Annotated in this window: 46 protein-coding genes and 1 riboswitch (2 of these 47 running past the window's edge); of the genes, 39 read left to right on the forward strand and 7 right to left on the reverse strand. The window is 48.0% G+C overall.

The features are described from left to right. Positions 1 to 919, reverse strand: partial view of an MFS transporter gene (locus AC58PV_RS14795; protein WP_497432986.1) — the 5' portion only. The gene continues 272 nt to the left of window position 1, outside the view; the window shows 919 of its 1191 coding nt (coding positions 1-919); its start codon is at positions 917 to 919; the stop codon falls past the left edge of the window. A 240-nt stretch (positions 920 to 1159) separates the two neighbouring features. On the opposite strand from AC58PV_RS14795, the gene AC58PV_RS14800 reads away from it, so the two are divergent. The 28 genes from AC58PV_RS14800 to AC58PV_RS14935 all read left to right on the forward strand — a co-directional run bounded on the left by AC58PV_RS14800 (position 1160) and on the right by AC58PV_RS14935 (position 36001). Further along, positions 1160 to 1603, forward strand: coding sequence for a MarR family winged helix-turn-helix transcriptional regulator (locus tag AC58PV_RS14800; RefSeq protein WP_497432987.1), 444 nt, complete (start codon positions 1160 to 1162; stop codon positions 1601 to 1603). Positions 1604 to 1713: 110 nt separating this feature from the next. Further along, complete coding sequence (locus AC58PV_RS14805) at positions 1714 to 2673, forward strand: ring-cleaving dioxygenase (protein WP_497432988.1); 960 nt, start codon at positions 1714 to 1716, stop codon at positions 2671 to 2673. Then, the gene (locus AC58PV_RS14810) at positions 2670 to 3278 is read left to right on the forward strand and encodes an alpha/beta hydrolase (protein ID WP_497432989.1); all 609 of its coding nucleotides are present in this window, start codon (positions 2670 to 2672) and stop codon (positions 3276 to 3278) included. Before AC58PV_RS14805 ends, AC58PV_RS14810 begins: the two co-directional genes overlap by 4 nt. Before the next feature lie 31 nt (positions 3279 to 3309). Continuing rightward, a complete protein-coding gene (locus tag AC58PV_RS14815) occupies positions 3310 to 3921 on the forward strand; it encodes a flavin reductase family protein (protein WP_497433111.1) in 612 nt (203 codons plus the stop codon). A gap of 518 nt (positions 3922 to 4439) precedes the next feature. Continuing rightward, a complete protein-coding gene (locus AC58PV_RS14820) occupies positions 4440 to 5063 on the forward strand; it encodes a TetR/AcrR family transcriptional regulator (protein ID WP_497432990.1) in 624 nt (207 codons plus the stop codon). A gap of 58 nt (positions 5064 to 5121) precedes the next feature. Further along, positions 5122 to 8232, forward strand: coding sequence for an MMPL family transporter (locus AC58PV_RS14825; protein ID WP_497432991.1), 3111 nt, complete (start codon positions 5122 to 5124; stop codon positions 8230 to 8232). A gap of 144 nt (positions 8233 to 8376) precedes the next feature. Further along, positions 8377 to 8589, forward strand: a complete 213-nt coding sequence (locus AC58PV_RS14830; protein ID WP_068661682.1) for a hypothetical protein — start codon at positions 8377 to 8379, stop codon at positions 8587 to 8589. Between the two features lies 1 nt (position 8590). Continuing rightward, the gene (locus AC58PV_RS14835; RefSeq protein ID WP_497432992.1) at positions 8591 to 10138 is read left to right on the forward strand and encodes a spore germination protein; all 1548 of its coding nucleotides are present in this window, start codon (positions 8591 to 8593) and stop codon (positions 10136 to 10138) included. Between the two features lie 18 nt (positions 10139 to 10156). Next, positions 10157 to 11257 carry a GerAB/ArcD/ProY family transporter gene (locus AC58PV_RS14840; RefSeq protein WP_497432993.1) on the forward strand — a complete coding sequence of 367 codons (1101 nt, stop codon included), beginning with the start codon at positions 10157 to 10159 and terminating at the stop codon, positions 11255 to 11257. Next, complete coding sequence (locus tag AC58PV_RS14845; RefSeq protein ID WP_497432994.1) at positions 11241 to 12467, forward strand: Ger(x)C family spore germination protein; 1227 nt, start codon at positions 11241 to 11243, stop codon at positions 12465 to 12467. The genes AC58PV_RS14840 and AC58PV_RS14845 overlap by 17 nt, the downstream gene beginning before the upstream one ends. A 210-nt stretch (positions 12468 to 12677) precedes the next feature. Further along, on the forward strand, positions 12678 to 13610 hold the full coding sequence (locus AC58PV_RS14850; RefSeq protein ID WP_497433112.1) for an ABC transporter permease: 933 nt from the start codon (positions 12678 to 12680) through the stop codon (positions 13608 to 13610). 18 nt (positions 13611 to 13628) lie between these two features. Further along, the gene (locus AC58PV_RS14855) at positions 13629 to 14510 is read left to right on the forward strand and encodes a carbohydrate ABC transporter permease (protein ID WP_068661685.1); all 882 of its coding nucleotides are present in this window, start codon (positions 13629 to 13631) and stop codon (positions 14508 to 14510) included. Positions 14511 to 14620: 110 nt separating this feature from the next. Further along, positions 14621 to 16210 (forward strand): extracellular solute-binding protein, encoded by a 1590-nt coding sequence (locus AC58PV_RS14860; protein ID WP_497432995.1) that lies wholly within the window; start codon positions 14621 to 14623, stop codon positions 16208 to 16210. Between the two features lie 88 nt (positions 16211 to 16298). Further along, positions 16299 to 17336 carry a response regulator transcription factor gene (locus AC58PV_RS14865; RefSeq protein WP_497432996.1) on the forward strand — a complete coding sequence of 346 codons (1038 nt, stop codon included), beginning with the start codon at positions 16299 to 16301 and terminating at the stop codon, positions 17334 to 17336. Beyond that, positions 17336 to 19192: a cache domain-containing sensor histidine kinase gene (locus AC58PV_RS14870; RefSeq protein ID WP_497432997.1), complete on the forward strand. Its 1857-nt coding sequence runs from the start codon at positions 17336 to 17338 to the stop codon at positions 19190 to 19192. The genes AC58PV_RS14865 and AC58PV_RS14870 overlap by 1 nt, the downstream gene beginning before the upstream one ends. Before the next feature lie 101 nt (positions 19193 to 19293). Then, positions 19294 to 20061 carry an SDR family NAD(P)-dependent oxidoreductase gene (locus AC58PV_RS14875; protein WP_497432998.1) on the forward strand — a complete coding sequence of 256 codons (768 nt, stop codon included), beginning with the start codon at positions 19294 to 19296 and terminating at the stop codon, positions 20059 to 20061. Continuing rightward, the gene (locus AC58PV_RS14880) at positions 20058 to 22094 is read left to right on the forward strand and encodes a heparinase II/III domain-containing protein (RefSeq protein WP_497432999.1); all 2037 of its coding nucleotides are present in this window, start codon (positions 20058 to 20060) and stop codon (positions 22092 to 22094) included. Before AC58PV_RS14875 ends, AC58PV_RS14880 begins: the two co-directional genes overlap by 4 nt. A gap of 340 nt (positions 22095 to 22434) precedes the next feature. Next, entirely contained in the window at positions 22435 to 24735 is a 2301-nt protein-coding gene (locus AC58PV_RS14885) for a DUF4962 domain-containing protein (RefSeq protein ID WP_497433000.1), read from the forward strand. 235 nt (positions 24736 to 24970) lie between these two features. After that, positions 24971 to 26323 carry an extracellular solute-binding protein gene (locus AC58PV_RS14890; RefSeq protein ID WP_497433001.1) on the forward strand — a complete coding sequence of 451 codons (1353 nt, stop codon included), beginning with the start codon at positions 24971 to 24973 and terminating at the stop codon, positions 26321 to 26323. A 96-nt stretch (positions 26324 to 26419) separates the two neighbouring features. Beyond that, positions 26420 to 27310, forward strand: a complete 891-nt coding sequence (locus AC58PV_RS14895; protein ID WP_497433002.1) for a carbohydrate ABC transporter permease — start codon at positions 26420 to 26422, stop codon at positions 27308 to 27310. A 17-nt stretch (positions 27311 to 27327) separates the two neighbouring features. Continuing rightward, the gene (locus AC58PV_RS14900) at positions 27328 to 28209 is read left to right on the forward strand and encodes a carbohydrate ABC transporter permease (protein WP_497433003.1); all 882 of its coding nucleotides are present in this window, start codon (positions 27328 to 27330) and stop codon (positions 28207 to 28209) included. A gap of 85 nt (positions 28210 to 28294) precedes the next feature. Next, complete coding sequence (locus AC58PV_RS14905; protein ID WP_497433004.1) at positions 28295 to 30130, forward strand: sensor histidine kinase; 1836 nt, start codon at positions 28295 to 28297, stop codon at positions 30128 to 30130. A 9-nt stretch (positions 30131 to 30139) separates the two neighbouring features. Beyond that, a complete protein-coding gene (locus AC58PV_RS14910) occupies positions 30140 to 31336 on the forward strand; it encodes a response regulator (protein WP_497433005.1) in 1197 nt (398 codons plus the stop codon). 158 nt (positions 31337 to 31494) lie between these two features. Continuing rightward, on the forward strand, positions 31495 to 32025 hold the full coding sequence (locus AC58PV_RS14915) for a C40 family peptidase (RefSeq protein ID WP_497433006.1): 531 nt from the start codon (positions 31495 to 31497) through the stop codon (positions 32023 to 32025). A gap of 83 nt (positions 32026 to 32108) precedes the next feature. Continuing rightward, entirely contained in the window at positions 32109 to 32507 is a 399-nt protein-coding gene (locus tag AC58PV_RS14920; RefSeq protein WP_068661696.1) for a pyrophosphohydrolase domain-containing protein, read from the forward strand. 12 nt (positions 32508 to 32519) lie between these two features. Beyond that, on the forward strand, positions 32520 to 32738 hold the full coding sequence (locus AC58PV_RS14925) for a helix-turn-helix domain-containing protein (protein ID WP_497433007.1): 219 nt from the start codon (positions 32520 to 32522) through the stop codon (positions 32736 to 32738). Positions 32739 to 32907: 169 nt separating this feature from the next. Continuing rightward, entirely contained in the window at positions 32908 to 33108 is a 201-nt protein-coding gene (locus AC58PV_RS14930) for a cold-shock protein (protein WP_028555213.1), read from the forward strand. A 211-nt stretch (positions 33109 to 33319) separates the two neighbouring features. Then, positions 33320 to 36001 carry an SLC13 family permease gene (locus AC58PV_RS14935; protein WP_497433008.1) on the forward strand — a complete coding sequence of 894 codons (2682 nt, stop codon included), beginning with the start codon at positions 33320 to 33322 and terminating at the stop codon, positions 35999 to 36001. Between the two features lie 203 nt (positions 36002 to 36204). Here AC58PV_RS14935 and AC58PV_RS14940 read toward each other — a convergent pair whose 3' ends face one another. Next, on the reverse strand, positions 36205 to 37539 hold the full coding sequence (locus AC58PV_RS14940) for a 5'-deoxyadenosine deaminase (protein ID WP_497433009.1): 1335 nt from the start codon (positions 37537 to 37539) through the stop codon (positions 36205 to 36207). Positions 37540 to 37612: 73 nt separating this feature from the next. Next, positions 37613 to 37712, reverse strand: a riboswitch (purine riboswitch). Positions 37713 to 38452: 740 nt separating this feature from the next. Further along, complete coding sequence (locus AC58PV_RS14945) at positions 38453 to 40552, reverse strand: multicopper oxidase family protein (RefSeq protein ID WP_497433010.1); 2100 nt, start codon at positions 40550 to 40552, stop codon at positions 38453 to 38455. 306 nt (positions 40553 to 40858) lie between these two features. Between AC58PV_RS14945 and AC58PV_RS14950 the strand changes: the two genes are divergently transcribed. The 4 genes from AC58PV_RS14950 to AC58PV_RS14965 all read left to right on the forward strand — a co-directional run bounded on the left by AC58PV_RS14950 (position 40859) and on the right by AC58PV_RS14965 (position 45752). Continuing rightward, a complete protein-coding gene (locus AC58PV_RS14950; protein WP_056622333.1) occupies positions 40859 to 41059 on the forward strand; it encodes a cold-shock protein in 201 nt (66 codons plus the stop codon). A 90-nt stretch (positions 41060 to 41149) separates the two neighbouring features. Beyond that, positions 41150 to 41377: a cold-shock protein gene (locus AC58PV_RS14955; RefSeq protein ID WP_056622331.1), complete on the forward strand. Its 228-nt coding sequence runs from the start codon at positions 41150 to 41152 to the stop codon at positions 41375 to 41377. A gap of 120 nt (positions 41378 to 41497) precedes the next feature. Continuing rightward, on the forward strand, positions 41498 to 42925 hold the full coding sequence (locus AC58PV_RS14960) for a M23 family metallopeptidase (RefSeq protein WP_497433011.1): 1428 nt from the start codon (positions 41498 to 41500) through the stop codon (positions 42923 to 42925). A gap of 499 nt (positions 42926 to 43424) precedes the next feature. Then, positions 43425 to 45752, forward strand: a complete 2328-nt coding sequence (locus AC58PV_RS14965) for an ATP-dependent DNA helicase (RefSeq protein ID WP_497433012.1) — start codon at positions 43425 to 43427, stop codon at positions 45750 to 45752. Between the two features lie 63 nt (positions 45753 to 45815). Here AC58PV_RS14965 and AC58PV_RS14970 read toward each other — a convergent pair whose 3' ends face one another. Then, entirely contained in the window at positions 45816 to 46979 is a 1164-nt protein-coding gene (locus AC58PV_RS14970; protein WP_497433013.1) for an iron-containing alcohol dehydrogenase, read from the reverse strand. Positions 46980 to 47169: 190 nt separating this feature from the next. On the opposite strand from AC58PV_RS14970, the gene AC58PV_RS14975 reads away from it, so the two are divergent. The 3 genes from AC58PV_RS14975 to AC58PV_RS14985 all read left to right on the forward strand — a co-directional run bounded on the left by AC58PV_RS14975 (position 47170) and on the right by AC58PV_RS14985 (position 51110). Continuing rightward, positions 47170 to 48219, forward strand: coding sequence for a GGDEF domain-containing protein (locus AC58PV_RS14975; RefSeq protein ID WP_497433014.1), 1050 nt, complete (start codon positions 47170 to 47172; stop codon positions 48217 to 48219). 5 nt (positions 48220 to 48224) lie between these two features. Beyond that, a complete protein-coding gene (locus tag AC58PV_RS14980; RefSeq protein ID WP_497433015.1) occupies positions 48225 to 48620 on the forward strand; it encodes a VOC family protein in 396 nt (131 codons plus the stop codon). A 669-nt stretch (positions 48621 to 49289) separates the two neighbouring features. After that, positions 49290 to 51110: an ABC transporter ATP-binding protein gene (locus AC58PV_RS14985; RefSeq protein WP_497433016.1), complete on the forward strand. Its 1821-nt coding sequence runs from the start codon at positions 49290 to 49292 to the stop codon at positions 51108 to 51110. A 54-nt stretch (positions 51111 to 51164) separates the two neighbouring features. On the opposite strand, the gene AC58PV_RS14990 is transcribed toward AC58PV_RS14985, so the two are convergent. Continuing rightward, complete coding sequence (locus AC58PV_RS14990) at positions 51165 to 51776, reverse strand: FMN-binding negative transcriptional regulator (protein WP_497433017.1); 612 nt, start codon at positions 51774 to 51776, stop codon at positions 51165 to 51167. Positions 51777 to 51979: 203 nt separating this feature from the next. Here AC58PV_RS14990 and AC58PV_RS14995 point away from each other — a divergent pair, with 203 nt between their 5' ends. Further along, the gene (locus AC58PV_RS14995; RefSeq protein WP_497433018.1) at positions 51980 to 52957 is read left to right on the forward strand and encodes a Gfo/Idh/MocA family protein; all 978 of its coding nucleotides are present in this window, start codon (positions 51980 to 51982) and stop codon (positions 52955 to 52957) included. A 63-nt stretch (positions 52958 to 53020) separates the two neighbouring features. Here AC58PV_RS14995 and AC58PV_RS15000 read toward each other — a convergent pair whose 3' ends face one another. Beyond that, positions 53021 to 54508 (reverse strand): MDR family MFS transporter, encoded by a 1488-nt coding sequence (locus AC58PV_RS15000; protein WP_497433019.1) that lies wholly within the window; start codon positions 54506 to 54508, stop codon positions 53021 to 53023. Positions 54509 to 54626: 118 nt separating this feature from the next. Here AC58PV_RS15000 and AC58PV_RS15005 point away from each other — a divergent pair, with 118 nt between their 5' ends. Next, entirely contained in the window at positions 54627 to 55166 is a 540-nt protein-coding gene (locus AC58PV_RS15005) for a PadR family transcriptional regulator (protein ID WP_497433020.1), read from the forward strand. Positions 55167 to 55187: 21 nt separating this feature from the next. Here AC58PV_RS15005 and AC58PV_RS15010 read toward each other — a convergent pair whose 3' ends face one another. Then, positions 55188 to 55673 (reverse strand): hypothetical protein, encoded by a 486-nt coding sequence (locus AC58PV_RS15010; protein ID WP_497433021.1) that lies wholly within the window; start codon positions 55671 to 55673, stop codon positions 55188 to 55190. 189 nt (positions 55674 to 55862) lie between these two features. Between AC58PV_RS15010 and AC58PV_RS15015 the strand changes: the two genes are divergently transcribed. Together AC58PV_RS15015 and AC58PV_RS15020 are read left to right on the forward strand one after the other, a co-directional pair. Continuing rightward, a complete protein-coding gene (locus AC58PV_RS15015; protein ID WP_497433022.1) occupies positions 55863 to 56537 on the forward strand; it encodes a response regulator transcription factor in 675 nt (224 codons plus the stop codon). Next, positions 56537 to 57671, forward strand: partial view of a sensor histidine kinase gene (locus AC58PV_RS15020; protein ID WP_497433023.1) — the 5' portion only. It continues 29 nt past the right edge of the window; 1135 of the gene's 1164 nt are visible here — the first part of the coding sequence; its start codon is at positions 56537 to 56539; its stop codon lies off the right edge, out of view. Before AC58PV_RS15015 ends, AC58PV_RS15020 begins: the two co-directional genes overlap by 1 nt.

Consider the following 57671-nt stretch of genomic DNA (forward strand, 5'->3'; position numbering starts at 1 on the left):
CAGCTACCGGGAATTGGTCCGTATATGCGAATACGGCTAGAATTAGCGCTAACGCTGCGAAGTTGCCGATCAAGGACGGCATGAGCTTCCAGTCTGCCATTTTGCCACCAACAATGTTGCCTAAGGTAACACCAAAGCCGAACAAGATGAGAATCCACGTTACGCTGCTCTCTTTAAACCCTGTGATGTTGATGAGGATAGGCGCGATGTAGGTGAATACGGCGAACAAACTGCTGCATCCTAACGCACCGATTAGAAAGACAAGCAGTAATCGCGGCTGTAATAGAGCGCGAACCTGCCGCATAAGGCTGCTATCCGTTTTCTGAGTAATCTTTGGAATAAAGATGAGGATACCAATGAAAGAGATAATCCCCATAATCACGACGGAACCGAAGGATGCCCGCCAGCCGAGATGTTGACCGATGTAGGTGCCAAGCGGTACGCCAAGAATATTCGCGATAGTTAGTCCCGCCATCATGACCGAAATAGCACTGGCTCTCTTCTCAGGCCGAACCAGATTCGCCGCGATCACAGAGCCGACTCCGAAGAAGGTTCCGTGAGCCAAAGCAGTGATCAATCTAGCTACGAGTACGATGCCATAAGACGGAGCTAGCGCAGCTAAGCCATTGCCTAGGATGAAGATGAGCAACAGTATGAGTAGAAGGCGCTTCTGGGGAAGCTTATGGGTCAACATAGCGAGGATCGGAGCACCGAATGCCACGCCAAGTGCATAGCCCGTGATCAATTGTCCCGCTTGCGAAATGCTAACATTCAAGTCATCTGCCACATTGGGCAGAATTCCCATAATAACGAACTCCGTCATACCGATGGCGAAGGCGCCGACCGTTAGAGAGAAAAGGGAGATAGGGAACCGCTCTTTCACGGTGGCTGTCCCTTGTAAAGCTTGTGAAGTATTCATAATTCCGTAGAACCCACCTTTCTATCTTAAAGGTTTAATCATACCACGATACGTGCGGGAAAAGATGTGACAGTCTGTTCATGATTTTTCCAAATATATAGGAAGGCTGACAAGGGCACACTAAATTAGCCTATATAAGGATAAGTTTTTTTCAAAAATACCTGTTGACTTTTATCTTTAAATAAAGTATCTTTAAATTAAGATAAACGAAGCAAACAAAAAGAAACGAGGTGAAGCGACATGAGCGAAGCAAGAAATCATTCTTTAGATCTCTACATTGCCCTTTCTAGAGCAAGTGAGTGGGTGAACGCCCACGGGGATCGAGATATTCGCAAACATGGACTGAACCGCACAGAGTTTGGTGTACTCGAACTGCTTTACCACAAGGGAGCGCAGGCGATTCAACAAATTGGCAGTAAAGTATTGATGAGCAGTGGGAACATTACCTATGTTGTCGATAAGTTAGTCAAGAAGGAATTCGTTATACGCAATACTTCGACGGAAGATCGCAGATTGATTTTTGCTGAAATTACGGAAAAAGGGAAACAATTTATTGAGGATGTTTTTCCTAAACACACGGAAGTGATCGAGAGCGCAGTGGCAGGATTAACAGACGAAGAGAAGCAGTTGGCAAGTCAACTGTTGAAGAAGCTTGGCAGGCATGCGCAGGAAGGTTTCAAGTAGTAATGAGCGGTAGGCAGCTCAGTACGAACGGACTTCCATGTTTGAAATAGCAATATCGCACGCAAACTATCTTAAAATAAAGATTCTTAAATATGAAGGAGTTGGCTATTATGACAACAACACAACAACAAACTGCAGGTATCCACCACATCACCGCTTTCGTACAACACGCACAGGCAACTGTCGATTTCTATGCAGGTATTCTAGGACTACGCTTGATCAAAAAAACAATCAATTTCGATGCACCAGAAGTGTACCATCTTTATTTCGGTAATGAAGCAGGCAGCCCAGGTACAATCATTACCTTCTTCCCTTACGCAGGATCCCGCAAAGGTCGGGTCGGCGGCGGTCAAGTCGGCATCACAACGTATGCCGTGCCAACAGGCAGTCTATCTTTCTGGGAAGCACGCCTAAGCCAATTCGATGTTGCTTATGAGAAAAATTCCCGATTTGGCGAAACGTATGTACAATTCAAAGACCCAGACGGTCTACGACTAGAGATTGTTGAGCGCGAGCAAGGTGCACCAAGTCAGTGGGCATTTGGCGGTGTGCCTGTGGATAAAGCGATCAAAGGCTTCGGCGGAGCTGTTCTCTACAGCACGGCACCTGACAAAACTTCGGCACTGCTCGTGAATGTCATGGGTCTGACAAAAGTAGGGCAAGAAGGCGCCTATGCACGATTCACTTCTTTCGGTGACTTGGGTAACATCATCGATATCAACGTAACGCCAATGGACTACGGCGCGGGCGGTGCGGGAACAGTCCACCATATCGCATGGCGGGCCAAAGACGATGCTGAGCACGCGCTATGGAGAAGCCACGTAGCGAGCAACGGTTACCACCCTACACCAATCGTGGATCGTCAATATTTCAACGCGATTTACTTCCGTGAAGAAGGCGGCATCCTGTTTGAAATTGCTACGGATCCTCCAGGATTCGCAAGAGATGAAGCACCAGAGGCGCTTGGTGAAAAATTAATGCTGCCAGAATGGTACGAAGCAAGCCGCGATCAAATCGTGAAAAATTTGCCGCCAATCGAAGTGCGGGTATTGGAAGGTGATGAGCAATGAGACATATCTTTCAGCAAGGATCTGATGTGACTGCACCCGTGCTCGTTCTGTTTCACGGAACGGGCGGGACAGAGCAAGACCTGCTCCCGTTGGCGCAGGCGATTTCACCAACTTCCTCCGTACTTAGCGTACGGGGGAACGTCCTAGAGAACGGCATGTCGCGGTTCTTCCGGCGACTGGCTGAGGGCGTCTTCGACGAGGAAGATCTTATCTTCCGTACGAAGGAAGTGTATGACTTCCTCGACGCCGCTGCCGTCGAGCATGGCTTCGATCGCAGCAACGTCGTGGCGATCGGCTACTCCAATGGCGCGAACATCGCGGGCAGCCTGCTGTTCCATTACCCGAATGCGCTTCGCGCAGCCATTCTGCATCATCCGATGGTGCCGCGGCGTGGCGTCACGCTTCCTGATCTGACAGACACCCCTGTATTCATCGGGGCTGGCAAGAACGACCCGATCTGCTCCCCTGAAGAGTCGGAGGAGTTAGAACGCCTGCTAAGCAATGCGGGATCGGATGTTCATGTGCACTGGGAAAATGCAGGCCATCAATTGACGCGCTCTGAGGTTTTTGCAGCAGCAGAGTGGTTCCAAGGAATCTCACTCTAATAGGTGAAGAGGGGGAATCGTCATGACCGCCATGCTAGGCATTGATCCATCCGCACAAAGCGAGCGAGAGAACTATAAGCTGCTGATTGGCAGCATTATTCCGAGGCCGATTGCTTTCGTCTCGACCTTATCTGCGGAAGGCGTGCTGAACGCTGCGCCTTTCAGCTATTTCACCATCGTGACGGCAGATCCGCCGATGGTTGCCGTTTCCGTGCAGCGGAAGCAGGGTGTCCGGAAGGACACCTCCCGCAACGCAGTCGATATAGGAGAATTCGTCGTGCATATTGCAGACGAATCCTATATCGACCAAATCAACCAGAGCGCCGCTGCGCTGCCGCCGGAGGAGAGCGAAGTGACGCTCGCGGGGCTAACGCCCGTCGCGAGCTCCCAAATCGGCGTTCCGGGCATCGCCGAAGCCAGCATCCGCATGGAATGCGTGCTGGAGCAGGTGATTCCGCTTGGCGGAACGCCAGATACACCTGCGGCAGATTTGTTAATCGGGCGTGTCGTTTATTTTCACATCGATGAAAACTTAGTTGACAACGGACGGATCGATCCGCAGGAGCTAAGGCCAGTAAGCCGATTAGCAGGCAATTCTTATGCGAAGCTTGGCGAGTTGTTTGAGATAGATCGCCCCGTATAAAGTAGAGATGAATCACCTTCGTTCTCGTGCAGAACGAGAGGCGATTCGTCTCTATTTTTGTTGGTGCGCAACGAGACGGTAAGCAGTGGGTGCGCACATTAGCGCTATGAAAACACTCTATTTGCTAGTCTAGAAGAGAAAACAGCAGAATAACGTTATCACTTAGCGTTATTTGATCTAATAGCCGTATTTCGCTCGTTTTGACAGAAATAACGTGATTTCACCACGCTATTTCTACGTGGAACCTGCCAAAGTAGGTAATAACGTTATGCCACCCCTCTATTTAAATTCAATCGTCATAGGAGCGCGGCATTACCCTGCTTAGTTGGGGGAGCGGCTGGCAGGCATCTGGCAAGTGAAGTAGCATATAATGAATGCTGTGGATGTTGAATGAAATGTGTCCGACCTGTGATCATTTAGCGGGTGGGGCCCTTTTTTTTATCCAAATAGCGTTGAAATGCCCAAGTGGGCACTGTATAATCCATCTATGACGTCAAAAAGTGAACAGGTGTTTATTAATGCAAATTTTAAAAGATGAAGTGAAAAACAGCATCCGCCAAGCAGCCTTGGCCGAGTTCAAGAAGCATGGCTACTTGAAAGCCTCTATTCGACAAATTGCAGATGCCGCAGGCATCACACCTGGCAACATCTATCGCTATTTCAAGAGCAAGGATGATCTGTTCGATGAGCTCATTCAACCTATTCAGGAGCAATTAGCTGAAGTACTGCGGGTGTGCAAGCAAGAGGTAGATAATACCCTGTGTACGGCCCTATCCGATCATTTGCTAATTCTGCGCCGAATCGATGCCTCGCTGATGCTGCTCTTCAAGGAGTCCAGTACGGAGCTTACCATTCTGCTGAATTTGAGCGAAGGCTCTCAATTTGCTTCGGCGAAACAAGACCTGATTACGCTGGTTCATCAGATTATCTCGGAAGTATTTACAGCGGAATTGGCACAAGCAGGCACACTATCTAACAAAGATCGGCTATCCGCACAGATGATTGCGACGATGATGATTGAGAGCATTTGCTTGATTTTGCGTGACCATGAAGATGGCGATACGATCAAAATGCTCGTTGATGAACTGTTGTACCTGTTTTGCGCGGGTATTTCAGAAAAAATAAAGTTAGCACAAGCATAAAATTTTTTGACTCAATAATGAACGCTTGTTTACTAACAGAGTGGAGGAGAAAAGAGAGATGAAATCCATTATTAAATGGCGTTGGGCGATTCTAGCCGTGTGGTTGGTGGCGACCGTGTTGCTGACGGTTTTCCAACCTAATGTGAATGCGATCCTGGGACTAAGAGGGCAAGATCCGCTGCGCAGTGACGCACCTTCCAAGGTGGCATCAACGATCCTGAACAAAATTAATGGGGTCGAGGGCACGAGCGATATCGTGGTTTTCCATAACCCGAATAAGCTGTCAGATGCGGATATGAAGGCGATCGAGGCAGGCATTACCAATATGAAAAGTCATCAAGACCAGCTTGGCTTCAATCAGTTGATTGATCCATTTACCATGCCAGAGGCGAAGTCTTCGCTAATTTCTGAAGATGGCACGACGTTAATGGCGAGCTTTTCGTTGGACAAAAGAGGGCGTCACGTCGAGGACATCAAGGTAGAGTTTGAAGATGTGCTGAAAGACGTGAAGGTCGAGTATTACCTCTCAGGAGAGGACTTCATTCAGGATGATTACATTAAGACTTCCGAGTCAGGTGTTGAAAAAAGTGCCGCGTTAACGGTTATTTTCATCCTAGCAGTCTTAGTCATCATGTTCCGTTCCGTTATTATTCCGGTGGTTTCCTTGCTTGCGGTAGGTATTTCGTACCTCGTGTCCATGGGGATTGCCGCGCAGCTCATCGATAAGTTCAATTTCCCAGTGACGAGTGTCACGCAAATGCTGTTGATCTTAATTCTTTTCGGAATTGGGACCGATTATAACATTCTCTTATTTAATCGATTCAAAGAGGAATTATCCCATGGTTTATCCGTGGATGAAGCGATTATTGTGACCTACCGCACAGCGGGTAAAACGATTTTTTACAGCATTTTGACCGTGTTTATTGCGTTTGCTGCACTGACCTTATCCGATTTCGGTATTTATCAATCAGGTAACGTGGTTGCGATCGGTACGGCGATTCTCTTGCTCCAAATCGTAACGGTGACGCCATTTTTCATGAAAATGCTCGGGAATAAGCTCTTCTGGCCTTCGAAAGGAACAACGGGGCATAAAGAGAGTAAGTTCTGGGCGGGCTTGACGAAAATTGCGGTGAAAAGACCAATTATTACGACGGTCATCATTCTTATTATCACGATTCCACTAGCGCTTGCGAATCATCAGAAGCTATCGTTTGACCAGTTAAAAGAGCTTGGGAATGATCACCCATCTACCAAAGGATTTAGCCTTGTGGCGGATCATTTCAGCCGTGGTCAGGCACTGCCAACGATGGTTGTTATTGAAAATGACAAACCGCTTAATACGAATGAAGGTTTAGCGGCCATCGATAAGGTGACGGAGAAGCTGAAAACCATTCCAGGTATCGATATGGTATCCAGTGTGACTCAGCCGCAAGCGAAACAGATCGATGACCTCTATATTTCGTCTCAAACGAAGACGGTTGCCGATGGCATTACGGCCTCGCAACAAGGTGTTAATCAAATTCGTGACGGACTTACTTTGATGCAAAGCAAACTGGAAGTACCAGATACGTCAAGCGTTGGTCAACTGGTAGACGGCACAAGTCAGGTGCAAGATGGCTATAGCAAGCTGACGACAGCGCTGGATCAGGTGGCTAGCGGTATCTCACAAGGTGCTGGCGGTGCAGGAGAGTTAGGTGCGGGGATTGCTGCACTGAAAGATGGCATGACTCAAGTCGCAAGTAACACGGGTAAAATCAATGATGGTTTGACGCAGCTTGGGCAAGGCTATAGCGCCATGGCAGATGGATACAGCCAGATTGAGGGGCAACTTACAGGTATACAGCAAGGACTTGTTGGGATGAATGGCCTCATTGGCGGGCTTGGCAGTAAGTACAGCCAACTGGCGGCAGATAGCGACTACATCAAGTTAAAGCAAACGGGTGAAGGTCTTGCTTCCGGCCTGACGCAGTTGAGCGGAGGACTTGGGGAGCTTGGCAAGAACGCAGCCAAGCTGAACAGTGCTTTCACCGATGCGACGCAAGGCCTCGCGCAAGTGAACGGCGCTCAGGCGCAGCTAGCAGCGGGACTTGCGCAGCTGGAGAGCGGAGCAGCTGAGCTCGCGCAAGGGCTGAAGCAAGGCAGCGCGGGCAGCCGCGAGATCGCTGCGAACATGGTGAAGCTGAACGCTGCGCTAGGCAGCGTCAAAGACGGTCAGCAGAAGCTGAGCGACGGCTTGTCGGGTCTTGGCAGCGGCATGGGCCAGCTGAAGGACGGCCTTGGTCAGAGCGGCAACGGACTCGGTGACGTGTCCGAGGGGTTGGGCAAAACGAGCCAGTTCCTGACGCAGCTGAACGGCTCGAAAACGTTCTTCATCCCGAAAGAAGCGCTATCGAGCGCAGATTTCGCGAAGTCCTTGGACAGTTTCATGTCCAAGGATCGGACGATGACGAAGATGATCGTCATCTTGAAAGATGATCCGTATTCATCGGCGGCGATGGATACGATTGAAGCGATTAACGCGGAGCTGGCTGCCAGCGTGAAGGGCACAGTTCTAGAGCAAGCGAAGGTCGGCGCGGCAGGACCGAGTTCGACGACGTACGATACGAACAAGGCACAGCTGAAGTCGTTCAATTCCACCGCGATTATCGTAGTCATCGGTGTGTTCATCGTCTTGTTGTTCGTCATCCGTTCCTTCTGGCCAGCGGTTTACATCATCTTAAGCCTAGTGATTTCTTACTATGTGGCGATGACGGCGACGAATGTCGTAACGGATAAAATCATCGGTGCCGATGGGGTTTCCTCCTTCGTACCATTCTTCTCCTTCATCATTATTATTGCTGTCGGCGTCGACTACAGCATCTTCCTGATGATGCGCTACAAAGAGCTTGGCGACCTATCGCCTTCGAAAGCGATCGTGCAAGCCGCCAAGCACATCGGCGGCGTGGTCATCTCGGCGATGGTCATCCTTGGCGGAACCTTCGCCACGCTCGTGCCATCCGGCCTCGTGCTGTTGATCGAGCTAGCGGTGGCTGTCATCGTCGGCCTCATCGTGCTCTGCTTCGTTTTGCTGCCGATGCTGCTGCCTGCCTTGCTGGCTATGCCAGAAGCATTACGTGCGAAGCGTGGCGTGAGCGCGCACAAGGTGTCGACGGAGAGTCGCACGGCGTAATAATCCTAGTCTACATCCATAAGTGCCTTTCCACCTATTGTGGGAGGGCGCTTTTTTTCGTGTTTTAAGTTAAACATAAAGTGCTGGTTGGATAAAACTAGAAGTAAAAGCAGAACCTACTCGTAAAACAAATGGGGGATGGCTATGATTTCTCTGATTGTTGCTCTTATTCTGTTTGTAATCGGCTATCCCAAAAAACGTGCGCGCCAGCAAGATCATAGAATTGTTCCTGCTTATGTTACCCTGTTGCTGATCGCTCTCATTTTTGCTGTCCTACATGCAACCGGAACCTCTTATGTTCTAACGACTGCTCTACAAAATGCAATGAATAGAATTATGGAAAAGGTAGGCGGATAGTTTGTCATTTTTGGGAAAACTCCTCAAAAAATCAGCATCAGGTTCATTATACGGACCGCTGTCTGAAGCTGTTGCGCCATATCTAGCGGAGCAACAATTAAGCGGTCAATTAGAGAAGGACTTACAGTTGATCCAGTCATCGACTCAGAATCCCTCCGATCTAATTGTTCGCGAACTTCTCCTTCAGAAGGGAGATGGCTCAGAAATCCGCGCAGCCGTTCTCTATATTGATGGACTCGCTGAAAAGGATATTGTACACCAATGTGTCATTCTCCCTCTGATGCAAATAGGTCATCATAATGAGGTTACTTTAACGTATATCGAGAAATTTGTGATAACAGCTAGCGGTATAAAGCGCGTAAACTCGCTTGCCGAGAGTATTAAGGGACTGCTTTATTCGAATACGCTTGTTTTACTTGATGGGGTTGCGGAAGTCCTGCTCGTCACATCGGAAGGGTGGGAGCATCGAATTGTAAGCAATCCGACCAGCGAACCGATTATTCGGGGGCCACAGGATGCTTTTAATGAAGTGCTGCGCACAAATACTGCCCTAATACGAAGAAAAATTAAAGATCCTAAATTAGTTCTCTTCCCGATTCAGATTGGCACACGTACGTTGACGGATGGGGTTATCGCGTATCTGCAGGACGTAGCCAATCCAAGCATTGTTGATGAGGTGAAGAGGAGACTGGCTGCCATCGAGACCGAGGGAATTCTAGATAGCGGTCAACTGGAGGATTATTTGGAGGATTCGCCACTTTCGCCATTTCCTCAAATTAGCTCGACAGAGCGGGTGGATAAAGCAGCGGCGGCCATCTTAGAAGGTAAGATTGTCGTTCTTGTAGACGGCACGCCATTTGCCTTATCCATGCCGATCACCTTCACTGAATTTCTATTATCTACAGAGGATTACTACACGAGCTATATCGCAGCTACGATGCTGCGTTGGGTGCGATTCTTAGCGATGATGATGGCACTTATGCTGCCATCCATCTATATCGCGATTACGTCGTATCATCAAGAAATGATTCCGACGGAATTGATGCTTGCCATTGCGAGCAATCGCAGCGGCATTCCATTCCCTGCCTTTGTGGAAGCGCTGATTATGGAAATCAGCTTGGAGCTTCTGCGAGAGGCGAGTCTGCGCCTTCCTGGCACGATGGGCCAAACGATTGGTATCGTCGGCGCGCTCGTGATTGGACAGGCTGCGGTTCAGGCGAATATCGTCGGCCCTGTACTGACGATTATTGTCTCCTTTACGGCAATTGGCGCCTTTGCCATACCGAATTACAATGCATCCTTAGCCATCCGATTGCTGCGATTTCCGATTATGGTACTAGCCGCTGTTTTCGGTATTTTTGGTATCGTGTTCGGCACTAGTGCCATACTCATCCATATGATTCATCTGCGATCTTTTGGCGTCAGCTATCTAGCTGCTTTAACCCCGCAATCGTTAAAATCAGTCGATGACTCCATTGTCTTCAAGAAACCGGGACCATCGCTCAAATATCGTCAATCGTTTCTTGGTCTTAAGAAGCAGAAACCTTAAGTGAGAGGAGGGATATCCTTGTCATCTGCCCATTTAACAACGAAGCAAATTATGATTCTTCTATGCTTTACTGTGTTTGGTACGATTTTTTTTACAATTCCGCGCACGCTAACGCAGGCTTCAGGGCACAGTGGATGGGTATCGATTCTACTCGGCAGCCTGATGGTTATTCCCCTTCTCTGGTTAATCACACAAATTGGTTCTTCTATGCAAGGGATGAGCATTATCGCTTATTGCCTTAGCTTATTCGGACCCTTCTTTGGCCGGGTATTTGCGCTTCTTATTTTGCTGCCGCTGCTATTTCTTTCCGGGACCTCAATTAGACTTGTTGCAGAATTATTCGTTACGCTCATTCTTCCAGAAACGCCGCTCGAACTGATTTCTATCATGCTTATTGTCCTTCGCTACTATTTGGCGAAAGGAGGGATGGCATCTATTGCACGTTGGGGAGAAGTTGTTATGCCTGGTGTTGTTATCTTCCTTATTATTATGTTTGGACTATCCTTTCAAAAGGTGGATACGGAACGCATACTGCCGCTTTTGAATGCTTCCTATATGGATGTGTTTAGGGGGGCTCTGGCCATTTGCAGTGTTTTTTCTGAAATTAGTGTGCTGCTGTTTATTTATCCGCAAATCAAGAACAAGAGCAACATGTTCAAGAAATTGATCTGGATCCTGATTATTGTGATGTTTCTATTCGAGATTATCTTTTTAGTTACGATAGGAACCTACGGCAGTGCGTATACACAAAGGCTTATTTTCCCTGTAGTGGAGTTAATCAAAGATATTGCGATTTTTGATTTTATTGAGCATTTAGAGAGTATCTTCTTAGCGCTTTGGGTGTTCATTAATGTGTCCAAAGGGGCATTAACATTTTATGCCTGTTGTATTGGGACACGGGATTGGTTCGGAACGCAAGATTATAAGGAACTGATGCTGCCTCTTTCTGTGATTATGTTGTATATCTCGTTATTACCCGGCAATATTTACGTATCCATTGTTAATTTTGAAGTCGCGAAAGGAGTCACTTTTTGTTGGTATGCCCTCATCCTTCTCGTCATTGTTTGGATAGCGGGTAAGTTGAAAGCGAGGAGAACCGTGAATGAACAGAATACTTAGAACGGTACTTTTGCTGGGCTTCCTATTGAGCATAAGCACTGGCTGTTGGAATCGCCAAGAACCGGATAAAGTCGAATACGTCCTAGCCGCAGGTATTGATCTTAACGATAAAGGTCAGATCGTTCTTACCGTGCTTACACCTGTGTTAGAGGCTTTGAAGCCAATGAGCGGTTTGCAAGGGGAGCAGAAGAAGACTTTGAGTGTCGTAGGGAATACGACGTTCGAGGCTGTACGAGCTTACATAAAAATAACAGGCAAAAAGCTGTACTGGTCTCATTTGCAAATGCTATTAATTGGGGAATCCGCCGCGAAAACAGATGCGCGATATTACTTTGATTTCTTCTCATCGGATCCCGAACTTCGGGGTACAGCTTATATCGCCACGGTGAAAGGACGTGCGCTGGACATGCTGGAATCCAGTCCAGACATTACAGCGTTATCATCGAATTATCTGAAAGAAATCATCACGAACTCCGATTTGGAGGGGAAAGCTGCCAAGGTGCATCTATCTGAATTTGCTCGAAAGCTTGCACAACCAACAGGTGCTCAGCCCTTCAGTTCGGTTCTTCGTTTAATGGATCAAAGCGAGTATGTCAAGACGGTTGTTGGAATGAAACCCTATGGAGCGTCGGACACACATCAATCTACCTTATTTTATGCAGCGGGAACAGGTGTTTTCTCTGACGGGAAAATGGTAGGGACATTGAATGGTACGGAGACAAGGGGCTTTTTATGGGCAATGGGGACATTAAAAACGGCAATTGTTGTCGTGCCCTGCCCGGATGAAACGGATTGTCACCTATCATTGGAATTATCCGGTGAAAAGGTTAGTAAAAAAAGAGTGAAATATGAGGATGGTAAAGCAAAGATCCATCTTCTAATTACGGTGGAGTTCAATATTGGTGATAAAGCGAGCACCACGTTCAAAACAAATCTCGAATCGATCGCCTATGTAGAGGATCAATTTGCCAAAACCGTTCAAAATGAAATTAAACTGGCTTTTCACAAAGTTGCTGTAGACTATAAGTCTGATATATTTGCTTTCGGCAACAGCCTGGAAGATCGAAATCCCAAACAGTGGAAGCAAATTAAAGATCATTGGGAGAAGGAGATACTGCCGGAGGCCGAACTGGACGTAGAGGTCATCTCTAAGTTACGCAGAACGTCAAGAACGCTCTATTCGCCTTGGGTGAAGGCTGATCATTCTTAACGAGATGTAAGTGAAGGGGACGAAAGGATGCGGTTATTAAGCATGATCGTCCTCTTTGCTTTATTCTCCAAAAACTAAAAAAAACACAAGTGAGTGAAAAGCCATTCCATAGTTGAAAGCGCTATATCAGGGTACGATAGACCCATCACATCGACGAAGATTAGTGAGGGGGGCCAGAGGATGGCGGTCAACGCACAAGCGGTAAAACAGATGAGTGGACGTAAGCAGATAAGCAAAGGCAAGGCCTTGCTGCGAGCGTTTTGGAAGTATAAGGCGTTATATTTGATATCACTGCCGGGCATTATTTATTTCATTATTTTCAAGTATGTTCCTTTGTTAGGTTCAGTTATTGCCTTTCAGGATTACAACATTTTCGACGGCATCACAGGCAGTAAATGGGTTGGTTTTGAGCATTTTACCCGAATGTTCGCACACTATGACTTTCTCAATATCTTAAAAAATACCGTACTCATTGGCGTATATGATTTGCTTCTTGGTTTTCCGGCGCCGATTATTCTCGCCCTGCTCCTGAACGAGCTTCGCGTAGTGTTGTATAAGCGTGTGCTTCAGACAATCGTGTACATGCCTCACTTCCTGTCCTGGGTTATCGTGAGCGGGATCGCGATCGGTATTCTTTCTCCTTCTACAGGGGCTGTGAACCACTTTGTTACGTGGCTGGGCTTCGAACCGATTTATTTCTTAGGCGAAGAATCCTGGATTCGTACGGTATTGATTGGTTCAGGGATTTGGCGAGATTCGGGTTACGGCACGATCATTTATTTGGCTGCATTAGCGGGAATTAATCCCGATTTATATGAAGCTTCGGAGGTTGACGGGGCGAACCGCTGGAGGCAGACGATTTCCATTACACTTCCGTCACTGTTGCCGACGATTATGATTTTGTTCCTTTTGCACATTGGGAAATTCTTAGACTTCGGCTTCGAGCGTGTGTATGTATTCTTGAATCCGCTTAATAAAGAGAATGGTGAAATCTTAGATACGTACATCTATACCGCAGGGTTGCTCGGTCAGCAATATAGCTACACGACGGCGATCGGGCTATTCAAAGCTTTGGTTGGTGTCATCTTCATTGTCACGGGTAACGTATTAAGTAAAAAAACAACGGGTGAAAGCTTGTACTAAGACGGAGGTGAACGCTTTATGAATCGCAAGCCGACAGCCGGTTGGCAAGTGTTTAACGGCTTTAATGTCATATTTCTAACGGCAATTTCTCTCGTGATGCTTCTGCCGTTCTTAAACGTACTGGCTCAATCCTTCTCTTCATCAGAAGCGATCGTAAAGGGAGAGGTTCTCTTCCTGCCGGTTCATTTTACGACAATTAACTACCAATATGTATTCAGTGATCATGCGATCTGGCGTTCCTTCGGGGTAACCGTGTATATTACGATCGTAGGAACACTTATTAATTTGATTGCTACAGCTTCCCTGGCTTATCCAGTTTCACGTCCAGAGTATATGGGTCGCAAAGCTATTGTCATCATGGTTTTGATCACAATGGTGTTTACCGCGCCGCTCATTCCTAACTTTATTTTGATGAAAAACTTACATTTGACGAACTCGCTTTGGGCTTTATTGATTCCTGGTGCGATCAGTGCTTTTAACTTTTTCATTATGCGGTCGTTCTTCCTTCAGATTCCAAGTGAAATCATTGATTCGGGTCGTATTGACGGCACATCCGAAATGGGGATGATTTGGCGAATCGTGCTGCCGCTATCGAAGCCGGTCATGGCGTCACTCGGTATTTTCTACGCGGTAAGCCACTGGAATACGTATCAAAGTGCGATTTACTATCTCAACAAGCCGACGTTATGGCCGTTGCAAGTGAAGCTGCGTCAGTTAATCGTGTCCGACGATATTACGATTGATCCGAATGCCTCCCAATTCAGCGGACTTGCTCACATGGATCCGGAAGGGATCAAAATGGCGACGATTATTATCGCAACGCTTCCGATTATCATTATTTACCCGTTTTTACAACGGCATTTCGTTAAGGGTATGATGGTTGGATCGGTTAAGTCCTAAAAAAAAGACAATTCGAACTAAAGACAGTCCATATTCGCTAAATGTAAACGCTTTTACAATGGAGATATGAAAGTGTTAGTTACCTAGTCGATATGAAAAGAGGGGTAGAAATGAAAAAATGGATTCCCACGACAATGGCTGTCGTATTAATGGGCAGTGTGCTGGCAGCTTGTTCTTCTTCCAAGACTGAGGATAAACCGGCATCTAGTGCTGGTGCGACTACAACTGCTAGCACCAAGCCGGCAGAGAAAACGAAGTTCTCGATTTCCTTGCGTACACTAGCTTTCGGACACGTTGAGAAATCGCCTGACATTAATCAAGATAAATGGGTGAAGAAGCTCGAAGAATTAACAAACACCGATATGAATATCGTACTTGTTCCTCACAAAGAATATGAACAAAAAATGATCCAAATGTTTGCAACGAACGACATTCCAGACGTTGTACAAGGCAGCGGCGGGGTGAACGGGAAAGAGATGGCAGGATCTGTGAAGGCGGGCGTATTCCAACCGCTGGATGAACTGCTGAAGAAGTTTGGTCCTAATTTGCTGAAGAAAGTTCCGAAAGATGCTTGGGATAATGTGACGTACAATGGCAAGATCTATGCGATTCCAGAGTACTTGTCCAATCCATCCCGCCGCGCGATCTTTGTTCGTAAGGATTTACTGGATAAAGCAGGCCTAGGCGTACCGAAAACGGTTGATGAGTACATGGCTGTACTGCGCAAGTTCAAAGAAATGGGCGTTGAGAACCCCTACATGGGCCGTGAGAACTTCAAGTATGCCGATTCTTTCTTCGGTGCTTACGATGTGTATCCGTACCTGTCGATGTTCGAGAAGTCTGGCGATCAAGTTCTGCCGAAATTCTTCGATTCGGAGAACATGATGAAAGCACTGACTACGTACAAAACGATGTTTGACGAAGGCTTGATCAACAAAGAATTCGCAACAATCAATGCGACCGTGTTCAAGAATACGATTCTTTCAGGTAAAGCTGGCATGTGGTCCATGAATGCGAACGAAATGCTGCAATGGGAAACGCAACTCAAAGCAACAGTTCCAACGGGCGATATTGAAATTATTGCTTCCCCAACAGGGCCTGATGGCAAAGGTGGACACTACTTGTATGGTCCAGCACCGCGTGCGTACTTCATCAACAAGAACGTGAAAAATGCGGAGCAAATTATTAAGTTCTACGACTGGATGATGTCCGACGAAGCGGAGAAATTCTTCACATTCGGAATCAAAGACGACACGTACACAGAAGTAGATGGCAAAATCAACTACAAAGCGCCAACCGATCCTGCTGCTGTAGATGAAGAGCGTTACCGTCAATCTTTCTTGTGGCTTGTTCAAGATACCACGTATAATAAGGGCACATTAAGCTTGACAGATGAAGGTAAGAAGTTAATGAACGTGTATGACACAACGTTGAAGAATGAAGGACGCGATGGGTTGAACTTCGAGCCTCGTCTAGAATCTTTGATGAAAAATCCTGATATTTCACCGCTTTCTGATCAAGCGCCTCCGGTTATTCTTTCCCACATGGTGAAAATGGTTTATGGTAAAGAACCGATTTCCGACTGGCCGAAAGTATTGGAAGAGTGGAAATCCAAAGGCGGCAATGAAGTAATCAAGGAAGCAACAGAGAAATTTAATAGTAAAGATTCCGGTACGACTGTGTCGATGCCGCGTAAATAAGCTCAAGTATTGAGCATGCCGCCTCCTCACGTACCCAACGGTGCGTGGGGAGCGTGCATTTCATCCCATTATGAAAGGAGAGTTTCTCATGTACCGCATACTCATTGTCGATGACGAACCGATGATACGCAGAGGATTACAGAAGCTTGTGGAACAATCGGGGCTGCCCATTGAAAGCTTGCGAACGGCTGAGAATGGCGTTGTCGCAATGCAGCGGATTCAAGAGGAACGACCCCACTTTCTTTTTACAGATATTCGCATGCCGAAGATGGATGGTTTGGAGCTGTGTGCGCAAATTGCCGAAATGGATGCCGATATTCAAGTAGTTGTGATCTCTGGCTATGGAGATTTCGAGTATGCCCAGAAGTGCGTGTCATACGGGGTCAAGGAATATTTGTTGAAGCCAGTCAGCATCAAGGGGTTTCAGCTCGTCTTGGAGAAGCTCATTCTGAATAAAAGCAAGGTGAGTTCAGAGTCTTTCGTCGCTGTGACGAAGCTGGAGAGCTGGGCAACTCGATTGGAGCAGGCGGTGTGGATGCTGCGGGAAGAGGAGCTTGACCAAGATCTCGAAGAGATTCAAACGGAGCTAGTGTCCTATAAATTAAAGCTCAATCGTATGAGCGATATCGTGCAGGAGATGTACACGCTTGTTCATGGGCGGCTGACTGTCCGCGATGTGTATATGATTCAGGAGGAGCCTCAGATTTCCCCTTCGTTAAGTGAGGAAGAAGTGTGGCTGTGGTTTACGTCCTCTGTGAAAGGGCTGCTGCAAGAGCTCAAGAACAAGCGCAAAGGCAAACAGAAGGACCCTGTTGAGGAAGCGAAACAGTACATGGAGAAGCATCTGGCGGAGGAGGTTTCCTTAGAAGAGGTAGCTGAATTCATTGGACTCAATCCCTCGTACTTTAGCCAATTGTTTAAGCAGAATACACAAGAAACTTTCGTTCAGTATCGGACACGCAGGCGGATGGAGAAGGCGAAGAAGCTGCTTCAGCAGCCGCATTGGCGAATTACCGATATATCCGGTGAGGTTGGGTATGCGGATCATCCGCATTTTACCAAAACGTTCAAAAAGTATGAGGGTTGTCTCCCCTCGGAATACCGTCAGCGAATGGGGATCCGATAATGAAGAGGAAGTCGCTATCCCGTCAAATCTATGCGTATTTTCTCATCGTGATCGTGCTCTCGTTGGTGTCTGTTGGGGCAGTGTCCTACTGGCAATCCTCGCGAGCGCTGGATGATCAAGTGAAGCAATATATGATGCAGATGGTCGATAGTGCCAACTATCAGACGGACAGCTACTTGCAGGCGTATGAGCTGCTCAGCAATGCCTTTTCGTCGAATTCGGACGTGCGAGCGTTCATGGAAATTAAGCCGGATGATGCGTATGAGTACTATGAATATTCGGATAAAATCAAGAAATTTGCTTTCGCTTCGATGGAATCCATCGTTACGCTGTATAAGCAGCTTAATATGATTTATGCGGCAGGTCAGCACGGTCGTTCTGTTGTTTATGAGAATCAGAACCTGTTCTTCAATTTCGATCCTGTGCTAGTGCAAGAAAAGTTTGAGTTTTTAATGAAAAAGACGCCTGTTAATGGCAAAATCGTGCTGCTCAATATGAGCATACGCCAAGCGGATCAAGGTTCTGTTGTCACCATGGCTCGCACGGTTAGGGGCCCATCCTATAAGGAAGAGAATCGCGGCGTTCTCGCTTTTGAAATCAAGTTAGACGAGTTAGCGAAAACATGGGATCGCGTGAACTTGGGGAAAGACGGCTTTTTTTTCATCGTAGACAATGCAGGTAACTACATTTACCCACGTTCGATGAGTGAACGAAAACCGAATGACGAACTTGCTTCTCAAGTGCTTACGAGCGGCGATCAAACGTTTTTATCCAAATACAACGGGGAAGAGCGTATGTTCGTATCACGCAAATCAGGCTACTACGATTGGAATCTTGTTGCTTCTATGCCTGTGAAAGAGCTTCGTCGCCCAGTTAACACCATCCGGACCACGACAATTATTGTCGGTCTGATCACCTTGGCAGCAGCGTTGTGGCTGGCTTTCCGCTTTGGCCGCTCTATCGTCAGGCCGATCCGGGAGCTCAAAGACAGCATGAGGGAGACGGAAAAAGGGAACTGGCAGTATATCGAAGACGCAGGCCGAAACGATGAGATGGGTGGACTCATTCACAGCTATAACCTGATGGTGACGCGCTTGTCCGATATGATCGAGCGGGTGTATGAGGCCGAGCTAGAGCAACAGAAGAACGCGTTGGAGCTTGGCGAATCGAAGCTCGAACGTCAGAAGGCTGAATTTCAATCTCTGCAGCTGCAAATTAACCCGCATTTCTTATACAACACACTGGAAACGATCAATTGTTATGCGATTGTGCAGGATTCAGGGGAAATCACAGAGATGGTTGAGGCGATGGCTTTCATGCTTCGCTACTCCGTCCAGACCAATTTAGAGGAAATCACAGTTGCGAATGAGCTGAATCATGTGCGGAACTATATGATTATTCTGCAGCATCGGACGGAGCGGGAATTCGAGATTGATGTAGCGATCCCGCCAAGCTTGTTGCTGGAGAAGATGGTCCGCTTGACGTTGCAGCCGTTGATTGAAAATATTTTTCAACATGCTTTTCCAGAAGGTGTGGAAGAAAGGCATAGCATTCGCATTGACGCCCGCAAAGAAGGTGGCTTGTTCCAAGTTTTCATTGAGGACAATGGCACAGGCATGATGCCGGAACGACTAGCCGAGTTGCGCAGAAAGCTGGAGGAGAATCGCTTGGCAGAGCCGGAAGAAGCGAGTACGGGCACCAAGCGTGGAGGCGGCATCGGTCTGATGAACGTCCATCGCCGGATTCAAATGGTGTTCGGCGAAGCCTACGGGCTGTCCGTTGACAGCGAGTGGGGGCGCGGCACCTGCATGACGATGACGATGCCGGAGACGACACGCCCTCGGCTGCGCGGGTAATGGCCGCAGCCTTCGAATTCTTGAGCCACAGACAGGTAGTTACGCTGCACAAGCAGCGATTCAAATACAAAATAGATGTATATCCATGGGAGGATACCATAATGAACATTAACTTAACGGGGAAAATTGCACTTGTAACAGGATCGAATGCGGGGATTGGACGCGCAATTGCGCTAGCTTTGGCTAGCAATGGTGCGAAAGTAGGCGTGAACTGCTTGAGCAATGTAGCGCAAGGCCAGGAAGTCGTTGCTGAAATCCAAGCATTAGGCGGGGAAGCGGTACTTGTACAAGCGGATGTCACGAATGTGGAGCAAATCGACAGACTTGTTAGCGAAGTGGAGCAAGTATTGGGTGGAACGATTGATATTCTTGTCAACAATGCAGGCCACTTGATACAGCGCGTGCCTAATGCCGAGATGTCCGAAGAGATGTATGACCGCATCATGGATGTCAACTTGAAAAGCACAGTTTTCGTGTCCAAACGTGTGCTGGCAGGGATGAAAGAAAAAGGCTGCGGCCGCATCATCAATATGACTTCTGTTGCCGCACATAATGGTGGCGGACCCGGAGGAAGTGTGTATGCAGCGAGTAAAGCAGCCGTGCTTACTTTCTCCAAAGGCTTGGCGAAAGAAGTTGCCGCTAGTGGCATCACCGTGAATAACGTTTCACCAGGTTTCATCGGCAATACGATGTTCCACGCGACGTTCACGACGGATGCTGCGCGCCAAGCAACCATCAACGGCATTCCGCTGCAACGTGAAGGAACACCGGATGATGTCGCTGGGGCAGTTCTATACCTAGCTTCCAATTTAGCAGCTTATGTAACAGGTGAAACGATTGAAATCAACGGCGGGATGATGATGCGATGAGTACCGCGATCCCATTGGCCGCTAAAGTAGAGACATTGACGTGGGCCGGTCACACCGCCCGCAAACTTCAAGAAGAAATCGACAGGCTGCAGCAAGCAGGCAGCCTGGTCGTTCCCGAAGAACCTGGTGGTTGGTGGCACCAGTATGTTTGTCCACACCATCATACCGAACTGATGTTCGATGAGAATCGTGTAGATGCTTCAGAATTTCTATGTCCACATGGCTGCGTCATCACAGGTGATGCTTACCGCGGTGCGTGGCTCGTGTTTAAGCACCAATCCTTGGCGCGCGTGGCGTTGCAATCAGCCGCTGTTTATGCGGCTCTAGGTGACGTCGCTTATGCGCAGATTAGCAAGCGATTACTAGTCGAGTACGCCGAGCAGTTTCCGCTCTATCCCGTGCATCCAGAAGCACAGAGCTGGATGCTGAAGGGCCGCGCGTTCCATCAAGCACTGACGGAGGCAATTTGGTCAACAACGCTGATTCGCGCCTATCTGCTTCTTCGCGATGAGGGTGTTACCTTTGACGCGAAGGAACAGGTAGCCATCGACGTGTTCCTAGACATGTTGGCTGGAAGCATGGAGGAGTACCGCCATATCTTGATTCATGAGCGCAATAATGCGGAGAACAACTATACCGCTTGGCTGAACGCGTCCTTATCTTGTGTATACGCAGCTCGAGGCGAGCAAGCCGCGTTGGAAGCGCTGATTGAAGGCCAAGGCGGCTTCATTCATCATCTATCGATCGGCGTGAAAGCCGATCAATTCGAATTCGAGGGAAGCACGTACTATCACGTCTTCGTGCTTCGTGCCTATCTCATCGCTGCCGAGATGGCGCAGCGCTTCGGCATTGATCTCTACGCCACGACGGGCGCAGAGGGGCAATCCATGCGCGGCATGCTCGAGGCGTTGGCCGACTTGGCCGACGACCAGGGCGCCTTGCCGGCCCTGCACGACGGGCCGCTTGCGCGCGGCCCTTACGCCCGCGAGATCGCTGAGATCGCGGAGCAGGGGCTCGCGATCTACGGCCTCGCCGGCCTCGCGCCCGTGCTGTGCGAAGCGTACCAGCAGCTAGGCGCTGCCGGCAACGAGCAGCTCGAGGCGCTGCTCTACGGCGCTGACCGCGCCGCTGGTGACGCTGAGCCTCGCAGTTCGCGGCTCTGGCCGGACGCTGGCTTCGTCATCGGCCGCATCGCGGGGAACCCGCTGTCGTTCCTCGCCGATTATGGCGAGCACGGCGGTTCCCACGGCCACTACGACAAGCTGCATCTGACGTTGATGCACCGGGATCAAACCCTAACCCCCGATCTGGGGATGGTGCCTTACGGCTCGTCCATGCGCAGATCGTGGTTCGCCGAGACAGCCAGCCACAACACCGTTTCGCTGGCGGGTCAATCGCAGGCGCCGCATGAAGGGCGCCTGCAGCACTACGAAGCAACGCCAACATCCGTTTACGCTTGGCTGCAATCAACAGAGGGCTACGAAGGCTGTACGATGAATCGCCATCTTCTGCTCACAGGAGAATGGCTGTTGGATTGGTTCCAAGTGGAGCTTTCGGGTGATCAACCGCAAGCGATTGAATGGTGGATGCATCCTGTCGTAGCGGTAGAGGCACCACAACAACCACGTAACACAGAGGCTTCCTATTCCTTGTTTATTGCTGAGAAAGTGGACGACGTTACGACGCTCAAAGAGCAACAACTGCCGATTATCAGTGAATTTGTACCTACTTCAGGTGTACTGCAGGCTTCGTACAACCTTACGAACTCAGATGCTGTCATTTACCACGCTGCACGGGTTCAACCAGGCGATGAGATTGTAGCGGTTGGGACGCCAGGCGATGCCGTGGATCCAAGTCGCTCACTTACAGCCATGCTTCATCGTCGTAATGATCGTAGAGCAGATTTTATCCATGTGTATCGTGCGGGGAGTGCAGTTCAGCTATCACAAATTACGGATGATGAAATCAACATAACCATTCCTAACGCTACAATTCGTGTTAAAATGACAGATAAAGGATTGCAAATGGTGTGATTTGTCATTTACCTGACTGATGGCTTCCATATCATGAGCGGAGGCATGTTTGTAACAATAGCGTTGTTAAAACACCTTATTTTGCTAGTTTGGAAGCGAATTTAGGGGAATAGCGTTATAAGATCGCGCTATTTGACCCAAATGGCCGTATTTCGGCTTATTTTGATCCCGTTAACGTTATGTCATCATCCTATTTTTACGTAAAACCCTCATGAGCTGCAAATAGCGTTATCGCATAGCGTTGGCTTTTATTTGCGTTACACGCTTATTTTAAAACAGACGTTGCATCTTTCATTCCTAGTAGAAGCCTTACAGAACCGAGCCTGGAGGGGAATTATCCATGTCATTATCGCCACTTTACGAACCGCAGAGCGGTGTGTTAACCGTACAATATGAGCCGAACGAGAAGACGGTGCTGCTGGAAAACCCGCCTCGCTTCACGTGGATTCCGGCACGGCTGGAGCACGATCGTTATGTGCTTCAGATCTCCGAATCGGAAGCGTTCTCACCGACAGAGACCCAGACCGTGCAACCAATTCCTTATAACTTGTACACACCTGAAGCTCCGCTAAACCCAGGCACATACTACTGGCGTTATGCCTTGCTAGAAGAAAATGGCCAACATACCGTATGGAGCCGCATTCGCTGCTTCGAGGTGCCGGCAGATTTGCCGGAAACGCCACTGCCAAGCAGAGCCACGCGCTATGCAGAGGTTACGGCTCATCATCCGAGATTGTGGCTGCAAGCTTCGGAGGTAGAGGCTTTTCGCGCCGAGCTGACGATGAACCCAAACTATTGTGAGTGGGAAGTGTTCTTCGAGAAGTCCGTTCAACCATGGATCGAAAGAGATCTAATTGCGGAGCCGCTTCATTACCCAGGAAATAAACGGGTCGCCAAATTGTGGCGTCAGATGTACATGGATACACAAGAAGCTTTGTATGCGGTGCGTCATTTGGCCGTAGCGGGCAAGCTGCTTAATAATGCTGCGCTATTGGATCGCGCCAAAACGTGGCTGCTCCACATCTGCACATGGGATATCAGAGGCACCACGAGCCGGGATTATAATGATGAGGCTTCCTTCCGAACGGCCGGCGCCATCGCTTGGGGCTATGACTGGCTCTACGATCAACTGTCCGAGGATGAGCGGAAGCAAATTCGTCACGTTCTGCTCGAACGTACACGCCAGATCGCACAACATGTTATCGAACATTCCAAAATTCATCACGTACCGTTCGACAGCCACGCCGTGCGTTCCCTATCCAGTGTGCTTGTGCCTTGCTGTATCGTGCTTCTGCAGGAAGAGCCTGAGGTTCAGGAGTGGTTAGACTATACGCTTGAATATTACGCATGTCTGTACTCGCCATGGGGTGGGCCGGACGGAGGTTGGGCCGAAGGTCCGATGTATTGGACAACGGGGATGGCGTTCGTTACGGAAGCCATGAATTTGTTGAAGAAATATACAGGCATTAACTTTTATAAGCGACCGTTTTTCGCCAAAACAGGCGATTTCCCACTGTATGCGTTCAGCCCTGACACCTTGCGTGCAAGCTTTGGTGATCAATCCACATTGGGGGACCCGGTCAGCTTGAAGACGGGTTTCAACATTCGTCAATTTGCAGGTGTCACAGGAAACGGATTGTATCAATGGTATTTTGAGCGTGTCCGCGAGATCGATACCGATTCTGAGATGAAATTTTACAATTACGGCTGGTGGGATTTCCGCTTTGACGAAATGGTGTATCGTCACGACTATCCGCAGGTTGAAGCTATCGCGCCTACCGATGCGAATATTCAGTCGGTCAAATGGTTCCGTGACATTGACTGGGTCGCCTTCCATTCCAATATGGCCGATCCGGAACGTCACATTATGCTCCTCACGAAGAGCAGCAAATACGGATCCGTCAGCCATAGTCATGGCGATCAGAATGGCTTCTTGCTGCATGCTTACGGTGAGCCGCTAGCCATTGAAAGCGGGTACTACGTGGCGTTCAGTTCCACGATGCATATGAATTGGCGCAGACAGACGCGCTCGACGAACAATATTTTGATCGACGGTCTAGGTCAATACGCTGAGAAAAACAAAGTGCTGAATATGGCGGCCAATGGTTTTGTCGAAGTGGCTGAGCAGCGCAAAGGCTACGGGTATTCCCGCAGCAACGCAACCGCGGCATACCAAGAATACGTGCCATACCTGGAGCGGTATGTGCGGGAACTTTACTTCTTCGGCACCTACGTTGTTGTCGTCGATCATATCGATCTCGCACAGGCAGGAACCGTAGATTGGTTGTTCCAAACCCTTTATGAGATGAAATTGAATGGACAAACCTTCAAGGTCCAAGGCCGTAAGGCCGACATGGACGGTCGTTTCGTCTATTGCTCCTCAGGTGAGCTAGAGCTGTCTCAGCATCAGAGCTTCACCGACATCGACCAGTCGGAGATCGAGGGTTTGCCGCCGCACTATCATTTGAAAGCAACCACACAATCTTCCCGAAGCCATCGTATCGCAACCTTGCTTGTCCCGATCAAGCATGGTGAACCGAAATACGTATCCTATTTCATGGACGATCAAGGCTTTGACGTTCATATTTACTTCACCGAAGACGGTATCACAAACCGCGTAGAAGTGCCCAAGGCCTACTAAATATCCCAATTAACCAAGCGATTTCCAAGCCAGCGAGAGCTGCCAAGGGGTCGCTTTTTTCTTGTTAACTATCCGTAAGCTCATAAAAAAATGCTCCAAAGGGAAAGTTATGTGAGCAGATAAATCTATAGAAATCAAACATGATACCTAAAGTTCCTGCATTGTAAGGGGTACCAAAAACACGGCATAATAAGAGCATAAAGAACATTCACTCAAACGAGGGGGATTTACATTGGTGAAAAAATATAAATCATTACAAGTCGTTGCGGCGAGCTTGCTAGCTATTAGTTTAACAGCGTGTGGTTCAGGTGGAGACAAAAGCACGAGCACAGCATCACCAGCAGCAGGAGGAGCGGCTTCAGCGACACCGGCTGCCACGAAAAAAGAAAACATCACGATCACGTTCCAAAACATATATCCAGATCCGACGGATCCGAAAAACGGTATGTTGAAGAAAATCGTAAACGACTACCAAACGAAGAACCCGAACATCAAAATCGAGCTTGATTCCTTGAACACGGATCAACAAAAGCTTAAATTGAAAACGCAAGCTGCTTCCAAAGAAGTTCCAGACATCACTGTCGTGAACCCAGCTGCGCAAATGCAACCATTCGTTGATGCAGGACTATTCGCTCCATTGAACGATATGGTTGAGCAGAACGGACTGAAAGCAACGTTCCAAGAAGGTATTCTTAACTGGTATACATTCAAAAATAACATCTACGCATTGCCAGACGGTAACAACATCGCAGTTGTTTACTACAACAAAGAGCTTTTCAAACAAGCGGGTATTGCTGACGTTCCAAAAACATTCGAAGAAATGGTTGAGGACGTAAAAATCTTGAAATCCAAAGGCATTCAGCCAATGGCGATCGGTGAAAAAGATTCCTGGACAGGTTCCTTCTTGTTCATGAACGTATTGCTTCGCACTAACGGCGGCCCTGGCTTCTTGCAAGCTGTTGTAGACGGCAAGAAAACGTTCTCTGATCCAGCGTTCACAGATGCAGCTAGCTCTTTCCAAGACTTGATCCAAGCTGGTGCATTCCAAGAAGGCGCAACATCCTTTGATTACAACGCAGGTGAGAACTTGTTCAAAACAGGTAAAGCAGCTATGTACTTCATGGGTAGCTGGGCAACTGGCGGTATCGAAACGTCCTCCGTTAACGGTAAAGTCGGCGTATTCCAATTCCCAACAGTTAAAGGAAAAGGTAACCCAGATGAGTTCATGTTGGCTCCAGGATCCGCATTCGCTATTTCCGCGAACAGCAAGCATTTGAAAGAGACGAAAGACTTCTTGAACTTCTTCATGTTGAACTTCCCTAAAGAAGCTTTCGCAGTAAAAGGCGCTGTAGGTATCGCACAAAAAGTAGACGGCGACTTCAAAGCTGCTGGATACTCCGATATGGCGATGGAAGTACTAGGCTTGTTCAAGAAAGTTAAAGGCGGCGACCTTGCGTTCGATAACACAATGAACCCAGGTACAGCACAAGGTCACTTAACTAGCGTTCAGAACCTTTTCGTGAAAAAGACAGATCCAGCCGTTGTAGCGAAAGAGCACCAAACCGCTTACGATACGAACAAGAAATAAGTTGATGTCATAGCCCAATAGGGAATTTGCTTGGCGTGCCCCCAAGGCACTCCAGGTAAGTTCCCCTTAGTATATTCCATGAAGGAGGCGAGCCAAGTGAATGTGTTAAGAGTCTCCAAGTGGACGATTGCCATGTTTGTACTGCCCTGTCTATTGATTTATGTGTGTCTCGTGTTTGTGCCGATACTTGTATCGATGTATAGCGGATTGCTCGATTGGAACGGGATTGGTGCATCCAAATTTATCGGTCTTGCGAATTTCCGCACCATGTTGTTTGATGATCCTGTATTCTGGCCATCCGTAAAACGCACTTTGATGTTTGCTGTATTCTCTATGTGCGAAATCCCAATTGCCTTGGGTGTAGCCATTCTACTCAATCGTTTTATCAAAAAACCGAATTTCCTCGTTTCTGCTTACTTCTTACCTGTTATTCTATCTGTCGTTATTATTGGGCAATTATGGAAAACAATTTACAATCCGGCTTCGATGGGCGGTATGCTTAATCAAGTTCTAGAACTGCTTCACCTGAACAGCTGGACGAGATCATGGTTAACTGATCCTGCGATCGCCATGTATTCCCTCTATTTCGTAGCGCTCTGGCAGTATCTGGGCTATCACACATTGATCCAGTTTACTGGCATTCAGAACATTCCTGCTGATATTTATGAGGCTGCGCGTCTCGATGGGGCAGAAGGGCTGAAAGCTGACTGGTATATCACTTTCCCTATGAATATTCCGATTTTCAAAATATCGATCGTCCTTGCTTTTATCGGTTCCTTACAAGCGTTTGACATGGTAATGGTTATGACTGCAGGTGGTCCTGCCCATGCGACAGACGTGATTTCCACACTGATGTACAACAACTCCTTCCTGTCCATGAAATATGGCTACGGAAGCGCGATTGCCGCATTCTTGGTTGTTATTTGTCTACTAGCTACTGTCTTGATTAACTCGGTGTTTAACCGATTAGAGAGAAGATTTTCTTAAGGAAGGGGAGTGTCACCATGCAGCACGCCAAGGAAGCAGCTTCGGCTAAACCTGCCATTTTACGGAGACGCAAAAGCTTCTCTATCCTCAAAATCATTGTCATTGCCTTCTTATCCATACTTGTGGTAACACAGGTGTATCCACTGGTTTGGCTGTTCATTTATTCATTAAAGACCAATGAAGAAATTCTCTCCGGGCGGTTCTTCGCCTTGCCGCACGCGCTTCAATGGAAGAACTTCTCCGATGCGATTGAAGCCGGGAATTACTTCAAATATCTAAAGAATAGCTTGTTCGTTACCTTAGTCACGATGGTGAGCGTTCTGTTCTTAAGCTCATTGACAGCCTTTGCGATTACACGGTTCAAATGGAAATACGGCCAATTGGTCATGGTGATTTTCCTTATCGGGATGATGGTTCCGATGCAGGCAACGCTGTTGCCGCTGATGATTATTTTCAAGAACATGCACATCCTGAACACGCATCTTTCCATTATCTTGCCTTACATTGCGTTTCAGACGCCGGTTGCCGTCTTTATTCTTAGCGGCTTCATGAAGTCCATTCCGGCTGAGATTGAAGAGTCTGCTGTCGTGGACGGCGCAGGGGTTTTCAAAATCTTCAGCGGGATCATTCTTCCTATCTCGGTTCCTCCGATGATGACAGTCTGTATTCTTACTTTTATTAATATCTGGAACGAGTACATCCTCGCGGCGACATTCATTTCGTCCGAGCGACTCAAGACGCTTCCTTTCGGGGTAAACAGTTTCGTGAGTCAATATTCCGTTAACTACGGAGCGATCGGCGCTTTCCTCGTACTCGGTGCGTTGCCGGTTATTCTCGTGTATTTCTTATTAGCGGATAAAATTACAAAAGGTATGGTAGCGGGAGCGGTGAAGGGTTAACTTCACCCCTCTCTTTTTTTCATTATGAGATAGAGCTGTGGTAAAATAGCGAATACCGCGTAACGAAAGGGGATGTGTAAACAGCGTGACACGGGGCTTTAATTCCATTCATAACCGACTATTCTTACTATTTATTACCTCGATGCTTGTTCTCGTGGTGCTCGTTAGCGTCTTATATTATCAGAGGACGACTCAAATCATACATAGCAAAATTAGCGATTTAGCTCAGAAAAATATTTCACAAACCGTAGGCTTATTTGATTTGCTGCTGCAAGGCTATGATAGTATTACGAAATCATTGAATAGTAACTATGAAATGCTCCGTTTAATCCAAGACCGAGATACGAATCCCGATATGGCGGCAAGTATATTCAATGAGCGAACGATAACGAATATTTTGGGAGCCATCTACTACTCGCGTGATGATATCATCGGTATTCATGTAATTACGAATGCAGGCAAAAACTATAATTATGAACGCGGCTTTGACAGTGTAATCAATACCAACTATTCAACTGCGAGCTGGTATCAGAAGCTGCAGGATTCGTCAGGTGAAATGGTGTGGTTAGGGCTGGTTGAAGGGTCGGTTATTAATCAGTTCCAGCGGGCTCCGCTCTTCGTATTTGGCAGAAAGCTGTATGACCTCACAGACCACCGTGTAATCGGTATAATGTTGATCGAAACGAATCCACAGCCGATCTTGGCCGCACTCTCGAACGTGACGATTAGTCCGAACAGTCGGGTGTATATCGTCGATCGCGAGCATCATATGATTGCTACGACAGCGGAAGATAAGGAAACCGTTCCGTCGTTCAGCAGCCTTCCTCGCCCTGTAGATAATGAAATCATCGTGGATGATCGTACAGATCAGTTAATGGTAGCCGCGAAAGCGAAAATGTCGGACTGGACCGTCATCGGCTTAACCCCCAAAGGGGATATTAATGCTGAGGTTGTCAAAACAAGAGAATACTTATATTTCGTTGTCGTGGTTCTTATTATTTTATCCACGGCGCTAGCCAGTTTGATTTCACGCAATATTTCTTCTCCGCTGAAGTTGTTGATTCGCGAGATGAAACAAGTGGAAATGGGTAATTTCAAAGGCTCGGTGACGGTTAGATCCTTCGAGGAAATTAACTCACTCGTCTCCTCCTTTAATCGCATGGTGAATCGGATGGATGAGTTGATTGAACGGATAACGCTGGCTTCCATGAGTGAAAAGAATGCCGAACTGCAGGCGCTGCAGTCACAGGTAAACCCCCATTTCCTATATAACACCTTGGATATGATTTATTGGATGCTAGATGAGCGTGAGAATGATCGACTCGGCAGAGTCATCCTGGCCCTATCTCATATGTTTAGATACAGTAGTGACTGGCAAGAGGCTTCGAAGACGACACTCCAGCAAGAGCTGGATCAAATGCGCCATTATATGACGATTATCGAGAATCGCTTAGAGGGAAGGGTACGAACGGAGATCGATATTGATCCCGAGTGGATGGATGTGGTTCTGCCCAAAATGACCTTGCAACCCATTATCGAAAATGCGGTGAAATATGGGCTGGAGCCTCTGCGAGAGCTTGGTGTGCTTCGCGTATTCGCTCAAGTGCAGGATCAGGAGCTGCATATTGTGGTCTCTGATAATGGTGTAGGGATTGAGGGAAATCTCCTTCGTCAGATGCAGGAGAGACTGATTGACGATGCGCGGATGATAGGTGATCCATATACGTATAAGGCGGGTAATACCATTGGTGACTTAGCTCCCGAGGACGGCAAATCGACACGAAGAGGCATTGGTCTTACGAATGTACATCGACGTATTGTCTTGCTGTTCGGTGAAGCTTATGGACTTCGGATACAGAGTAAACAAGAAGTAGGAACTACGGTTATCATTGCGATGCCGCTTCCTCGCAAGGGGGTATAACAGACCATCATGGATATTCTTATCGTTGATGACGAAACCATTATTTTGCAAGGCATTCAGCGTACGCTGCAGAATCGCTTTCCTGAGCATACGATTCATCTGGCTTCCAATGCGGAGCAAGCGATCAGCATCCTTCGCAGTCAGACGATTCATATCGTGCTGACGGACATTCTGATGCCGGGGATGACAGGGTTAGAGCTAATGAATATGTCGCGCAGTCGTCATCCCCACGTGAAGTGGGTCGTGATTTCGGCGTATTCAGAGTTCTCCTATGCGCAAGAAGCTGTGCGCCTTGGGGCGAAAGACTATTTGCTGAAACCGATCGGCAAAGAAGTGTTGAGCGAAATGATTAGGAAGCTGAGCGACGAAATCGCCCATGATACCGAACTGATTGAGGAAGCGGAGCTGCTCAAGACGAATCGCAAATACCTGCAAGAAGCTGTGTTTCAGCGCTGGGTACAAGGTCTGGATACAGGGCGTATCGACATGGGGCCGTTCATGGAGCAACATCCTTATTTCTATCTCATCATGGTCAAAATGGAGACCGACAAGGCCGTGTTTCTGGAAAATTTCATTATCGAGAACGTCCTTTTAGAGCTGATCGAACGCTACGGTAAGGGTTTCGTGACGGTTCACGATAGCAAGAGCTTGCTCGGGCTCGTCACGCCTCCTGAAGGAACGAGCATCACACAACTCGTTGAGGAGCTTCGCAGCCATCTCATTAAATATTTGAAAGTACCGTTCCAGATCATGACTACGGAGCGTATTCAGCAGTTTCAGTCCGTGCCTGCCGAAGTGCAGCGGATGCGGCAAGCGTCAACCACACAGGTCTATGAGCATCATGCCAGCGGCAGTGATCGATCTGTTGAAGTGGCTTTGCAATACATGCGCACGCATTATCAGGAGGACCTATCGCTCGAGAAGGTGGCTTCCATTGTGTATTTGAACCCCGTTTACTTTAGCCAATTATTCAAGCAGAAGACGGGTCAGGGATTCAAGGAGTTCGTCATTAACTTGCGGCTTGAGCAGGCGAAGCAGTTGCTGCAGAACCCCAAGATGAAGCTGGCAGACGTTGCTGAGCGCATTGGCTATCAAGATATGAGGCATTTCTCACAAGTGTTTAAGAAGAAATATGGGGTGACACCCTCAGAGTTTCGGCAGGAACATTCTGGCGATAAAGCGGATTCATTGGTGTCAAGAGATTGAGTCTCAGCGAATTCTCATGAAATTCTCAGAATAGAGACTATGATTAGGCGTGATGCGACTTTCCTCCTTTGATGTTAAATATTAGGTTGTTGGGCTTGTGCTATGGTAGTAGCAGGTCCAACCAACTTAGATATTCATACCAAAGGAGGAAATCAATCATGCTTTTTGTGAAGAAGAACCGCCTGACTCATTCTGTTGTAGGTCTTAGTCTTTCCTTGTTAGTCGCTGGAACCGCGCTCTTAAGCCCGCAAGCGGCCTCTGCTGCCACGGCGACGACCAATTTAACCATATCGGCCACAGCCATGAGCACGTCCCGTGCAGACAGCATCGTGCGTACAGCGAAGTCATACATCGGAGATGTGACCTACCGCTACGGTACTAGAAATGTTAGCCGTCTAATCTTAGACTGCTCTGCTTATACGCAACTTGTTTTCGGTAAGAATGGGATTAAGCTCCCATGGGGATCTGCGGCGCAAGCGAAGCTGGGAACTCGCATTTCGAAGAAGACAAGCCTCCAAAAAGGTGACCTTGTCATGTTCAGTGTATCGAAACCAGGTCGAGTTAATCATGTGGGGATCTACGTCGGCAATGGGCAGTTTATCAGTAATACCACCAGCTCAGGTGTCGTTATTAACTCCATGAACTCAGGCTATTGGAAAGACCGTTTTATTATGGGACGTCGCCTGTAATCTCGACATGTAGATATTGACCATTGCTCCCTCCAAATGGTATATAGTAGGAAACTATAACCTTGTTAAGGGAGATCACATACATGACATTAAAGTTAGCATTCGAAGCTGTGAAAAAGTTTCATGAAACGTTTGAGCACCCAGTGGGCGCATCACCACAGCGCCTTTCCCCTGGGCGTAAAGCCGCGCGTTTGGCGTGGATGCAAGAAGAGCTCAATGAATTCGAAGAGGCAGCTACGCTAGAAGATGAAGTAGATGCGATGATTGATGAATTGTATTTTGTTCTAGGAACACTTGTAGAAATGGGTGTTGAACCTGGACCGATCTTCGATATCGTTCAGCATGCGAACATGTCTAAAGTTTGGCCCGATGGGAAGGTTCATAAGAATGAAATGGGCAAAACCATCAAGCCGCCAGCCTGGGAAGACCCATTCGACAAAATTAGAACTGAAATTCATAGACAAAAAAATAAAGAAAGTTGAGGTGAGGCGATCGTGGCCTTCCACATCCGGCTCAAGGAGCTGCGGCAACAGCATAATCTCACTTTACGCAAGCTTGGCGAGAAAGCAGGAGTCAGCTATTCCATCCTCAATTCCATCGAAAATGGTCGAATCATTCCGTCGAAAGATGTCGCATTAGCACTAGCTATAGCACTTAAAATTGAGGACAGAGAATCCTTCATTGCTTTAGCAATAAATCCCTCTCAGGTATAATTGCAATACCTAATATAGTGTGGTACAGTATTAATAGTCTTAAGGGAAAACCTGAATTGCGTATTGCAAAGGGTTATCATTTTAAGTAAATGAAACCTTTTCCAATGTGTAATTTTTTTGTTCGAAACAAGAAAAAAGACATGTTAATAAAACTTTGGAGGTATTACCCATGGCAGTAGGAACAGTTAAATGGTTTAACGCAGAAAAAGGATTTGGATTCATCGAAGTTGAAGGTGGAAACGATGTATTCGTACATTTCTCCGCAATCACTGGCGAAGGTTTCAAATCTTTGGACGAAGGCCAACGCGTTGAGTTCAACGTAGTTCAAGGCAACCGCGGACCACAAGCTGAGAACGTTGTAAAACTGTAAGCTTCAGCTTGCACATATAGCATTCTCCAGAAAGACTCTTAACTTCGGTTAAGGGTCTTTCTTTTGTTTTGTCACAAGGGTACGGTTAGCGTTAGTCAAGAACTAGAGCGAATTTTTGTAGACAAGATTGTCATGTCAAGCGTACAGTATTCATGGAGTTCGTATAGCTTGGGATGTTTGCATAGCATCGCGCAAGGAGAGTAGATCATTCGTGGCCATTAAAGATATGGAGATGTTTAAGGATTTCTCTAACATAGAGTTAGCCAAGCTTCTGGGTAAATTAGATAAGGTGAAGGGGCAGGCGGGAGACATGCTGTTCGAACAAGGTGATCCTGGAGACAGTATGTACCTGATTGAGAGCGGCAGGATCGAACTGTTTTCTCGGAAGCAAGATGGTACACGCCAATCGCTCGCGAGCTTGCAGGACGGGGATACGCTGGGGGAAATGGCGCTGTTAACGAATGAGCCAAGATCGGCTACGGCTATCCTAGCAGTAGAAAGCGTTCTCTACTACATAGATCGAGAAACGTTTGATCGGTTAGTCGTTGAGCAGCCGCAGATCTCTTCCTATTTCATTCGTCTGCTATCACAACGTTTAGTATCAACCAATGGTCGATTGCAAGCTTCTAAAGAAGCGAAGGCACAATGGGTACTGCATGAGGTGGAGTTGCTGCCGGCACTTATTCGGGATTTTCTTTTTGCGTGTTCCTGCTTGCCCAATATGCGTGCAGGGTTGCTGGAGCATCTCCTTGGCATGACCATAGATGAGGCTAATCAGGCGTATCCTACACTAGGGCGATTCGTCCAGCAGGACGTGGAACAGGATTCCGTGCAGATTCGTCCTGAAATCGCTCGCGTCATGCTGGACATGCTGCCTCTGCGATATGGCGAGCAGAAAGAGCAGTTCTGGGTGAGTCAAGCTTTGACTTACTATCAAGCAGAGGACGATTGGGCAGCGGTAGTTGAAGTGCATGCTGCGCGCAATGCATGGGAGCAAGCGCTGGATGCAGCGGTCATGGCTGCAGGTGAAGTGGAGTCGGAGCAAGTAAAGGCGACGGGACATGTCATGCAGGCAGAGATGGCAGCAGAAGCTGCCCTGAGCAAGTCGGAGCGGCAGCAGCGAGTGATCGGCCATGCGCTTCGGCGATGTCCGGACGAGCTCCTCGTCGCGCGCTACGCGGTCTTGTGGGCCTATGTCCGCTACTGCGTGGAACACGCGCCCGAAGCGGGCTTGTCCATTGTTGAGGCGGCGCTGGACCAGCAAGGCGCCGCCTATTCGGCGCAGCAGCTCACCACCGTCTACGAGTGGGGTGCTGATCTGTGCCGCAAGCTGGGGCGAAAGCAGCTTGCGCTCGAGTACTTGCAGCTAGCGGAGTCAACCGCGCTGTCGGGTTTGGGCTCTCCGCGCAAAGGAGAGCCAAGCTTCGGCCTGGCCAAGCAGATGCTGGCCAGAAGCAAGAGCGAGCGCCTCGCCGCAGGCGCGGCGCGTCTGGGCGACCGCAGCCGCTGGCTAGGCCTAGCGGCTGTCGTCTTGGCCGTGGCATCGATGCTCGGCTTCCACATGGCCGAGCCCGTCGCGGGACTGTCCCGCCACGGCATGGACTTCATCGGGATCGGCTTAGCCGCCGTGATCCTGTGGATCGTGAACATCATGCCCGACTACATCGTAGCCTTGGGCATGGCCATGCTCTGGGTGCTCGGCGGGCTCGCCCCGCCCGAGGTCGCCTTGTCGGGCTTCGCCTCGCCGACGTGGCTGTACATGATCTTCATCATGGCGATGAGCGCCGTGATTACGAAGTCGGGCTTCTTATACCGCTTCTCCCTCCATGCCCTGAAGCGCTTCCCTGCGACTTATCGCGGGCAGCTGTGGGGCATCGTGGCCGGCGGTATCATGTTAAACCCGATGATCCCTTCCTCTTCGGCGAAGGTATCACTTGGCGTGCCGATTGCGCAGACGCTGTCCGAATCTATGGGCTTCAAAGCCCGCAGTCACGGCGCAGCAGGCTTAGGCCTTACTGCCATGCTTTTCTACGGTTTCACAGCGCCATTCGTGCTCACAGGCTCATACACGAACGTGCTAGCCTTTGGACTTATCCCAAATGCTTCACCTGTGAACTGGATTCAGTGGTTCATCTATGCCTTACCGGCATTTATCATATTTAGCGCTGTGCTGCTTGCGGTTATCTTCATCATGTTCCGCAAAACCGCATCATCCAAGCCAATTGCCGCTGATGTCTTGGATGAACAGTTACGGCTGCTAGGTCCGCTGACGCGGGAGGAGCGCATTGCCGTCACAACCGTTCTCAGCTGCATCATCATGTTGGTGTTACAGCCGCTTCACGGCATCGACAGCGCTTGGGTTATGCTGATTGGCTTTGCCGTACTCGTCATTAGCGGCGTGTTGGATCGCAAAACCATTTCAAGCGGCATCGACTGGACGTTCTTGCTGTTCCTAGGCGTGGCCTTTAGTTTCTCAGCAGTCGCGAATGAACTGGGGCTCGTCGAAGCCCTGTCTTCTTTCCTTGGCCAGCATATGGGTGTCTTCGTAACGTCACCGTTCTTCTTCCTTGCAGCGGTTATCGTGCTCTCGTTCATTGTCACGTTGATCGTTCGGGATGATCCCGCTGTCATATTGCTAGTCACGGCGCTCCTGCCGTTGGCTGACCAAGCGGGTGTGCATCCGTGGATTCTCGTTTTCGTTGTGCTCTTGTCGACGGATCCGTTCTTCTTCGCGTATCAATCGCCGACGTATCTGACGGCTTACTATAGCTCCGAGGGGAAAGCATTTAGCCATCGCCAAGGCCAGAAGATTGCATTTGCTTATGGTTTAGCCGTGTTGCTGCTGGCGCTTCTGTGTGTGCCGTATTGGCAGTGGTTGGGGCTTATCCATTAGGCGATTACTGCCCTTCATTGCCAATATAGCTGTAAAATATGTAGGTATTTCGCTATAAAACTAGCTAAAAAACAGTATTAATGGAAAGCCTCCATCTATTTTCATGCAATCTCCCTTTTCGCCTAATGTTGCTGAAAATAGCTGTGGATCCACAAAACCCCCACGAAATCCAACGTGGGGGTTTTTGATCTGCGCTATGTAACTCAGCGCAGGTTCGCCCTCTTCAGCAACCGCTGAATCGAGCGGTTCGCCTCAGGCAGGACGATGTCCTTATCAACCGTCCGCATAATGCGGTTTTCCATCACGATCCGACCATTGATGATGGTCGTTTCCACATCAGCGCGCGTCGCCGAGTAGACGATGCGCGAGATCGGATCCACGTCGTGAGACGGATACGTGTGGAAGTTATTGAGATCGAGGATCGCGAGGTCGGCTTTCTTGCCGACTTCGAGACTGCCGATCTCATCTGCCATGCCCACTGCGCGAGCGCCGCCGATGGTTGCCATGCGGAACACCGCTTGCGCATTCATCGCTGTCGGCCCGTGCACGGGCTTCTGGATAAGCGCAGCGAGCCGCATCTCGTTAAACATGTCGAGATTGTTGTTGCACGGCGCCCCATCTGCTCCCAAGCTGACAGAGATGTCCAATTTGAGCATCTCTGGGGTTTCGGCGATCCCTGAAGCCAGCTTCAGGTTGGAGCCCGGACAGTGGCTGACGTGCACGCCACGCTCATGAATGATGCGTTTCTCTTGCTCATCGAGCCAGATGCAATGGGCCAGAATCAAACGCTCATTGGCTAAGCCGAGATGATCGAGGTAGACAACGTTGCGCATTCCCGTTTCGGCTTGGACGATCTCGATTTCACCGAGATTTTCAGAGGCATGCGTGTGAACTTTCACGTTGTACTGTTCGGACAAATTGCGAACCTCACGCAATAGCTCCTCTGTACAAGAGATCACAAAACGTGGCGAGAACGCGTATTGAATACGACCGTCGTCGTGCCCATGCCATTTTTCGAGCAAATCCACGCTTTGTTGCAGCGAATCTGCTGTATTTTCCTGCAGAGCGAAAGGAACTTCGTCCCCTTTGTCCATCATGACCTTACCTGATAGAGCTCGAATGCCGCTCTCTGCAATCGCTCGAAACGCAAAATCCGTGTGATGCACCGTCTCCATATCCACAATGGTGGTGGTGCCGCTTTGAATCAGTTCACCAATCCCAAGCATTGCGGAGTAATAAATGGATTCCTCGTCATGGGAAGCTTCCAACGGCCATATCCGCTGTTTCAACCAATCCATCAGCTCGAGATCGTCCCCTTTTCCACGGAACAGCGTCTGACAGAGGTGGATATGGGTCTGGATGAATCCAGGAATTACGGTGCGATTCTTAGCATTGATAATCTTATCCGCATGTGAAGCGTCTAAGTTCGGCCCAATCGCGGTAATACGGTCATTTTCGATTCGTATATCTCCTGTTAGGATGTCTCCGTTCTGATTCATGGTCACGATCTGAGCATCTTTAATTAAAATCGTTGTCATTGTTCCAAACCCCCTACGCTCTAATATATGAACATCTAGGCACAAAAAAACTAGCCATGAAAAATATGCCTGTTACTCCGTGCACATTTTTCGTAGCTAGAAATTTACGGTTTCTAAGTAGAGACCCTTAATCCAATTATTAAGGTTATACGAAAGAGGTCATATGCAATTTGTCTTGCCATCTTCTTTTAGAGTAAACTGCGTCGGTGTATTTTGTCAACGGAGTGTAAGTAAACATGACATGCCCTCCCTCTTTTTTGAAAAAAGAGCGGTTTTCATTTGAAAAAAGTGGTGTTTAACGCGAATTTCATTACTATTGGATGGATATGTGATCACTTCTAAGTGAGTCAACTCTAAAATGTATTCTTGTCTACCGTTTCGTCTTGTTGAACCTTCCTAACCTCAACCTCTCTCCTTTCCAGGTATGAAATCACTTAGAACGCTACCTTGGTGTCACCGAAATCTTATTTTACCTCAATTTTGGTAAAAAATAGAAAATGCGCTTTATGGGCATTTATACCTAAAAATTAGGAATTAATTTACATTTTACGAACTTAATAAAATAGGTACTTAAACCTATTGAAAAGAATGAATTTAGATAAATGTGAACGAACACAAATTTATAATATTTAACATTTTGCTGACTCCTGCATATGCCTTATATAATATCCTTCATTACCAATTATTAATCTAAGTGTGGGAATTAACTGTGTTTATGGCTGAAAACGAGATGAAGCCAAAGCGAAACCGCCCAACCAATTGGCGGGCGGTCATTGCATTTCGAAGAGTAAGAACGGTCAGTTTGAGCATCTATAACTATTTGTTGACAAAATTAAAAGTAGTTCTTTATAACTAAAATATAAAATAGTTGAAATTGGATTTTTATAGGTAATTAGAACTACTGCTTTCTGCATTACTCTGGATGATTCTGTGTGCCACTTCCAACCGAAAACGGCGTTGTAACTCCTTCATACATCAAATGCATCGACATCCCGGCAGCAGCGTGCACAAGATTATGGCAGTGATCCATCCATAGCCCAGGATTATTAGCAACGAAAGCCACTTCATATGTTTCCCCAGGCTGAACATCTAGCGTATCCGACCACCATGGACTGCCTGTCGAAGGCTTGCCATTGCGTGAAAGGACGAGTACATGATGACCATGTAAATGCATCGGATGCTCAACATTTCCGCGATTGATGATCGTTGTTTTGACCAAATCGCCTTCCTTCACCATGAACATCGGCGCATCAGGAAATACTTTTCCATTTAACGTATAGAGGAAATCGAAATTTCTGTTATAGAAGCCTAGTTTATTATCTAAAATGAGCGTGAAATCCCGATTGAATGAGCTACTCGCATCAAAAGGCGTGGCCTTTGCGCTACCGTAAGCAAGCGGATCGAAAGGTACGGTTTGCGGCAGCTCAGGAACGTTTCCTTGGCCATCCTCTGACAGCAGAATGCCACCATTTTTATTCGTCCCCACATGTAGGTAAACAGGATGATCTGGCATTACAAATGTGAGATCGAATCGCCCGCCAGTTGGCACAATGACACGTGTGTTGGTCAAGAGACCCGGCTTATTCAAATCGGTCCCATCGATAGCAGCCACTTCAAAAGGAGTGCCCACAAGTGTATAGGTTTGATTGACCCAATCATCTGTGTTGATGAGTCGCATCCGGACAGGTGTACCAGGAGCAACAATTTGACGATCGAGCTCATCATTAGCGCCGATAGCGAACGTATTCTTCCAACGATGGGTCATAACCGTGATATCTTTGACCGGAATTGTAAATGTTGTTGGATCTGTCGTTTCCTTCGGCTCCACGATCAATGAGCCAAAAAGCCCCTTGCTAACCGCTTCTTGTGAGTCCTGATGGGAGTGGTACCAGAAACTGCCCACCTGTTCAGCCCGGAAACGGTATGTGTAAGTTTCACCGGGCATTACCGCATTTTGCGTAGCGCCAGCGACGCCATCTTCGGCGTTAGGTACATCTAAACCGTGCCAATGGGCGGTTACGCCAACATCGATATCTTCATTCGTTAGCGTGACTTCAATAAGTTCGCCTTCTTTCATACGAAGCTCAGGTCCAGGGATTTGACCGTTATAGGTCCAAGCATCCACGGTTTTGCCAGAGCTTAGAGTGACCGTTTTTTTCTGCGCGACAAGTGTAAAATGACGATCCGGCGTTCCCTCTTTCGGGCCCGTTAAGTCAGCTACAGAGATCATGCCTGCCATGGCGGTCATGTCGTGATGGGCATGCCCTCCGGCAGCTCCGCCGCCGTAATCATGCGTTCCGCTGGCCATATCGATCTCATCCGGTAGTACGCTTTTATCCATGGCGAAGTTAAATAAATAGAAGCCGATCGCTGCGATCACGATGAGCACGCCTGTCATGGCGCCAAAGCGGGCCAATAAACGAGGTGCTTGATAGTTAGTTGCTTTACGTACTTGCTTGGCACGAAGGTTATGCCGCAACCAGAGACTGGCTGCAAGGACAATCAGGATAGCGATTGGAATCGTGGTCTCTATCCATAGGAAAGGAACTGAAGGCACTAAAGTGAAATAAAGGGAAACTGCAGCGCTAAGCGCGGTTAATTGATAAGGGAAAACAACGCCAGGACTAGCGGCTCTATGGAACATAGCAGGCTCAATTGTGGCGCCACTCTCGACTAAGCTTACCCTGGTTAGGGAGCGAAGTTTCAGCAGTTTAGGAACAGCTACGAACCATATGCTCAAAAGAGGAATAACGACAAGCGGTGCCTGCAGGAAGATCCGATCCCTCCAGAATATTGGATCCATGTTCATCTGCAGCCAGACGATGGCAGCTACCACAGCTGCCGCAGGAAGAATCGGAAACCAGGCCCAGAATAGCAGCTTGCGCGTTTTGCCATGCAGCTTCTCTAAGGTTCCGCTGTACAATAATCGGGACGCCTTGACGCCTCCGATCCAACTGAAAATAACCAGTAAAACACTTGCTGCTAATATTGTTTGAATGCTTACGTTATACACGATGAAAACCCTCCTAGACTCGATACCACAAGTATAGTTCCCCTCCCCTGCGCATCAAACCGTCTGTAGACCAAGAGGCAACCTAGACTAAAGTTGGGGAGCCTTTTTAAATTTTATACTTGTAAAGTTTGGAAATAGTTTGCGTTTTCATAAATGGTGTGTTATGATGAATCCAATCGACAAATAGAACCTGAATTCACATATTGTAAAGGGTTTTCATTTTTGTTAGTGAACCTTATACAATGTGTGAATTTTTTCTCTTTGAAGAATAAAAAACATGTTAATAATTTTTGGAGGTATTTCACAATGGCTACTGGTACAGTAAAATGGTTTAACGCAGAAAAAGGTTTCGGTTTCATCGAAGTTGAAGGCGGCAACGATGTATTCGTTCACTTCTCCGCAATCCAAGGTGAAGGTTTCAAAACTTTGGACGAAGGTCAATCCGTTGAATTCAGCGTAGTTCAAGGTAACCGCGGACCACAAGCAGAAAACGTTGTAAAACTGTAATATAATTAAAAAGACTGCCTTTACTTAAGTAATGGCAGTCTTTTTCAATTTAAAGCTATCTGATACTTAGTACTCTAAGGAGGTTTATCCATGTATTCCAGAAAAAAGTCGCTTGAAGAGATGCCTCTAGAAAATGTGACGGTATGGTCTTGTGAAAATGAAGGCTGTAAAGGCTGGATGCGAGATAATTTTGCATTCGATCATGTGCCGACATGTCATTTATGTCAGTCCACAATGGTTCGAAGTGTCAAGTTACTTCCATTAGTTAATAACACGAATAGTGACCAGAAAACGCTCAAGAAGGGCGTACAAATATAGCATTATCGAACCCGAAGACATAGCTGTCTTCGGGTTTTTTGTGTTACCATGAGAAGAGTGAATTCAGAGACGACGGCCTGTAGTAAGAGGACAACCCTCGTCATCCTTGGGGAGGTAGGCATGTCTGTGAAACCTAGAAAACGGCGCCAATGGCCACTGCTAGTCGGTGCTTGCATCTTAGCTGCTGGTGTGGTCATTTTCATTGGAGACTCACCATTTGAAACATCAACCTCTTCGAAGAGGGAGGCCGCCGACATCGTAGTCGCAACGCCAGTGCCTACCCCAACCCCTCGCGAAGCTTTGGAGTTTCGGATGCTTGATCTCGATCGAGGCTGGGTGAAATATGCGGACGGGATGGCGCATACGTTAGATGGCGGTGCCCATTGGCAGGAAGTGACGAGTACGGAAGCCCTGCCGACGGATGAAGGAGCGGCTGTGAATGGATTGGAAACGATCTCTAGGCTGCTGAGTTTGGAGAACGGAACAGCGAGTGTAGCTAATGGGGCAACAGGAGCGACGTCCACAGGAAGCCTAAGCGTGGATAGGGTTACGCTGAACGGGACGATGTATGATGTGAAGCAGTCACAATTCGTGACGCCAAAGATTGGTTGGGCGCTATTACCCAGCACAACGAATAGCAAAAGCCCACTCGTACTCACCGTGGATGGTGGACAGAGTTGGATAGATGGCATGACGGAGGACGCGAAGACAGTTATGCAAGGGGTTAAGGCCCATTTGGCGGAGCTCAAAGCCGAGGCTCTGCTCTATAAAGACGACGCTGGCGCAAAGGCAGTCATGGGCGCAAGTTGGAAACTTATTCCGGAGCAGGCCTCGCCAGGAGATATCGTACTTGTGCGCCATAAGGAGCCAGGCAGTATTGCTTGGCAGGGCAAAACCTACACACTTGAACCTTATGAAGCGGGATATTTTACGTATTTGCCAATCCCGATGAGTACGAAGGCTGGCACTTATCCGATTGGTGATCAGACGCTGACCATCAAAGCGAAGAAGTTCGAGACACAGTATTTGAAGGTTACGGAACAAATGGAAGGTATGAAACAGGATACGGTGCGCATCAATGCCGATCAGAAGAAGATCGATCTGGCGCGGAGCAAGTCGGAGCCGAAGTTTTTGTTCAGCGGGCCGTTCGTGAAGCCGATCGAGGGGATTTTGACCACGCCGTATGGGTACACCCGTTATGTGAACGGGAAATACGACAGCGCGCATATGGCCCTTGATCTAGCCGCCAAAGAAGGCACGCCGATCAAGGCTACGAACGATGGAGTTGTCGCGCTAGCGGAACTCCTGTATTTGACCGGCAATTCCATCTATATCGACCATGGGATGGGGCTGTTCTCGCAGTACGCGCATCTCTCCGAGCTGCGTGTCAAACCCGGTGACCGCGTCAAGCAGGGCGACATTATCGGGCTTGTCGGCACGACCGGCTTCTCCACCGGGCCGCATCTGCACTTTACTTTTTGGGCGCATAATATTCAGGCTAATCCGGACTTGTTTTTTAATACAACCCCGTTTCAGTGGGGAAAATGATTGTGAAGTGAGACGTCGCCAAGACGACATTACCAGGCAATATCGCAAGTATTATTGCAAGTAAACATCAACAAGCCCCCTTTGGCGCATGAGATATGCGCTAAAGGGGGTTTTTGGTGTGGAGAAACAAGTTACATCCCCCACTTCACTCGTCCTAACCGCCTGCCAAACTCAAATAAATGGAAATTATACAGCTAATTTCGCAGTATTCTCTCGAATTTAGCGATTAGATGGAAAATATACAGTTAATTCAGAGGTTTTTGAATGTTTACTTGGATATACTCCAATTTAGATGGATATTTTCCAGTTATTTTGCTAGATGGGAGCTGAGAGAGGAGATTAGCTGTAGGAAATCCAGTTATTTTTTGTGGGCGGGGGGCATATAGGGGGAACGGAAGCAAAAGGACCAACTTCAGTGTGTGCAGAAAGGGGACTTGTAGTGTTTCAAAGGTACGCATGGTATAATAAGGAACAAATGTTCTAATGATGGAGACGTGGCATGCTACCTCTTGTTCAGATATCAGTTCGTTCGCTTGTGGAATATGTGTTTAGTAGTGGTAGTATTGATACGGAGTTTCGGTCGAGCAGGGCACTCAGTGATGGCACGAAGGCGCATCAGAGATTGCAAAAGCAATACGGCGAATCCGATCAGCATGAAGTGTATGTGTCTGCCGAGATTGCGTATGAGGGGTTTTTATTTGTCATAGATGGGCGTTGTGACGGGCTGCTGGTCCAGGCGGATAGCGGTATGCTAACGGTAGATGAAATCAAATCGACTTCAGGTGATATTGCGTTGATCGAAGAGAATTCATATCCTGTGCACTGGGCACAGGCGATGTGCTATGCCTACATGATTGCTCACGATCGTGGGCTGGGTCATATGCGAGTTCAGATGACGTACACACAGGTGGATACGGAGGAGACGCGGCATTTTGTGAGGGAAGCTGCTTACGAAGAGCTTGAGCGGTTTGTGCATGAGGTAATTCAGAGCTATTATCCGTACGCACAATTGAAGCATGACCATGAACAACGCAGGAATCAGAGCATTAAGGAGTTGCCGTTCCCTTTTCCGCAGTATCGAGAAGGACAGCGCAAACTCGTTGGGGCAGTGTACAAAACTATCCAGGATGAGCACAAGCTGTTCGCTAAAGCGCCAACAGGGATTGGCAAGACAATGTCGACCCTGTTTCCTTCGGTGAAAGCGATGGGTGAGGGGCTGCTCCAACGGTTTTTCTATTTGACGGCGAAGACGATAACACGTACGGCGGCTGAGGAAGCATTTTATCTGTTGCAGGAGAAGGGCTTGCAGCTGCAGGTGGTTACGCTAACCGCGAAGGATAAGGTGTGTTTGAAGGATGAGGTCAAGTGTACGCCGGCACATTGTGAGTTCGCGAATGGCTACTATGATCGGGTGAATGAGGCGGTACTGGATTTACTGAGGCAGGAAACGGTCATGACACGTTCGGTAATTGAGACGTATGCGCGGAAGCATCGTGTGTGTCCGTTCGAATTTTCATTGGATGTGGCCTATGCGGCAGATGCGGTGATTTGTGATTATAATTACATTTTCGACCCGAGGGTCAATTTGAAAAGGCTGTTCGAGGAGCAGAAGCGCAAAACTACGCTGCTAATTGATGAAGCACATAATTTGGTGGATCGAGCACGGGAAATGTACGGAAGTGAGCTTCATAAATCGGTCTTTCTTACACTGCAGAGGGATTTTAAAGGTGTGAGCAAGGAGGTTCATGACGCGGCGAAGGCGATCAATGCCTACTTCATAGCCCTCCGCAAGCAAATCGGGGATCGCGAGATGATGGTAGAGTCTGGTTTGCCGGAGTCGTTGTTGGTTCAGGTGGAGGCCTTTATAGCAGTAGCTGAAAAAGAATTAGCGAGATCGGCCGGTGGTAATGGGACGAGTGCGACACTTCTCGATGCTTATTTTGGTGCGCAAAACTTTGTGCGCATCTCGAAGCTCTACGACGAGCGGTATGTGACGCTGGCTGTGAATGACCGGAACGAGTTCAGTATGGAGCTCGTATGCTTGGATCCATCTCATTTGTTGCGGCAAATGGGGAAGGGATATCGGGCGCATGTGTTTTTCTCGGCGACGTTATCACCACTGTCCTACTTCATGGACACGTTAGGGGCAGGAGAGGATGATTACTCTGTGACGGTACCATCGCCATTTGCGAAAGAGCAGCTGGAGGTATTCGTGCAGCCGCTTTCGACTCGTTACCAGGACCGAGAACACAGTCGTACGCAGATTGCGCGTTCCATCTATGAGCTAGTCTCGGGACGAGCGGGTAATTATCTCGTGTTTTTCCCCTCATATGCTTATATGAGCAGTGTGTATGAGGCTTTCACGGATCTTGTGGGTGAGGAGGCGGACGATTCTCAGCTCAATGTTCTCGTGCAGCAAGCCAAAATGACGGAAGAGGAGCGAGAGCACTTCCTTTCGGCTTTTCAGGCGGGGACAGAGACGACGTTGGTGGGGTTTGCGGTGATGGGCGGTATCTTTTCGGAGGGCATTGATCTTGTAGGCGACCGCTTAACGGGTGTTGTCGTGGTGGGTGTTGGTTTGCCGCAGCTAGGTGCGGAGCGTAACCTTATCAAGGACTACATGGAGCGCACGGGCAAAAACGGGTACGACTACGCCTATGTCTATCCCGGCATGAACAAAGTCCAGCAGGCTGGGGGTAGGTTAATTCGCTCCGAAACGGATCATGGCGTGCTGCTGTTGATTGATGATCGGTACTTGCAGCCACGCTATCAGCGCCTGCTGCCGGAGGAATGGCGCGACTATAAGGTGCTGCCTGTGCAACGCTAAACATATAAAAGCCGTCCCCAAGGTTGAACGACCTTGGGGGCGGCTTTTTCATACTCGCTATGCTTATAGCGACATCTGATAAATCTTCACGACATCTGCGCGAGTCAGCTTCTGGAAGTTGCCGAAATCGCCGTAAATCATAGCTTTATCGGCCATGAGCTCGATGCTGGACTCGTCGATATTGTAATCTGCCAATCGGCTAGGTGCGCCGATGCTGATGAAGAACACGCGCAGTGCCGCGATGCCTTCTTCTGCAACTTGTTTATCGGATTTGCCGGAGGCATCGATGTCGAAGACGCGCTGCGCGAACTGCTTGAAGCGCCCCACATTGGCATCGAGGTTGTGGGTCATCCAGTTCGGGAAGAGGATGGCCAAGCCGCCGCCGTGCGGGATATCATGGACAGCAGAAACCGCATGCTCCAGATTGTGCGTCGCCCAATCCCCGCGGATCCCCATGCTTAGCGTGCCGTTCAGCGCCATAGTGCCGCTGTATAGGATCGTTGCGCGATGCTCCAGGTTGTTCAGATCGGCAAGCAGAAGAGGAGCCGTGTCGATAACGGTACGCAGAATCGTTTCGCAGAATCCATCCTGCACGGGGGTGTTCGTCCCATGATGGAAATATTGCTCAAATACGTGAGACATAATATCAACCATGCCGTATACGGTTTGATTTTCGGGCAAGGAAGTTGTATGAGCCGGGTCGAGGATAGAGAATTTAGGGAATGAAAATGGACTTCCCCAACCAAGTTTATCTTGCGTTTCCCAATTGGTGATGACAGAGCCAGAGTTCATTTCGGAGCCAGTCGCGGCAATCGTCAGCACGGTTGCTAAAGGAAGTGCCCCTGTTGCTGCTGCTTTGCGGGTTGCGATATCCCAAAAGTCGCCATCGAACTTGGCGCCAACGGCAATAGCTTTCGCACAGTCAATTACGCTTCCCCCACCAACTGCAAGGATGAGGTCGATATCGTGACTACGGCACAAGGCAACGCCGCGGTGGACGGTCGTTAATCGCGGGTTGGGCTCAACGCCGCTAAGCTCTACGATGGTTGCTTCTAGTCCTTGCAAGAGATGAACAACTTTGTCATAGAGGCCATTGGCTTTAATACTGCCGCCCCCATAGACGAGTAAGATATTTTTTCCATACTTAGGTACTTCGGTTGATAGTTTTTCTAATTGACCTTGTCCGAAATGTAGGGTGGTTGGGTTATGGAATGTGAAGTTATTCATGATCTTTCTTACCTCCTAGAACTTAACTGGGGGCACCGCACCTTGATGCCCCTCTTACTATTGTATAGTAACCATGCGTTAAAAACAAAATTAGAGCGAATTCGTGATTCGAGTGCTTAGAAGAAGGACAAATGCACAATGTATAGAATGAATAAGGAGAAATTTCTTCTGATTGGGATGTGGTTGCGGCATGGTTAAAATTAGAAAATCTGACCATACCTTAGAAATTGCCTATAGTTGCGTACGTTGGTTTCTTCTTGTGACAGCATCTTATGTGTATCTGCACTATTACTATAGCTCCTCGCAGGGAGTAGTTCCCTTTTGGACAATGCTCGTAGTCGCTATGCTGTATATGACAACTACCGAGGTGGCTCTGCATTTTACACCGATAGCTTCTAACTTCTATCGTAAAGTGACGCGACTCGGTGTCGTTATGGACTATATCTCTTTTATTGCCATCATTTCATTTACGGATGGGACACATAGCCCACTTCTCCCGATTGCATACTTGGTTATTTTGCACGCTTCGTTGTACTGGAGTTTCCGTGGATCTATGGTGGCGACCGGGATGATTGTCATTGGATACTGCTGCGTAGTTGAGTTAGTGGATGGAGGATTTCATATAGATGATCTCCCCCGACACTTTTTTAATTTTGCTTTTCTGCTTATCTTTGGCATCATCGGGGGCATCCTTGTAGCGAGGGAGCGGAAGCATTTCGTCGAGAAGGGGATTTATGAAAATTTAGCAAAACAGGATTACCTGACGGGACTTTATAATCATCGAAGTTTTCAAGAACAGATGAGAGAGGTTATTGCAGGTAAACAACCGATCACTCTGATGATGGGGGATATTGACTGTTTCAAGCAGATCAATGATCGCTATGGTCACCAAGCTGGAGATATGGTGTTAAGGGTGATTGGCAGCCTATTAGAGTCGTCGATCCCAAGTACGCATGGCCGTGCTTTCCGTTATGGTGGTGAGGAATTTGCGATTATTTTGTATACCGATGCACAGCAAAAGGTGATGGAGCTTTATCAAGTATTTCTGGATAGGCTGCAAGCAGAAGTATTTGAGCATGGTAAAGATGCCTTTCAAGTTACGATGAGCTTCGGGGCGGCAAGCCGTGATCGTGGGCAAAGCAAGTCGGAATTAGTCGCCGCAGCCGATGAGTTACTATATGAAGCGAAGTCACAAGGCAAGAATCAATTGCTGTGGGCTCGTATGGAAGGGATGAAATAATAGCGATGGCAACCCTATCTCCTTATATTTATAGTGCCGATGCAAGGAAGCAGGCTGACTTCTATGTGGGCGTGTTCAATGGAGAAATTATTAGCATCCAGTCGTATGGGGATTTACCTGGGATGGATGAGTCGAAGAAGCACCTGGTTATGCATTTGGAATTGCAGGCGTTAGGTCTGCGATTCTTCTTAGCTGATGCAGGTGCTGACGCAAACAATCGTGGCATGGGCATGGACCTGGCGCTCACCTTCAAGGATGAGGAGGAGGCACGCACGATTTATGATGGCCTAGCAGCCGATGGCGATGTCATTATGCCATTTGAACGGATGTTCTGGGGCACGATGCTCGGACGTGTACGAGATCGTTACGGAGTTATGTGGCAGGTGGCTACTGAATCATAATGGAACGGTGGTGCTCGTGAGAGAACAAGAGTGAGTTTGGGCGTGTAGAAATGGACAAGAGAGTGAACAAGAGAGTGAATAAGAGAGCTCCTTCGAGAGAAGCCGTTCGGCTAATCGTGAGGTGGGCTTTTTTGATACGGAGAAGCTGCTGAATGGTGCGCCACCGCCCCGCTGTAACGTTGAAAAACACCGTTACAGCGTGAGAACCCGCCGAACGATGCATCCCGCGCTGCTGTAACGCTGAAAAACCCCGTTACAGCGTAAGAACCCGCCGAACAACGCACCCCGCTGTAACGTTGAAAAACCCCGTTACAGCGTGAGACCCCGCCGAACGCCGCGCCCTGCTGTAACGTTGAAAAACCCCGTTACAGCGTGAGAACCCGCCGAACAACGCGTCCCGAATCGCCGTAACGCTGAAAAACCCCGTTACAGCATGAGAACCCGCCGAACAACGCATCCCGCGCTGCTGTAACGCTGAAAAACCCCGTTACAGCGTGAGAACCCGCCGAACAACGCGTCCCGCCGCGCCCCCCTCACCCCTCCGCCCCCGGACCGATTACAACGTGTTTATATTCTGTTTAAAATTGGGGAGTATGATCATATCCAATGGTAGATAACAAACAATATTCACACGGTATCACATCCGATCGGGTAAAGGAGTAGAGATAGATGAGGACAAAGAACGAAGAACCGAAACAAAAAAGCAACTGGCGGGGATTTATCCGCCTAGTCATGGGGGCGAATCCACCGAAGCTGCTGCTGGGGATTGCATTAGGGTTAAGCGTGATTGCCACGCTAGTCTCCTTGGTGATCCCACTTTTTACGAAAAATGTGGTCGATAATTTCTCCATTTCCTCACTGAACTGGTGGCAAGTTAGCGGGATGGCGCTTGCGTTCATCGCATCAGCGGTAGCTTCTGGCGTAGCGACGTATCTCCTTAACTTTTCAGGTCAGCGCGTAGTGGCAGGTATCCGGGATCGCTTGTGGAAGAAGCTGCTCGTGCTGCCGGTTCGCTACTATGACAATCACCAAACAGGAGATACGATCTCCCGGATGACGAACGACACCGCCATTATTAAGGGACTTATTGCTGAGCATATGGCGGGCTTTATTACAGGCAGCATTTCCATCATTGGGTCAATCGTCGTGCTTTTATATATGGATTGGAAAATGACGCTGATCATGTTCAGCATATTCCCGATTGCTTTTCTTATCCTTTTTCCATTGGGTATGCAAATGTACAAAATCTCTAAAGGCATGCAAGCCGAAACGGCCAACTTCACGTCTGTGTTGAATCGGGTTTTATCGGAAATTCGCCTCGTGAAGGCTGCAAATGCGGAGCCAGTGGAATATAAGGAAGGTAGCGCAGGAATCCAAACATTATTCAAATTCGGGCTAAAAGAAGGCAAAATTCAAGCATTGATGTCACCACTAATTATGTTTGTTATGTTGATGATGTTCGTCGTCCTCTTCGGATATGGCGGTACACGTGTTGCGTCTGGAGCGATTTCTGCGGGGCAGTTGGTGGCTTTCATGCTGTATTTATTCCAAATTGTGATGCCGATTACGCAGATTACACAATTCTTCACGCAAACGCAGAAAGCGATGGGTGCAACGGATACCATTCTCAAGGTGCTGGATCATGAAGAGGAGGATCCACATGCAGGTTTAGCCGTCAAGGATGCTTCCCAGTCCCTGCATTTCGATAACGTATCTTTTGGCTACAAAGAGGGCGAGTCTGTTCTCAAAGACGTAAGCTTCACGATGGAAGCGGGGAAGGTTACAGCGATTGTAGGTCCGAGTGGAAGTGGAAAAACGACGATGTTCTCGTTGCTAGAGCGTTTTTACTCACAGCAAAAAGGTAACATTTCACTAGGCGACGAAAGGATTGGCCAATACTCGCTCGTCTCCTGGCGGAGCCAGATCGGTTATGTATCACAGGAAAGTCCGCTCATTGCAGGGACGATTCGGGATAATATCTGCTATGGCTTGCAGCATGAAGTATCGGAAGAGGCGCTGAAGCGGGCTACCGAGATGGCCTACGCCGATGGTTTCATTGAAGAACTTCCGCAGAAGTATGACACAGAAGTCGGAGAGCGCGGGATTAAGTTGTCAGGCGGACAACGCCAGCGGATTGCGATTGCCAGAGCGCTGCTTCGCGATCCGAAGATTCTCATGTTAGACGAAGCAACGTCGAGTCTGGACAGTAAATCGGAGGTTGTCGTGCAGCAGGCGCTGCAGAATTTGATGCAAGGACGGACAACGCTAGTCATTGCCCATCGGTTATCCACGGTCGTGGACGCAGACCAGATTGTGTTCCTTGACAAAGGCATCGTCACAGGCCGCGGCACGCATCAGGAGCTCATCGAGTCGCATGAGATGTATCGTGAGTTTGCTACGCAACAGTTGCAAATTCAAGAACAGCTGATTGCGGAGCATTCGCCAATGGCATCTGAATTAGTACCGCAGACCCAGCAACACCATTCTTAATAAAAAAGCCTCTACACCTACGAATTGGCAGGTGTGGAGGCTTTTTATTTCGCGTTAGGAGCCGCTTAGTTTCTCTCTCATTAGCACAGCAACCTGCCGCTCCAGATCACTTTTTTGCTCCAACGCCGTAATAATACGCTCTTGACGCTCGACTGGCTGATTCTGACTCAGCTTGGCCTTGCCTTCGATGCTAGTCATTGCGAGACGGAAGGCTTGCACACCATGGCTTAATCCAATAAGAAAGTGAGGATCAACGCTATCTAAGTCATAGGGGCTGTCGGATCTCTCGTACTTGCATGTTTGCTGCCGCAAGATACGCAGAACTTCCTGATCGTCGTGAATGAGTTCGACTGTGCCATAGACATGAACGGCCGTATAATTCCACGTGGGAACTGCGGCTGGCGTTCCATACCAAGAGGGTGAAATATAGCAGTGAGGACCTTGGAAAATCACCAATACCTCTTGCCCCTCCAGATCCTTCCACTGTGGATTTGAACGAGCGAAATGTCCATAAAGACACTGTTCTTCTGCACGCAACATGAGAGGGATATGGGTCGCGAAAGGACGCTCCTGATGATGCGAAACGACCGTAGCGAAGCTATGTGCTTCTATCAGTTTGTACATCTCTGTCAGGTCTTCTATTTTAAAATGGGAGGGTGTGTACATGGCTTCACCTGCTTTGTTTTAGCGTTAAGCAACAGTATAGCAATTGCTGTGGTACATAGAAAGGTCCACTTATTTCGTATTTGAGTAGACCATTTCGGTTGATCCTGCTCTAGGTTCATGTTACTTACATATTCCTCACAGGAGGTCGCAGCTATCACGTCGAATACCTACCAAACGAAGTAGTTAAAAGGAGGCAATAACAGATGGAAAAGGTTCGTTGGGGAATTATTGGCTGTGGAGACGTGACGGAGGTCAAAAGCGGCCCAGCCCTGCAGAAGGCAGAAGGCTCGGAGCTAGTCGCTGTTATGCGCCGCAATGGGGCACTAGCACAGGATTATGCGCAGCGGCATGGCGTGGCAAAATGGTACGACAACGCTGAAGCGTTAGTGAACGATCCAAATGTAAATGCGGTCTACGTTGCAACGCCGCCAGGATTTCACCACGAATATACGGTACTCGCTGCCAAAGCTGGGAAGCCCGTTTACGTAGAAAAGCCGATGGCTAGGAATCACGCCGAGTGCCAAGAAATGATCGTGGCTTGCGAGGAAGCGGGCGTTCCTTTGTTCGTAGCGTACTATCGCAGAGGGCTCCCCAAATTCGTAGAAATCAAGCGTCTGATTGATAGTGGTGCAATTGGGGAGGTTCGTTTCGTACAGTCCACGTATTTGCAACCGATGAGAGATTATGAAGAGGGACTAGAACCGTGGCGCATTCAGCCTGAACTGTCCGGTGGTGGACTATTCGTGGATCTCGCAAGTCACACATTAGATATTCTCGATTACTTGTTGGGGCCGATCGGAGAGGTCAAAGGCTTTGCAAGTAATCAAACGGGTAAGCAAAAGGTTGAAGATATCGTGACAACGAGCTACGCCTTCGAATCCGGTGTGATGGGTACAGGGGTATGGAGCTTCAACGCGTACACACGCTTAGATATGAATGAGATTGTGGGTAGCCTTGGCAAACTATCGTTCTCTACATTCAGTGGTGATCTGCGCATTGAAACCGCTGACGGTGAAGTTCAAGAATTGGATATACCTAATCCTCCGCACGTGCAACAGCCGCTCATACAGAAGGTTGTGGACGATCTCCGAGGAATTGGGCAAAGTCCTAGCACAGGTGTAACAGCCGCACGTACGAATCGTGTGATGGATGAATTGTTGCGCGACTTCTACCGCGCATAACCAAATAAACGAAAACCCCAGCTCAGTGTGAATGCCGCACACTTGGCTGGGGTTCTTTAGGTATTAGGCTTTTGGGCTCGGCGTTGCTACAATAGGAGCAGGTGCCGAAGCTGAAGGATTGTCAGGTGCTAAGGAACGCTTGTTAAGGAACAAGCTGAGCGGTAAAGCGACTAGTACAATAAATGTTGCAAGCAAGTATACGTCGTTGACACTCATCGTGAATGCATGAGTACCGATTTGCGCTTTGTCAGTCATTCCGCCAGTAGCTAGATCCTTGCTATGTGTTGCCGTTTGAGAGGACAAGACGGAAGTGAATAGGGCAATCGCGAAGGACCCGAATACGTTACGAACCCAGTTATTAATGGATGTTGCATGGCCAGAAAGAGTTCTTGGAATTTGCTCCATCCCTGCATTACTTGCAGGCATCGTAGCGAAGGCAATCCCGACGTTCCGAACGATCATCCAGAAAACGATGTAGCCGCGGGAAACGTCTGTACTTAGCCAGCTAAGTGTAAGTGTACCAACAGCAATTAAAGAAATACCGATGAAAATTAATATACGAGGCCCGACACTGCTGTACAACTTACCTACAATTGGCATACAAAGTGCCATTACAAGGGAGGCAGGTAATAGAATTAATCCTGTGTCCAATGGTGTTACATGCTGAATGTTTTGCAAGAAAATCGGCGTCAGGAAGGTACCTGAGTACAAGCTTATTGTAACAATACTGGAAATAATAAGAGACAGCGTGTATCTCGAGTTTTTCAACACACGAATGTTCAACAGCGGTGAATCAACCTTAAGTTCTCTCCATATGAATAGCAGAAGAACTAGGAAACCTGTTGCAAATAGTCCGATAACACGACCGGATGACCATCCCCAAGCATGACCTTGCGAGAAGCCAACGAGCAGGGCAAGGGAGCTGACAACGACGGTAAGTAAGCCGATGAGATCAAATCGTTTTGGAACAGAAAGACGGTAGTAAGGAATTAATTTGAAAACGAGAAAAATAGCAACAACGCCAACAGGTACGTTCATGAGGAACAACCAGTGCCAGCTCCAGTTTTGCAATAACCATCCGCTTAATGTAGGCCCGATTGCTGGTGCCATCATGGCAGATAAGGACCAAAGAGATATCGCGATCGGCTGCTTATCACGAGGGATAACTTGATAAACAATTGTCATCGTAGCCGGCATAATTAGACCGCTGAAAGCTCCTTGGATAATCCGGAATGCAATCAGGGATGAAGCGTCCCATGCTAGGGCACATAGAAGTGAAAATACGGTAAAACCAATCAATGCAATGGCATATAATCGTTTGTAACTGAATTTCTCCCCGAAATATCCTGTAATCGGAGCGATTGTACCGCTGGCAAGCATGAAGCCAGTAATGGTCCATTGGATTTTGCTCAAATCTGTATGGAAATGATCACTAAGAATCGGTATCGCAATATTAATCGTACTCATACTTAGAATCGATACGAACGACCCGAAGAATATCGCAATCATGATTGGCCAGAAGCGAACTTGCTGTAACTCATCTTTACTCAAAATATTGCCTCCACTCTATCCATTGATCTTGCCGATAGTATTCTCTATAATTTTGAATGAAAATCATCATACTACCGATATGTGTATATGTCAATAATGACATAAAGGAGGAACGGTATTGAATACCCTTTCATATGGATTACTAAGCCTTTTAACTAAAAACTCCCGTTCCGGGTATGAGCTTATGCAACATATTCAGCCTTTTTGGTCAGCTAAACATAGCCAAATCTACCCACTCTTAGCACAATTAGAGCAGAAGGGTCACGTCGCTTTCGTCCATGTGCCGCAATCGGATAAGCCGGATAAGAAAGTCTACTCCATCACGGAGCAAGGAAAAGAAGCCTTGCGGGGCTGGATTGCTGAGCCAACCGATGAACCTGTGACGCGGGATGAGCTTGCGCTTAAGGTTTACTGCATCGGCTTAGTGGATAAAGAGCAGGCAAAGAAGATGCTTGCAGTACGCGAATTATATTATAAGAAGAAAAAAGAGCGATTCAACCTCCTGATGGATAAGATCCAACAAGGAAGTGAGAAACCGCTCGATCAATTAACAATTGGTGATGATGCATTCGGCATGTATGTACTGGTACATAAAGCTACAATGAAGGTAGATACAGATTTGTACTGGTGTGATTGGATGAAGGAGAAGCTGAAGTGATGTGAAGGCAGGAGATACTTCCTAACTGCCGATCTCCTGAATAACGGTCTGGATTTTCTGCAGTCGAATGTATTCGGACTTCTCTAATTTCGGTCGGAAATAAGCATACAGATAGGCGGCATCTTCGAACGACAGCGCAGGGTAGCAGACGACTTCTTGCACAACGAGCGGATTATCCATGATAACCTGCCATTCACCGGCTCTCTCCGCGTGCGAGACATTAGCAAAAATGTGTTTCTTGGCAGCGATTGTACTTTCGAGCTCTGGCCAAATCTTCTCCCACGAGGGACTGAAGTCCACGGGTTCAGGAAAAAGTCGTTTCGCCTTCGCGACCGACTGTTCCACGGTATCCATGTCCGTATCGCAGGCCGCTTTGATCGCATCCGTGAGACTGTCGAGCAACCGCCTGAAACCTGCGAATCCCTCCGATAGTACCTCGCGCTTAAATAGGGCTTCCGCTTCCGCGGTAGTCAGCTTGTTGAAATCCGACAATGTGTTATTTGTCATGCAGGCCATAACCCCCAAACTGTTCCTTTTCCCAAATTTATCATAAAACATTTTCCAAATAAAGCACTTTCATTCCCAAAAATCAGTTTCTGGTTTAAATTCAGTTTATATTGCTCCAGTATGCTTATTTCTATGATAAACACCGTCTATAAGCAGACAATAACAGCAAGAAGTGAGGATGAATGAAGCATGGCACCCATTATGATCGTAGATGATGACCCCTATATTCGTGAGCTTGTCCGTGTGTTCATGCTGAACGAGGGTTTCGATGTCGTCGAGGCCGAGGATGGCGCCCAAGCGCTCAAGAAGCTGCAAACCGTCCAAGTCGATATGGTCATTCTAGATGTGATGATGCCGAACATGGATGGATGGATGCTGTGCAAAGAGCTTAGAGAGCATTATGATTTGCCGATACTGATGCTCACGGCCAAAGGAGAAACGGCACAGAAGGTCAAAGGCTTCGAACTCGGCGCCGATGACTATCTCACCAAACCTTTCGAACCGCTTGAATTGGCGATGCGAGTGAGAGCGTTGTTGAAGCGTTACAAAATTGCTTCCTCGCAAACAATTCAGGCCGGCGATTTAAATATGAATCGCAAAACATATGAAGTCACCGTAGGTGCAGAGAGCATCACGCTTCCTCTCAAGGAATTCGAGCTGCTCTACAAGCTCGCGAGCTATCCAGGCAAAACCTTCTCGCGCGATCAATTGATCGAGCAGATTTGGGGATTTGACTACGAAGGAAATGAACGTACGGTTGATGTGCATATTAATCGGCTGCGCGAGCGATTTCCAGAGGAGCGGCACGCTTTTCGCATCGCTACCATTCGAGGCTTGGGCTACCGTTTGGAGGTTCTGAAGTGATGAACAAGCGCAGGGCAGAGAGAAGAGCACAAATAATCGCTGAGAGAAAAGAGTGGAAAGAAAGACAGAAGCAACGAAGAATGAACCACAAAAAGCAGTCTATTCTTCAGCGAATTGGTGGCTTCTTTTTCGGTGTAGCCATATTCGTTCTAATCATCGTGTATTGGCTAGCAGCCTTCTATGGAACGGATTACCTCTACACGTATTTGGGGAAACGGCCTCCGGAAGTCCTTGTACAGTTAATTAACTGTTTCGGCGGCATGCTCCTCTGGGGAATTACGATGGCTATTCTAGGCCGATTTCTACGAAGACATGAATTGCTCTTCTTTCATAGCTTAAATCAAGCGATCCGAAGCATGTCGAGAGGAGATTTCAATGTGTTAGTGGATGATAATCCTCGGAATGGACCATTCGTAGAGTTAGCGGAGTCTATCAATCAAATGGCGTATGATCTGGGACAATTGGAGCGTATGAGACAAGAGTTTATTTCGAACGTCTCCCATGAGATTCAGTCGCCTTTAACGTCCATTAGCGGATTCTCCCGCGCACTACAGAATGATCAGCTGTCGCCGGAGGAACGTAAGCATTATTTGACTATTATCGAAACGGAGAGCGTACGCTTATCCAAGCTCAGCGAAAATTTGCTGAAACTGACCTCCCTGGAGTCGCAGCACCATCCATTTGAACCGAAGAGCTATCGTTTGGATAAACAGCTGCGCAATCATATCCTCGCTTGTGAGCCGCAGTGGGTAGATAAAGATATCGAAATGGACATCGAATTGGATCCAGTAACGGTGGAAGCCGATGAAGATCTGCTTAGCCAGGTATGGACGAACCTTATTCACAATGCAGTGAAATTTGTACCAATTGGCGGAACAATTCGTGTTCGAGTGGTTAGTAACGGGGAAGAGGCTGTAACGCGGATATCGAATAATGGGCCTAGTATTCCGGAAGAGGATCAGACGCATATTTTTGAACGTTTCTACAAAGCGGATAAATCCAGAAATCGTATGGCAGGCGGCAATGGATTAGGCTTGTCGATCGCGAAGAAAATCGTAGAGATGCATCTCGGATCGATTACGGTAGAAAGCGGGATGGAAGAACTAACGTCCTTCATCGTCCGATTACCGATTG

The sequence above is a fragment of the Paenibacillus sp. J22FR83 genome (genome assembly GCF_059691955.1).

Coding starts and splice junctions, on each gene's coding strand:
- AC58PV_RS14800 (WP_497432987.1), top strand. CDS start 1,160: ATGAGCGAAGCAAGAAATCATTCTTTAGATCTCTACATTGCCCTTTCT.
- AC58PV_RS14805 (WP_497432988.1), top strand. CDS start 1,714: ATGACAACAACACAACAACAAACTGCAGGTATCCACCACATCACCGCT.
- AC58PV_RS14810 (WP_497432989.1), top strand. CDS start 2,670: ATGAGACATATCTTTCAGCAAGGATCTGATGTGACTGCACCCGTGCTC.
- AC58PV_RS14815 (WP_497433111.1), top strand. CDS start 3,310: ATGCTAGGCATTGATCCATCCGCACAAAGCGAGCGAGAGAACTATAAG.
- AC58PV_RS14820 (WP_497432990.1), top strand. CDS start 4,440: ATGCAAATTTTAAAAGATGAAGTGAAAAACAGCATCCGCCAAGCAGCC.
- AC58PV_RS14825 (WP_497432991.1), top strand. CDS start 5,122: ATGAAATCCATTATTAAATGGCGTTGGGCGATTCTAGCCGTGTGGTTG.
- AC58PV_RS14830 (WP_068661682.1), top strand. CDS start 8,377: ATGATTTCTCTGATTGTTGCTCTTATTCTGTTTGTAATCGGCTATCCC.
- AC58PV_RS14845 (WP_497432994.1), top strand. CDS start 11,241: ATGAACAGAATACTTAGAACGGTACTTTTGCTGGGCTTCCTATTGAGC.
- AC58PV_RS14850 (WP_497433112.1), top strand. CDS start 12,678: ATGAGTGGACGTAAGCAGATAAGCAAAGGCAAGGCCTTGCTGCGAGCG.
- AC58PV_RS14855 (WP_068661685.1), top strand. CDS start 13,629: ATGAATCGCAAGCCGACAGCCGGTTGGCAAGTGTTTAACGGCTTTAAT.
- AC58PV_RS14860 (WP_497432995.1), top strand. CDS start 14,621: ATGAAAAAATGGATTCCCACGACAATGGCTGTCGTATTAATGGGCAGT.
- AC58PV_RS14865 (WP_497432996.1), top strand. CDS start 16,299: ATGTACCGCATACTCATTGTCGATGACGAACCGATGATACGCAGAGGA.
- AC58PV_RS14870 (WP_497432997.1), top strand. CDS start 17,336: ATGAAGAGGAAGTCGCTATCCCGTCAAATCTATGCGTATTTTCTCATC.
- AC58PV_RS14875 (WP_497432998.1), top strand. CDS start 19,294: ATGAACATTAACTTAACGGGGAAAATTGCACTTGTAACAGGATCGAAT.
- AC58PV_RS14880 (WP_497432999.1), top strand. CDS start 20,058: ATGAGTACCGCGATCCCATTGGCCGCTAAAGTAGAGACATTGACGTGG.
- AC58PV_RS14885 (WP_497433000.1), top strand. CDS start 22,435: ATGTCATTATCGCCACTTTACGAACCGCAGAGCGGTGTGTTAACCGTA.
- AC58PV_RS14900 (WP_497433003.1), top strand. CDS start 27,328: ATGCAGCACGCCAAGGAAGCAGCTTCGGCTAAACCTGCCATTTTACGG.
- AC58PV_RS14910 (WP_497433005.1), top strand. CDS start 30,140: ATGGATATTCTTATCGTTGATGACGAAACCATTATTTTGCAAGGCATT.
- AC58PV_RS14915 (WP_497433006.1), top strand. CDS start 31,495: ATGCTTTTTGTGAAGAAGAACCGCCTGACTCATTCTGTTGTAGGTCTT.
- AC58PV_RS14920 (WP_068661696.1), top strand. CDS start 32,109: ATGACATTAAAGTTAGCATTCGAAGCTGTGAAAAAGTTTCATGAAACG.
- AC58PV_RS14930 (WP_028555213.1), top strand. CDS start 32,908: ATGGCAGTAGGAACAGTTAAATGGTTTAACGCAGAAAAAGGATTTGGA.
- AC58PV_RS14940 (WP_497433009.1), bottom strand. CDS start 37,539: ATGACAACGATTTTAATTAAAGATGCTCAGATCGTGACCATGAATCAG.
- AC58PV_RS14950 (WP_056622333.1), top strand. CDS start 40,859: ATGGCTACTGGTACAGTAAAATGGTTTAACGCAGAAAAAGGTTTCGGT.
- AC58PV_RS14955 (WP_056622331.1), top strand. CDS start 41,150: ATGTATTCCAGAAAAAAGTCGCTTGAAGAGATGCCTCTAGAAAATGTG.
- AC58PV_RS14960 (WP_497433011.1), top strand. CDS start 41,498: ATGTCTGTGAAACCTAGAAAACGGCGCCAATGGCCACTGCTAGTCGGT.
- AC58PV_RS14965 (WP_497433012.1), top strand. CDS start 43,425: ATGCTACCTCTTGTTCAGATATCAGTTCGTTCGCTTGTGGAATATGTG.
- AC58PV_RS14970 (WP_497433013.1), bottom strand. CDS start 46,979: ATGAATAACTTCACATTCCATAACCCAACCACCCTACATTTCGGACAA.
- AC58PV_RS14975 (WP_497433014.1), top strand. CDS start 47,170: ATGGTTAAAATTAGAAAATCTGACCATACCTTAGAAATTGCCTATAGT.
- AC58PV_RS14980 (WP_497433015.1), top strand. CDS start 48,225: ATGGCAACCCTATCTCCTTATATTTATAGTGCCGATGCAAGGAAGCAG.
- AC58PV_RS14985 (WP_497433016.1), top strand. CDS start 49,290: ATGAGGACAAAGAACGAAGAACCGAAACAAAAAAGCAACTGGCGGGGA.
- AC58PV_RS14990 (WP_497433017.1), bottom strand. CDS start 51,776: ATGTACACACCCTCCCATTTTAAAATAGAAGACCTGACAGAGATGTAC.
- AC58PV_RS14995 (WP_497433018.1), top strand. CDS start 51,980: ATGGAAAAGGTTCGTTGGGGAATTATTGGCTGTGGAGACGTGACGGAG.
- AC58PV_RS15010 (WP_497433021.1), bottom strand. CDS start 55,673: ATGACAAATAACACATTGTCGGATTTCAACAAGCTGACTACCGCGGAA.
- AC58PV_RS15015 (WP_497433022.1), top strand. CDS start 55,863: ATGGCACCCATTATGATCGTAGATGATGACCCCTATATTCGTGAGCTT.